We start from the raw sequence: 56,511 nt of genomic DNA on the forward strand, positions 1-56,511 counted from the left end.
TGACAAAAGAAAGTAACCCGCCGCTTTAGTGGCGGAAGCTTTTGGCGTTTGATCTTCTTCTTGATCCGATCTTGCTTTAGCGATGCGCGGCAAGACCATCGCAGCGCGGTCGCGACATACGCCGGCCCTACGGAGGACCTCGGCAGCGACGCGAGATCGAGGCATGGCGGTCGCGGCTCGCGCCGCTCCTACCCTGGGCGCGCTGCAGCCCTGGGCGACACCGCCCCGCAGCCCGACCAAATCGGCAATCCCAAATCCACCCGGCGCCTGATACTATCCCCCAGTATGGTAATCGGCCAGCCGTGGCCGCCGAGGTGCCGCATGCCGCATTCGCCCGCCGAGAAAAAACGCGTCCTGGCCCGGGTGCGCCGCATCAAGGGCCAGACCGAAGCCCTGGAGCGCGCGCTGGAGCAGGGCAGCGAGTGCGCGGCGGTGCTGCAGCAGATCGCGGCCATCCGCGGAGCCATCAACGGGCTGATGTCGGAAGTGCTGGAAAGCCATATCCGCGAAGAACTCGGCCAGGCCGCGTCGTCGCAGAAGAACCGCAGCGCGAGCATCGACGAAGTCGCCGCGTTGGTGCGCTCGTACCTTAAATAGAGACTCGATCGAACACCGCCGCGTCGCCCGCCCGCGACGCCGCACACCGCATCCCTCCCGCCACACGGGACGTCATTGGAGAACGCCATGAAAAGCCGCGCCGCCGTCGCCTTCGCCGCCGGACAACCCCTGCAGATCGTCGAGATCGACGTCGAGCCGCCGCGCGCCGGCGAAGTGCTGGTGCGCATCACCGCCACCGGCGTCTGCCACACCGATGCCTTCACTCTCAGCGGCGACGACCCGGAAGGCCTGTTCCCGGCCGTGCTCGGTCATGAAGGCGGCGGCGTGGTGGTCGAAGTCGGCGAGGGCGTCACTAGCGTCAAGCCGGGCGACCACGTGATCCCGCTGTATACGGCCGAATGCCGCAAGTGCAAGTTCTGCCTGTCGGGCAAGACCAACCTCTGCCAGGCGGTGCGCGCGACCCAGGGCAAGGGTGTGATGCCGGACGGCAGCAGCCGTTTCAGCTACAACGGCCAGCCGATCCATCACTATATGGGCTGCAGCACCTTCAGCGAATATACGGTGGTCGCCGAAGTCTCGCTCGCGGTGGTCAACCCCGAGGCGCCGTTGGAAAAGGTCTGCCTGCTCGGCTGCGGCGTCACCACCGGCATCGGCGCGGTCCATAACACCGCCAAGGTCCAGCCCGGCGACACGGTCGCGGTGTTCGGCCTCGGCGGCATCGGCCTGGCGGTGATCCAGGGCGCGGTGCAGGCCAAGGCCGGGCGCATCATCGGCGTCGACACCAATCCGGGCAAGTTCGAACTGGCGAAGAAGATGGGCGCGACCGACTGCGTCAATCCGAAGGACTATGAGCGGCCGATCCAGGACGTGTTGGTCGAGATGACCGACGGCGGCGTCGATTTCAGCTTCGAGTGCATCGGCAACGTCAACGTCATGCGTTCGGCGCTGGAGTGCTGCCACAAGGGGTGGGGCGAATCGGTCATCATCGGCGTCGCCGGCGCCGGCCAGGAGATCAGCACGCGTCCGTTCCAACTGGTCACCGGGCGGGTTTGGCGCGGCTCGGCCTTCGGTGGGGTCAAGGGCCGCACCCAGTTGCCGGGCATGGTCGAGCAGGCGATGAAGGGCGAGATCGACCTCGACCCCTTCATCACCCACACCCTGCCGCTGGAACGCATCAACGAAGCCTTCGACCTGATGCACGAGGGCAAGTCGATCCGGACCGTGATTCACTACTGAGCGCGGCGATGAAGCACGTCCAGGTCGTCGACGGCGCCGATAACTGCGTCTACGACGTGTATGCGATCGACGACGAAGGTTTCCGGTGCTTGTTTCCCGACGGGCAGGACGTCGCTTTCATCGATGAAGTGCTGGCCAGAGGCGATCCGGACAGGCTGGATGCCGTATTCGAACGGCTCTGGAAACAGCGAGTGGCCAAGCACGAGATCATCGGCCTGCACGGCTTGCTGCTTTATGGGTTGGAGCACAAGAAGGCTTACTATCCCGACCGCACCGATGCCGGCGCGATCAATCCGAACGGATCGAGCTTGCGTTGAGGTTGGGATGCGGCGATGAGGCAGCGGCCCTGACCCAACCCTCTCAGCTTTGCACTTCTTGCGGTCGCAGCAAGCGGGAGAGGGAGCTGGAAGCGAATCAGTGCGGACGCTTCCTGCTCCAGCATGCGGCGCAAGCGTAAGGCTGAGAAGGCGCCCCGCAGGGGCCAATGAAGGCCAACAAGACCACCGAGGACGCCATGGAAAAAATCGAATCGCACGCTTGTTTCGGCGGACGCCAGGAAGTCTGGAGCCACACCGCGACCACGCTGGGCTGCCCGATGCGCTTCGGCGTATACCTGCCGCCGCAGGCCGAGCACGAAGACTGCCCGGTGCTGTACTGGCTGTCGGGCCTGACCTGCACCGAGCAGAACTTCATCACCAAGGCCGGCGCGCAGCAGTACGCGGCCGAGCACGGGTTGATCCTGGTCGCGGCCGATACCAGCCCGCGCGGCGAGGGCGTGCCCGATGCCGAAGGCTACGACCTGGGCCAGGGCGCGGGGTTCTATCTCAATGCGACGCGGCCGAAGTGGGCGGCGAATTTCCGCATGTACGACTACGTCGTCGACGAGTTGCCGGCGCTGGTCGACGCGCATTTCCCGACCACCAGCGCTCGGGCGATCAGCGGCCACTCGATGGGCGGCCACGGCGCCTTGATGATCGCGCTGAAGAACCCCGGTCGCTATCGCAGTGTGTCGGCGTTCTCGCCGATCGCCGCGCCGTCGCATTCGCTCTGGGGCGAGAAGGCGTTCACCGCCTATCTCGGCGAGGACCGCGAAGCGTGGAAGGCTTGGGATGCGACGGCCTTGGTCGGCGGCGCGCGCGAGAAACTGCCGCTGCTGATCGATCAGGGCGGCGAAGACGAATTTCTGGTGCCGCAACTCAAGCCCGAGCTGCTGCGCGTGGCCTGCGAAGTGGCCAAGCACCCGCTCGAGCTGCGCATCCGGCCCGGTTACGACCATAGTTATTACTTCATCGCCAGCTACATCGGCGAGCATATCGCGCATCACGCGCGCGCCTTGCACGGCTGAGCCGGTCTCGCCGTTGCGGCGCCGTTGCGAACCGCGACGGCGCCGGGAATACCGGTACCGCCGCGCTCAGGCGGCGGTGACGTCGCGCAATTCCCAGCCGCTGCCGGCGAGCAGGCGCAGGCGATGCTTGATGATCGCGCCGGACAACCCCGTGGTGATGATCAACTCCACGTGCAGATCGCGCTGAGCGCCGCGCGCCGAGGCATTCGGATCGGTCGCGCCCAGCGTGGGGTCGACCTCGTCGGGCTCGGGCTGCTTCGCGCGCCAGCGCTCGAACAAGCCGTCGCTGCGCAGCGCGGTCTGCAATTGCTCGGCGAAGCCTTCCGCGCTGACCGCGGTGAACGACAGCGAGGCGTCGCTGCCGCGTGCGCGTTGCGCATCGGGAAGGCTGATGTAGTAACGGGTGGCCATCATGGCGTCTCGTGCGGAGGTTGCCGCTAGCCTAGGCCGGCAAACATTGTTGGTTTGTGAACGCGCGAATTCGGCAACGAGGCGCCGGTCGCTCAGCGGGCCGCGACGCGCGACCGCCGTCCGCCCCGGCCGGGTAAGGGCGCATCGCGTTCGTCGCCGTATTCGCTGCGCAGTGTCTCGATCAGCGAATAGACCCAGGGCCGCGTGGCTAGCAACAGGCCGACGCTGCGCCGCTTTGACGGCGGCAGGCTGAGGTCGAGCTCTGCGGCTTCCTTGAACTCCGCCTGCAGGCGTTCCAGCTTGCGCCGCAGCACCGCCAGCGAGGCCGCGCCCAGTTCGCGGATGTCCAAGGCCAGCAGAGCATCCGACGACTGGAATCCGTCCAGCAGAAACTCGCGGCTGGCCGCGCCCAGGTAGCGTGCGCGCACGGGACCGTCGTCGCGCCAGGAGAAGTCGCGCGGCACGCGCAGGCGCACCTTGTCGCCGGGCAGCAGTTCCGCCAGCGCCAATCGGTCCAGGCGCGCCAGCAGGCGGGTGAGTTCCGGCGCGCTCAGGTCGAAGCCGGCGCGGATCGCATCGGTGCGCCAGCCCTGACAGAGCAGGTGGAACACGGTCATCAGTCGCGGCGACCGCGCCAGTTCCGCTTCCTGTTTCGGGCTCAGATGGCGGGTCTCGTCGCGCGCACCGCGCGCACGGCGTGCGAGCTCGAAGAAGTCCAGGTCGAGCACGGCGCAGATGCGCTCCAGCCGCTCCAGGTCGATGCGTCCGTTCGACAACAGGCGTTTGACGGTGGGCTCCGACAGGCCCAGCGCGCGGGCCAGGTCGGCGTAGCGCCAGCCGCGTTCCTTGAGCACGGTCTTGAGCGCAGCGAGCAGACGTTCGCGTTCGGCCATGGCGGGAAGGTGCGGGCAGTCGGGATGCCGGGGATCATAATCCGATACCTGATCCAGCGGGGTTGCGATTTTCGATACCGGCCGGCCAAGGTGGACTGGCCTCCTCAACGGTATCCGTCATGTCCGCCGCTATCGCACCGCTCTCCGCGCCGACCCTGCACCTCAACGACGTCCACTCCGGCCTCAACCGCACCGCCGTCGCCGGCCTGCTGCAGCCGCGCAGCCTGGAACAAGCCTGCGTGGCGGTGCGCGACTGCGCGCGCCTGGGCCGTTCGACCATCGCCGTGGGTGCGCGACATGCCATGGGCGGCCAGCAGTTCCTGTCCGGCGGCTGGCTGCTGGACACTTCGGGACTGGACCGCATCGTCGATTTCGACGACGAGCGCGGTCTGCTCACGGTCGAAGCCGGCGTGCAGTGGCCGGCGCTGCTGGAATGGCTGGCGCGGCATCCGGGCAACAGCCGCGGCTGGACCATCCGCCAGAAGCAGACCGGCGCCGACGGCTTCAGCCTGGGCGGCGCGTTCGCATCGAATATTCACGGCCGCGGCCTGGCCTACGCTCCGTTCGTCGAAGACGTCGAGTCGATCGTGCTGATCGACCATCGCGGCGATGCGCGCATCGCCGACCGCGAGCGCAACGCCGAATGGTTCGCGCTCGCCGCCGGCGGCTATGGCCTGTTCGGTCTGGTTGCGCGGCTGACCCTGCGGCTGGTGCCGCGTACGGTGCTGCGGCGCGAGGTCGCGCTGCTGCGGGTCGGCGAGTTGATGCCGCATCTGCAGGCGGCGATCGCCGAGGGTTGCAGCTACGGCGATTTCCAATTCGCTATCGACCCGAACAGCGACGACTTCCTCGATCTGGGAATCGCGTCCTGTTATCGGCCGCTCGCCGACGCCGCACCCGACGCCGCACCGCGCCATCTCGGCGGCGAAGATTTCGCCCGCTTGCTGTGCCTGGCGCATACCGAGCCGAGCCGTGCCTTCGCCGAATACGCGGGTTTCTACCTGGCCACCGACGGTCAGCGCTATGCCTCCGACAGTCAGCAGGCCGGCGTCTACCTGGACGGCTACCACGCGAGCGTCGACGCGGCACTGGGGCATTGCGGCTCGGAGATGATCACCGAGCTGTACGTGCCACGCGCGCGTCTGGCCGAATTCATGGCCGCGGCCGCCGATTGCCTGCGACGCCACCGCGCGCAGCCGATCTACGGCACCGTGCGGCTGGTGTGCGCGGAACGCAGCAGCATGCTGGCCTGGGCGCGCGAGGACTGGGCCTGCATCGTGTTCAATCTGCACGTGCGCCATGATCCGGCCGGACGCATCGCCGCTGCGGTCGCGTTCCGCGCCCTGATCGACGAAGCCCTGGTCTGCGGCGGCAGCTACTACCTGACCTACCATCGCCATGCCACGCGCGATCAGGTCGAGGCGGCCTATCCGCAGTTTCGCGAGTTCCTGCGGCGTAAGCGCGAGCTCGACCCGGACCGGCGTTGGGACAGCGACTGGTTCCGCCATCACGAAGCGCTGTTCGCGCGAGCCGGCGCATGAGCGGCGCGCCCATGAGCAACGTGTCCACCGCGATGCTGGTCGCCGCCGCCAGCGTGCAGCACGGTTACGGACGCGTCGAATCGACGCCGCAGGCGCAACTTGCCCGGGCCTGCCTGGAGCGCTGCGGTACCAGCGGCCGCGGCCTGTTGCGGCTCGTCGATGGCGCGCTGGGGCGCGCCTGCCTGAGCGCGCTGGAAACGCTGGCCCTGCCGGGCTTGCGCGGGCACTACGCCTGGCGCAAGCGGCGCATCGCGCAATGGGCCGACCGCGCTTGCGCGGACGGTGCGGCGCAGGCAGTGCTGATCGGCAGCGGCTACGACGGCCTTGGATGGAGCCTGGCGCAACGGCACCCGATGCTGCGAGTGTTCGAACTCGACCGCACCGATAGCGTAGCGATCAAACGCGAGGCGTTGCGGCAGTTGCAAGCGGACATGTCGCGTTTGCGGCTGCTGGGGACCGATCTGGAGCGCGACGATGCGCTGGGCACGCTCCTCGCCGATCCCGCTTTCGATCCCGATCGGCCGACCCTGTGCGTGGCCGAAGGCGTGCTGATGTATCTGTCGTCGGCGCGCGCGCAGCACCTGCTGCGCGGATTGGCGCAGGGGCTGCCGCATCCGATCCTGATCGCCACGGCGATGGAACCGTGGTGTGGCCGGCCGCGCTTCCGGCGCGAACGGCCGTGGGTGCGCGGTTGGTTGCAGCGGCGCGGCGAGCCGTTCCGCTGGGGCTGCGAGCGCGGCGCGATCGGCGCATGGCTCGGCGAGTGCGGCTGGATGCTGCGTACGTTGGTCGAACCGGGCGACCCGGAGGATCCCGATCCGAGTCCCGGCGAATGGCTGTTCCTGGCCCATTGCGCGGCGGCTTTGCCGCCGCGCTAATTCCGACGAAGAGTACGCGGCAGTGGCGCCGCGCTAATCCGACTAAGTGCGCGGCGGCTCCGCCGCCGCGCTGGTCGCGCCTCAGTCTTCGTGTGCTGCGTGAGCCTCGTGCGGGCCATGCCCCTTCGGGCAATGGCAGACCGAGGTCGGGCCGAATTCGATGCCGAAGGTCTGGCCGTCGCGATGGCGCTGCCAGTAGAAGTTCGGCGCCTTCTCGCCCAGATTGCCGAGTTCGGCCATGTCGGCATCGACGTCGAACAAACGCCCGTCGACCATCACGTAGCGGGTGTCGATGGTCGCGCGGATGTTCTCCAGTGGATTGCTGTTGAGCACCACCAGGTCGGCCTTCTTGCCGGCTTCGAGCGAACCGAGCTGCTTGGACAGGCCGAGATAATCGGCGCCGTCGATGGTGGCCGCGCGCAAAGCCTCGAAGTTGCTGAAACCGCCCTGCGGCAGCATCCAGATTTCCCAGTTCGCCGACAGGCCCTGCAATTGGCCGTGGCCGCCGACCTGGATCTTGACGCCGGCGTCGCGCAGCTTCTTCACCGACTTGGCGACCTGCACATGCCAGTAATCCCAATCCGGCGCGGTCTCGCGACGGATCGAACGCGCGTCGAGGGTTTCGCGCGGGAAGAAGCGGTTGAGCTTCTTGTCTTCCCAGACGTTGTCGCGGGCATACCACCAGTACTCGCCGGACAGGCCGCCGTAGCTGACCACCAGGGTCGGGGTGTTGCGCACGTCGGTCTGCCGCCACAATTCGACCACGTCCTTGTACAGCGGCGCGACCGGGATGTTGTGCTCGATGCCGGTGACGCCGTCGAGGATCATCGGCATATTGTGGTTGAAGGTCGAACCGCCTTCCTCGACCACCAGCATGCCCAGCTCGCGCGCGGCCTGGTTGATCTGCTGGTGCTGTTCGCGGCGCGGCTGGTTGTAGCTCTTCACCGAAAACGCACCGTTGGCCTTCATCCGACGCAGGTGGCTGCGGGCGTCGTCGATCGAGTTGATCACCGCCTTGAAGTCGCCGTCGGCGCCGTACAGGATCGTGCCGGTCGAGAACACGCGCGGGCCGACCATCTTGCCGGCCTTGAGCAGCTCGGCTTCGGAGAACACGAACTCGGTGGTCGCCGAGGGGTCGTGCATGGTGGTGATGCCGAAGGCGAGGTTGGTGTAGTAGGCCCAGTTCTGCTGCGGGACTACACCTTGGCCGAAATGCGCGGCGTGCGCGTGCACGTCGACATAGCCCGGCAGGATGGTCTTGCCGGTGGCGTCGATGACGCGCGCGCCGGCCGGCACCGCGACCGCGCCGCTGGCGCCGACCGCTTCGATCCTGTCGCCGCGCACCACCACGGTGGCGTCCTCGATCACTTCCTGCGCGGTCTCGGCGTTGCGCATCGTCACCACGCGTGCGTGGGTGAAGGCGACGGTGTCGCGCGCTGCGTACACCGGCAGGTCGAGGCCGACGCGCACGCCGGGTTCGTCGGCCGACGGTTTGGCCGGCGTCGCCGGCGCGCCCGGCAGGAAGGCGAAGGCCTGGTTGAGCGGGCGCGAGTAATAACGATCGCCGACCATCCAATGCAGCGACTTCGAATCGGCGGCCCAGTGCAGATAACTGCCGACGTCGGCGCTGACCGGCGTCACCGGCATCGCCTTGCTGTCCTTGCTCAGTTCGACCGAGCTGCCGGTGGTCATCAGCGGCGCGACATAGGCGTTGAACAACTCGGTGAACGCCACCCACTTGCCGTCCGGGCTGATGCTGACCGAGTCGACGTACTTGAGGTTGTAGACCTCGCGGGGCTCTTCGCCGTGCAGGCCGACCGACATCAGCTTCTTCTTCAGGCCGCCGCCGGTGAGGTAATACACGCGGCTGCCGTCGGCGCTGAACTGCGGCGCTTCGCCGTTGTCGGCGACGCGGATCGGCTTGCCGCCGTCGGCCGACATCACGTAGATGCCGCGATCGGCCGACCACAGGCTGCCGGTGAGACCGCCGCCGCCGGCCTTGGCGTAGACGATGCGCTTGCCGTCGGGCGAGAAGCGCGGGCCGTAGTAGAAGCCCTTGTCCTGGGTCAGGCGCTTGCCGCCGCCACCGCCGGCGCTGGCGACGTAGATCGCGCTGAGCGCTTCGTCGGACCAGGTCGTGTACAGCAGTTTGCCGCCGTCGGCGCTGAAGCTGGGCTGGTACTCGTAAAGGTTGTCGTTGCCGGTCAGGCGTTCGGGCTTGCCGTCGGGCAGGCGCTTGCGCCACAGATGGCCGACGGCGTGGAAGATCAGGGTCTTGCCGTCGGCACTGGTGGCGACGTCGCGGATCATTTTCGGCGCGAAGCGGCCTTCGTCGAGTTTCTGTTCGAAACGCAACGGCTCGGCCACGGTCTGTTCGATCGACGCCTGGAACGGAATCGCCTCGGGCTTGCCGCTGGCGATGCCGACGCGCCACAGCTTGCCCTGCGCCCAGATCACCACCGACTTGGAGTCGGGAGTCCAGGAGAAATTCGCGTACGGCCCGAAGATCGCCCAGGCTTCCTGCATGTCGTGCGACAGCCCGTCCCAGACCGGGCGGGTTTCGCCGCTGGCCAGGTCGAGCACGTGCAGCACCGACTTGTCGCGGATGCGTTTGACGAAGGCCAGCGACTTGCCGTCCGGCGAGGGCTGCGGCCGCACCGCGCCGCCGGGCGTGCCGATCACGGTTTCGCTCTTGCCGGTTTCGCGGTCGAAGCGCTTGATCGCGTAGACGGTGTCGTGGACGTTCTTGTTGTACTGGAAGGCCGGGCCGGCGCTGACGTCCTCGGAGTAGTAGACGTAGCGGCCATCCGGCGACAGCGCCGGTTCGCCGAGGTCCTGCTGGTCGTTCTTCTGCTTGGTCAGTTGCAGGCCGCCACCGCCGCCGGCGGCATGGTAGATCCACAACTCGCCCGCGCCGAGCGAACGCTCGCCGGTGAAATGTTTGCGCCCGACCAGGAACTGGCCGTCCGGCGTCCACGCCGGGTTGTTGAGCAGGCGGAAGTCTTCCTTGGTCACCGCGACGGCGTTGCTGCCGTCGGCCTTGATCCGCCACAGGTTGTTGCCGCCGCCGCGGTCGGAGGTGAAAGCGAGTTCGCGGCCGTCGGGCGACCAACGCGGCTGCACGTCCCAGGCCGGGCCGCTGGTGATGCGCTTGGCCTGACCGCCGCCGATCGGCAGCCGGTACAGATCGCCGAGCAGCGAGAACACGATTTCGCGACCGTCGGGCGACACGTCCAGGTCCATCCAGGTGCCTTCGTCGGTGTCGAAGCGCACGGTCTTGGTCTGGCCGTGCGGCGCCGAGACGTCCCACTTCTTCTCGTCCTTGTCGCCGGGCTTGCTGACGCCCTTGGCGGTCTGCGCCGAAGCGCGCGCCGGATCGGTGCCGGCGGGTTTCAGCGCGTCCTGTTCCAACTGGGCGGCGGGCGCTTCGCCTTGTTTCTCGCCCTGTTTCTTGTCCTGCGGTGCGGGTTGCGGCGGGGTCTGGGCATAGGCCGGGACGGCGAGCGCGCTGGCGAGCGCAAGGGCGAGCAGGCGGTGATTGGGCATCGAAGCGGTTACCTGGGGCTGACGATGGTTCGAGCCTAACCCGCACGCATGCCTCGACACCTGGGCTAAAAGTCGTGCTTGGTGGGGTATGGCGAGATGTCGCTGTCGCCACGCCGTGCGAGCAAAGCAAATCTCCCCCAACCCCTCTTTGCCAAAGAGGGGAGTGCTGGCGTCGGGTCGGGGAGGATGAACTTCTTTCGAGCTGCATCGCTGCGCAAGCAAGGGATGCTGGCGGCTAGCGGGGCCGAACTGCCGGCTCTCGAATGGAAGCCGTGGACCTCATGTAACGGATGCTGCCTTCGAAGCAAGAGCGACGGTGGCCAGTTCTAATGCGTCGACGAGGTGTCGTTGCTCCCGGCAAAGCTAATCCGCTCCCCTCTTTGGAAAAGAGGGGTTGGGGGAGATTTGCTCTTGGCGCCGCCGCATCCGCATCGGCGCTCCAGCCGCTTCGTGCCCGCTCAGCCCTTGAAGTCGGCCTGCTCGGCGGCGAAGCCGACCACCACCGCGCCCTTGCCGACGTTGACCATGCCGGTCAGGCTCATGACGCTTTCGAACAGCTCGACGTTGCTGTTGCGGCAGGCTTCGCGCAGGCGCTCGTAGCCGGGCAGGGCGTGCAGTTCGGCGAGTTCGCCGCCGTAGCTGACGCACACCGTCGGCGTCAGCAGCCCGGTCTGGGCCTTGTGCGCGGTGAACTCGAACAGCTTCTGCGCGGCGTTCTCGTAGCCCTTGATCTTGGCCACCGGGCCGGTCTCGCCGCGGTTGCAGTGCAGCACCGGCTTGATGTCGAGCGCGGTGCCGAGGGTGGCGCTGAGGAAGCTGACGCTGCGGTCGCCGCGCACGCGGGTGCGCGCGCGCAGGTAATTGAGGTCGCGCGGGATCAGATAGCCGTGGGTGTGCAGGGCCAGGTGCTCCAGGCGTGCGCGGATCTTCGGCGCGCCTTCGCCGGCGGCGCGCAGGCGCACCGCTTCGACCGCGGTGATGCCCTGGGCGGCGAACAGGTTGAGAGTGTCGATCACCCGCAACGCGAACGGCGTGTTGATGCCGGCCGCCGAACGCACCGGCTTGTAGTCGTTGAGGATCGCGAAGCTGGCCTGGTTGGCGTTCTCGTAGACCGGGCTGCGGGTCTTGGTGATCGTCATGCAGAACACGTAGTCGTAATCGATCACGAGCTGGCTGACGAACAGGTCGCGCACCTGCTGCACGGTGTAGGGCGTGGTCTCGGCCTCGAAACCGCGCTCGGCCAGGTGCGTGTGCAGGAATTGCAGGGTGGCCTGTTCGTTGCGATGGTCGGCCAGTACCGCCTGGCCGATGCGCACGGTGATCGGCAACAGATGGATGTCGTGCCGTTCCAGATATTCCAACGGCAGATCGCAAGCGGAGTCGACGACGATTCCAATGCGCATGTTCCCCCCCGGGTAGGGCGCGTGGTGATCGGATAGGACCGCAGCATACCTTTTTGAGACATGAGTCACGCGTGAGCGCGCTCCGGGGCTTGCGTCGTTCAGGCGCGGCGACGTATCCCCACCGGCAGTTGCTTCAAACGCTGCATCTCCGGGTCGTCGAGCAATTCGGGATGTTGCAGTGCGTCAAGAGCGAAGTCGTGGGCATCGTTGCCCCAGAACAACTCATCTCCAATGCTCAACGTAGGGACACCGAAGACACCGGCCACCAACGCGGCCTCGGTGTTGTCGCGCAGCGCCGCCTTGATCGCGTCGGCGCCGAGCGCTTCGGCCTCGACCCCGAGCGCATCGATCACCGGCGCCAGGGCCTCGACGCTGTCGCCGGCCTCGCCGCGCCGCCAGATCCAGTCGAAGATCGCATCGACCGCCTCGGGGGTGGAGCCGGCGACCAGGCACAACCGCAGTGCGGCGAGCGGGTTGAACGGATGCGCCGGCGGGAAGCGCAGGGCGACGCCTTCGCGCCGCGCCTGCCACAGCACGTGCCGATAGGTGAACTCGCGTTTGCCGACGATTTCGGCCGGGCCCTTCTGGCCGCGCGCCTCGAGCACGGCGCCGAATGCGACCGGCACCAGCTCGATCGCGCGCTCGCGCACCATCGGCCTGAGCTTCTGCCACTGCAGGTAGGAGAACGGCGAGATGAAGTCGAAGTACCAGCGCAGCGTGGTCATGGTCGTCGGGTCTCTTATGGCCGGCTCTGTTACTTCCAGGCGCCGAGGATCAGGCCGTACAGGGCGAACTGGAGGATGTGGTAACCGGCGTCGATCATCCACAGCATCAGGCTGCGTTGGGCGAAGGCGTAGTTGATGCCGAAGCTCATCGAGACGAAGAACAGCCCGACCACGAAGCCGACCCCGAAACCGTCGGCGGCGTTGGCGCCGGGCGGCAGGAACACGGCGAACATCAGCGCGGCGAGGAAGCTGCAGGCGATGGCGGTGGCGAACACCCGGCCGGGGTGACCGGGCTTGGCATCGGGATCGACGCCGGCCTCACGGCACCAGCGCTTCTTGAACAAGGGCCCGTACCAGAGCCCGCCGAGCAGGAAGGACGAGGCGGTCGCCGCGAGGATCGCCAGCCAGTTGAGTTGCAAGAGGGATGCGGTCATCGCGGTGTTCTCCGGGTGTTGGGGTGAATCGGCACCGACCGATTCCCGATGCGCGATGTCGCGCGGCAGCTCGCCGCAGCGGGCTCGGGGAAGGGGCGGGACGGGCGGCGATCCTTCGTTGGCCGACGACAGGATACGCCTGGGTCATCGGAGGCGGTGGCATGGGCCATGCCCGCGGACCGCCCCCTTGTAGGAGTGGCGTAAGCCGCGACCGCGTTGTTACCGCTTCGTCGTCGCCGTGGCTTCGCGGTCGCGGCTTACGCCCATCCTACAAAGGCCCGGCGGATTCATTGGCCGCTTCGTCGAAGCGGCCGGGCCGCTGCCTCAGCGCGCCGGCGCCGGATACGCGCGCGGCAGGCCAGTGTCGCCGTGCAGGTAACGGTCGCGCAGCTCGGTCTGGCGGCTGCGCATCTCGATCGCGCGGCCGTCCATCCACACTTGCAGGGCGACCTGGGCGACATCGAGCGGATCGCCGCTCCACAGCACCAGGTCGGCGCGCTGGCCCGGGGCGATGGCACCGACCTGGCCGGCCACGCCGAAGGCTTCGGCCGGCACCCGGGTCAGGCCGGCCAGGCCATCGGCCCAGGGCAGGCCCGCGGCGACGGCGTTGCCGGCGAGCTGGCGCACCTTGCGCGCGTTGTGCGAGGCGCCGCCTTCGCTGAAACCCACCGCCACGCCGGCCGCGCGCAGGCGCGCGGCGTTCTCCATGCTGGCGCCGACCTGGTCGAAATCGCTCGGCAGGTTGGACAGCGGATTGACGAACACCGGCACCTTGGCCGCGGCGAGCTGCGGCGCGAGCCGCCAGGCCTCGCCGCCGCCGGCGATGGCGATGCGCAACCGGTGCCGCGCCGACCAGCGCAGCAACTGGCGGATGTCGGCGGCACGGTCGACGCCGAACACGATGCGGCCGCCGCCGTCGAGGTATTTGAGCAGGGTCGAACGCCCGGCCGGGGTCAGCAGCGCGGCGTGGTGGCCGGGTGCGATGCGGCCGCGCGCCTCGTCGATGAGTTGATCGAGGATCATCCACTGCGCTGCGCGCGAGCTGCCGCTGAGGCCCAGGCCGTCCTTGCCCAGGCGCACGAACAACACGCGCGGGCCGATCGGGTCGGGGCCGCCGTCGAGCCGTTCGACCCCGCCCTGACCGGCGACGATCGACCCGCCGGTGGCGGTGCCGACGCCGAGCAGGGTCCAGCCGATGCCTTCGATGCGCGCGACCGGGATCAACACCGAGTCGGGGTTGTAGGCCAGGGTCACGTCGAACTCCGGCCGCACCGTCATTTCCTTGGTGTCGGCGCCCAGCGCGACGGTCTGGTCGACCGTGGATTTTTCGCCGGAGACCTCTTCCAGGCCGATCTCGGTGATGCCGCCGAACAGGGTCGGGGTCAGCGGCCGGCCTTCGGCTTCGACGACCTGGGCGCCGGCCGGCGCCGACAAGCCCTTGCCGACCGCGCGCACCACGCCGTTGCCGACCAGCACGTCGGCGTGTTCGAGCGAGCCTTGCGCGGTCGCGGTGTGCACGGTGGCGTTGCGGATCAGGACGTTCTGCGCCGCGGCGCCGAAACTCGCGCAAGCGCCGAGCAGGGCGAGCAGCAGCGCGCTGTGACGCAGCCCGCGGGTTGCAAGCTTCGCTGCAACGGCGCAGGACAAGGGTTCGATCCCGCGACGGTTCATCGCAAGCCTCCGGTCTGCGTCGCCGGTTGCCCCAGCAGGAAGTCCGACTTCGGTTGCCGCGACGGGTCGGCGCGGTCGTAGACGCGCGCGCCGTCGACATAGACCTGTTCGGCCTTGGCGTAGACGCTGAAGGGGTTGCCGTTCCACACCACCACGTCGCCCATCTTGCCCGGCTCGAGGGTGCCGGTGCGTTCGAGGATGCCGAGCGCCTTGGCCGGGTTCTGGGTCAGCCAGCGGATCGCCCGTTCCGGCGCGATGTCGATGCCGGCCAGGCGCGCATGCGCGATCACCTTGGCCGCTTCCTGGTTGAGGCGCTGGATGCCTTCCTCGGAGTCCGAATGCACGATCGCGCAGCTGTTGGCGGGGCGGTCGACGATGGCGATGTTTTCCTGGATGCCGTCGAAGGCTTCCATCTTGAAGCCCCACCAGTCGGCCCACAGCGCGCCGCACACGCCTTCGGCGGCGAGGCGGTCGGCGATCTTGTAGGCCTCCACGCCGTGGTGGAAGGCGCTGACCTTGAAGCCGAACTCCTTGGCCAGGTCGAGCATGGTGGTCATCTCGTCGGCGCGGTAGCAATGGATGTGGACGAGGATGTCGCCCTTGATCGCGCCGGCCAGGGTGTCGAGCTTGAGGTCGCGCTTGCCGCCGGTGTCCTTCTCGCTGTCGGCGCCGTTGCCGTTGCCGTTGCCGGGCTTGGCGCTGCTCTGCCACCAGCGCTTCTTCTGCGGCGCGGCGGCCTTCGGCGCGCTCTTGCGCAGGTATTCGCTGGCGTCGATGAAGGCGGCGCGGTAACCGGCGACATTGCCCATGCGCGTGCCCGGCGGCGTGTTGCGGCTGCCGTAGACGCGCTTGGGGTTTTCGCCGCAGGCCATCTTCAGGCCCCACGGCGCGGCCGGGAACTTCATCGCCTGGTAGCTGGTGGCCGGGACGTTCTTCAGCGTCACCCCGCGTCCGCCGATCAGGTTGGCCGAGCCGGGCAGGATCTGCAGCGAGGTGATGCCGCCGGCGAGCGCCGCGGCGAAGCCGGGGTCCTGCGGCCACACCGAATGTTCGGCCCAGACGTTCGGGGTGACCGGGCCGGTCATTTCATTGCCGTCGGCGTGCGCGCCGACGCCGGGGCTCGGGTAGACGCCGAGGTGCGAGTGCACGTCGATGATGCCCGGGGTGATCCACTTGCCGCTCGCGTCGACGCGGGTGGCGTCGCTGGGTGCCTCGAGGGCGCGGCCGACCGCGACCACCTTGCCATCGCGCAGCAGCACGTCGGCGTCGTCGAGGCGCTGGCCGGCGCCGGTCAGCACGGTCGCATGCTGCAGCAGCACCGGGCCGGCGGCGATCGCCTTGTAGGTGCTCGGATACGGGTCCTGGGTGAAACGCGAGGCAGACGCGGGCGTGGCGGCCTGCACGGCGCCGGCGAGCAGCGCCAGGCCACAGCCGGCCAGTAGCGGTCGAAACATGGATTCCCCCAAGACAGAGCGAGCGACGGACAACCTTGGAACCGTAACGGCCGCCCGAGCCCCTGCCAACCCTGACTATCGTCATGGGCGGTGCGACAATGGCCGGACAACAACAAGAACAGGCACAGACCATGAAAGAGAAAGAACAGATCGTCGAAAACTGGCTGCCGCGCTACACCGGCGTGCCCCTGGACCAGTTCGGCGAGCACGTCCTGCTGACCAATTTCAGCGGCTACCTGCATACCTTCGCGCGTCTCACCGGCGCCGAAGTGGTCGGCCTGGACCGGCCGATGCCGAGCGCGACCTTCGACGGCATCACCATGATCAACTTCGGCATGGGCAGTCCCAACGCCGCGACCATGATGGACCTGCTGTCGGCGATCATGCCCAAGGCGGTGTTGTTCCTCGGCAAGTGCGGCGGCCTCAAGCGCAAGAACCAGCTCGGCGACCTGGTGCTGCCGATCGCCGCGATCCGCGGCGAAGGCACCTCCAACGATTACCTGCTGCCGGAAGTGCCGGCGCTGCCGGCCTTCGCCCTGCAGCGCGCGGTTTCGACCACCATCCGCGACCTCGGCCACGACTACTGGACCGGCTCGGTGTACACCACCAACCGCCGCGTCTGGGAACACGACGAAGCCTTCAAGGAACGCCTGCGCCAGATGCGCTGCATGGCCATCGACATGGAAACCGCGACCGTGTTCGCCGCCGGCTTCGCCAACCGCATCCCCTGCGGCGCGCTGCTGCTGGTGTCGGACCAGCCGATGATCCCCGAAGGCGTCAAGACCGAAGCCTCCGACGCCAAGGTCAGCGCGAACTTCGTCGACACCCACATCAGCGTCGGCATCGAAGCGCTGAAGCTGATCCGCCGCCACGGCAAGTCGGTGCGGCATTTGCGCTTCGACGAGTGATCGCTACGGCACGCCGGCCTTTCAGTCTTTGAGCGCTTCGCGGTGTCGTGACAGTAATCATTCATCTGCAAGCGCCAGCGTACGAAGTCCCTCTCCCGCTTGCGGGAGAGGGGTTGGGGTGAGGGCCGCGACAGCTCTGCGCGCGCCGTGCCCGCCATCGCAGATCCGTCGTGCGGCCCTGAACCGTTTATCGATGAGCGAGCGGATAACCCTGTTTTTATAGGGGTTCTGCGACGCCAAGCACACGACATCGCACGGCCTGAGACCTCGCGCGCCGACACTGTATTCCACGGCCGGAGGACAGGTCATGGAACAGCTCATCTTCACCGTCATCGGCGCCTTGCTTACCTGGGCGTTCTACTTCATCCAACGTTTCGCCGAACGTCGCGGCACGGTCGACGCGATCGAGCGCGGCAAGCAACTGCTGGCGCTCAAGCAAGAGCTCGACGGCGCTCACACCAGCGTCGAGGAACTGCGCCGTTTCGAAAGCCGGTTGGTCGGCAAGGCCGAAACCGCCGCGCGCATCGCCGACAGCTATTTCAGCAAGGCCGCCGCGGTCGCGCGCGACAACGAGGACGCGCGGGTCAGCGAGGCCGACATGAGCCAGCAGGCGATCGCCGAGCTCAGCCGCGAAGAAGTGCGGTTGCAGGGCTTGGTCGCGCACCTGCGCAAGCAGCTCGACGGCGACGGCCTGGCGGCGTTCGAGCGGGCGCACGAGGCCTGGCTGACTTTTCGCGAATGCCATGCGCGTTTCGTCTCGCAGTCGTACTCGGCCGGGCCGATCCGTCCGCTGATCCACGCGGTGACGATGGAAAGCATTACGGTCGCATGGATCAACGAGCTGGAAACGCAGTTGGGCGAGGATCAGGCCGCTTGATGCGGCCGGCGATGTTCGGCGATTCATGTCGATGCCGCCTGATCGCCGTCGCAGGGTCAGCGCGACAGCTTCGCATCTGGTTTGCTAGGGTTCGCCACCTGATCCTCAGCGAGAACCCGCATGCCCGTGACCGCGAAAGACGTCGTCGACTTCTGGCGAAACGCTGGCCCCAGCCGCTGGTTCGACCGTAACGAGAGCTTCGACCACCAGTGCCGCAGCGGCTTCCTCGATGCGCACCACGCCGCTGCGCGGCGCGAGCACGACGATTGGGTCGAGCGCGACGCCGAATCCGCGCTGGCCCTCTTGATCCTGCTCGACCAGATTCCGCGCAACGTCTTCCGCGGCAGCGCGCATTCCTATGCGACCGACCCGCTCGCGCGGCACTACGCCCGGCGCGCGCTCGAACTCGGCCACGACCGCAGCATCGAGCCGGCGCTGCGCGCGTTCTTCTATTTGCCGTTCGAGCATTCCGAGCAACTCGACGATCAACGCCGCTCGGTCGAATTGCACCGCGGCCTGCCGCCGAACCAGGACGGCAGCGACGCCGCGCAGTGGGCCGTGGCCCATCTCGAAATCATCGAACGCTTCGGCCGCTTCCCGCACCGCAATGCCGCGCTCGGCCGCGGGAGCACGGTCGAGGAACAGGCCTATCTCGATGGCGGTGGGTTCAGGGGCTGAGCCGGGGGCGTGCACCCCGCGACCGCGATGAATCAATGTAGGAGCGACGTGAGTCGCGACCACGCCATCACCCCATGCTGCGCCGCGATCCGCGAGCCCGCGGTCGCGGCTCACGCCGCTCCTACAGGGGCAGCGACAGCGACGCCGCGCTTTGGGGTAGGAGCGACGTGAGTCGCGACCGCGCACCCCCCCGAGCCTGCGCGGCGATCCGTCAGCCCGCGGTCGCGGCTTGCGCCGCTCCTACAGGGGCGGCGACGCGGCAGCCCGCCCCACAAAACAGAACGGCCGCGACGCAGGGCGCCGCGGCCGTTCGATTCGGGCTTGCCGATCGATCAGAACTGTCGCTCGATCAATACTTCGGAATCGAAGCGTCCAGGTCGGCCCAGGCGTCGATGCCGCCTTCGATGTTGTAGACCTCGCGGAAACCGAGCTGGCGGAAGTGCTCGGCGGCCTGGGCGCTGCGGCCGCCGTGGTGGCACAGGAACGCCAGCGGGGTGTCCTTGGGCAGGCCTTCGAGGGCATCGGTGCCGCCGTCGAAGGTGTCGAAGGCGATGCCGATGCGGGCGATCGCGCGTTCGTCGGCGGGGCGCACGTCGACCACGCGCAGCGAGCCTTCGCCGGCGCGCGCGAGCGCCTGCTCGGGCGCGATCGGCTTCACCGCCGGCGGCGCGTTGGGGTTGGTGATGACCAGGCCGCGGCCGCGTTCGTCGTCGGCCCAGTCGATGCTCACGCCGTCGGCGCGGCGGGCGTTGATCCAGTCGGTCTGCACGCGCACGCCTTCGGCTTCGACCGCAATGGCGTTGGCATCGACCGGCGCCAACTGCAAACGCACGTTATGGCGCGCGTCGACTTCGAGCTGCACCGCGTAGTTGTCGCCGGCATTGGCCACCGCGTCGCGCAGCATCTGCGCCGCGGCCGGGGTGATCGTGAGCTTCGGCGGGCTGCGGTCCGGTGTGGGCAGGCCGAGCAGCCCGTGCAGTTCGCCGCTGCCGGCCATCTGCTCGATGATGTCGCTGCCGCCGACCAGTTGCGCGTCGACATACAGCTGCGGGATCGTCGGCCACTCGCCGTATTGCTTGATGCCCTCGCGGATCTCCGGGTCGGCCAGCACGTCGACATGGGCATAACCCTGCGGCAGCAGCGCGTTGAGCGCGCCGGAGGCCTTGGCCGAGAAGCCGCACTGCGGCGCGGTGGGGCCGCCCTTCATGAACAGAACGACGCGGTTGGACTGGAGCAGGGTTTCGATGCGCGAACGCAGGGCAGGGTCGAGGGACATGGAGGTCAGCCGGGCGGGAATAGGGGCAAGGTGGGGGCGGGCAGTCTACGTCGCAAGGTAGGATGCGGCATCCGCCGGCGTCTCGGGCTGCCGCGGAGCCCCTCCCGACCGTCGGAACCGCCCGCTGCGTATGAACGGCATCCTCGTCACCCACCGTCCTCCGCGCCGCCCGGGCGTCTGGTTGTGGCTGTTCCTCGGCTCGCAGCTGCTGATGGTCGCTTTGTGGGCGCGCTACGGATGGACCGTCGGCCTGCCGGCCCTGCTGCTGAGCCACGGGGCGATGGTCTGGGGCACCCTGTGGCCGCGCTCGCGTCTGTTCAGCCCGGTGCTGTCGCGGCTGCCGACCCGCGAACGCGTGGTCTGGCTGACCATCGACGACGGCCCCTCCGACGACACCCTGGCCCTGCTCGACCTGCTCGATGAGCACCAGGCCAAGGCCACCTTCTTCGTGGTCGCGCAGCGCGCCGAACGACGCGCCGACTTGCTGCGCGAGATCGTCCGCCGCGGCCACGACCTGGGCAACCACAGCGCCAGCCATCCTTCGGCGCGGTTCTGGATGTTGGGGCCGGCGGCGATGGCCGCCGAGATCGGCGGCGCCCAGGCGCGCTTGCAGGCCTTGATCCCCGGCCTGCGCCTGCGCTGGTTTCGGGCCGTGGTGGGCATGGCCAATCCGTTCACCGCGCAACCGTTGAGCGCGCACGGTTTGATCCGGGTGGCGTGGAGCGCGCGCGGTTTCGACGCGGTCGCGGCCGACCCGGCCACGGTGGTGGCGCGGATCGAAAAAGACTTGGCGCCGGGCGCGATCGTGTTGATGCACGAAGGCGCGGGTCACCGGCGCAATGTCGAGACCATGGCGGTGTTGTTGCGGCGTTTGCGCGAGCTGGATTACCGCTGCGTGGTGCCGTCGGTCGAATGAGGCGCGGCGTGGGCCGATCGGCCCGCGCTCAGATCGGCTGGTTCGCGGTCGCGACTCGCGTCGCTCCTACTCCAAAGCCGCGTTCCAAGGGTAGGAGCGGCGCAAGCCGCGACCGCGATCTATCGCACTACCGCGCAAGCCTCACTCTGCACGCGCCGCCACGATCCGCCAGTTGTTGAATGGCGTGCGTCCGAACAGCGGCGTGAACTCGACTTCGAGCCCGGCCTCGCGCAAACGTGCGCGCAAGGCTTCGCCGTTGGGGTAATAACGCGGCATGGCATTCATCCAGCCCAGTGCGCGCGAGAACAGGTCGACCGCGAGGGTGATGCGCGCCCGGTGGGTGCCGTCGTCGAGGCCGGTGCGGATCACCAGGCGAGCGCCCGGGGTCAGCATCGCGATCATGGCGTCGATCGCCCGTGCCTGCGCCGGGTAGGGAATGAACTGCAACACGTCGAGCATCACCACGCTGCCGCGATGCTCGGGCACTTCGTGAGCGAGGTCGACGGTTTCGAACACGGCCTGATCCAGGCCGACCCGCGCCGCGGCGCGGGTGGCACGGCGGATCTTGGCCGCATCGCTGTCGACGCCGCGGTAGGGTAGGCGGATGCCGTCGGCGAGCAAGGTGTGGGCGAGCAGACCGAGGCCGCAGCCCAAGTCCAGCAGCGGCGCGCGGGTGCCGCGCAAGGCCGCGCTGACGCCCGGATAGAGCGGATCGCTGCCGAGCTTGGCGCGGCTGTAGTAATAGTCCCAGCGATTGCCGAGCGGATGCTCGGGTAGATAGGCGCGCGCGATGCGGTCCGCCTGTCCGTGGGCCATGGCTTGTACCGCTTCGTTCATTGCTGGTCCGGACTCCGTGCGCGGCCGTGCCGCCGCCGGCAGTTTGGCATTCCAGGGGCGCCGGTGCTCGGCGGTCGCCGCGCGGCGTCGCAAAGCACATCGTGGGCGGCGAGGCGATGCGCGCCGCCGCCGCTGTGCCGGGTTCAGTCCGCGCGCGAGGCCAGCAGCCGCTGCGCCACCGGCACGGCCAGCTCAGCCCACTGCGTATACATCGCCGCCGACGGATGCAGGCCGTCCTCGGCGACCATCGCCGCTTCGCTGCCGCGTGCGCGCGAGACCGGGGTGATGTCGACGAAGGCGACGCCGTGCCGCGTGCAGATCTCGCGCGCGGCCTGGTTGAAGACATCGAGTTCGGCACCGATCGTCGCCGGGCCGCGCTGGTCGCTGGCGCCGAACGGGGTCGCGCCCCAGTCGGGGATCGACAACACCAGCACGCGGTCGGCGCGGCCGTGGGCGTAGCGGATCGCGCGTTCGAGCAATTCGCGGAACTCGCCGGCGTACTGCGGCGCGCTGCGGCCGCGGTATTGGTTGTTGACGCCGATCAACAGACTGACGAAATCCCACTGCCCCAACGGTTCGGCCAGGTCCAGCGCGAGCGCGAGCTCGTCGGTGGTCCAGCCGGTGGTCGCGATGATGCGCGGGTCGGCCAGGCCGATGCCGCGCTCGCGCAGGGCGTTCGCCATCTGCAGCGGCCAGCGCCCGGCCTCGGGCACGGCTTCGCCGATGGTGTAGCTGTCGCCGAGCGCGAGATAGGACAGCGTCATGCTTGCTTCATGCCACCGCGGCGCGTTGGGCCTCGACCTGGACGCCGCGTTCGGCGTAACGGTCGAGCACGCGTTCGATGCGCTGGAACACCTCGCGCACCTCGGCCGGCTGCGGCAGCAGGGTGACGCGGAAGTGGTTGCGATAGGGCACGTTGAAGCTCGAGCCCGGCACCACCAGCACGTCTTCGGTTTCGAGCAGTTCCAGCGCGAACCTGTGGTCGTCGAAGCCCTGCGCGGCGGCGCCGACCACGGCCGGGAACGCGTACAGGGCGCCGGCCGGGGCGACCAGTTCCAGATGCTGGCTGGCTTCGACCGACTCGATCACCGCGCGGCGCGCTTCGTACAGGCGTCCGCCCGGCTCGCACAGCGGGGTGATGGTGTCTTCGCCGTTGAGCGCGGCTTCGATGGCGAACTGGCCCGGCACGTTGGCGCACAGGCGCAGCGCGCCGAGCAGGTCCATGGCGTGGTGGAAGTCGCCGCTGGCGACCGGGTCGCCCGACAGCACCGCCCAACCCACGCGCCAGCCGCAGGCGCGGTGCACCTTGGACAGGCCGCCGAAGCTCAGGCAGGGCAGGTCGCCGGCGATCGGCGCGACCGGGGTGAACTGGGCGCCGTCGTAGAGGATCGAGTCGTAGATCTCGTCGCACATCAGCAGCAGCTTGTGGCGCGCGGCGATCGCGACGATACGTTCGATCAGCTCGCGCGGATAGGCCGCGCCGGTCGGGTTGTTCGGGTTGATCAGCACGATCGCGCGGGTGCGGCTGGAGATGAGTTGTTCGATCTCGTCCGGGTCGGGCAGGAAGCCGTTCTCGGGCTGGCAGCGGTAATACACCGGGCGGCCGTCGTTGAGGATGGTCGCGGCCGACCACAGCGGGTAATCGGGCGAGGGCAGCAGCACTTCGTCGCCGGGATTGAGCAGGGCGCGCAGCGACAGGTCGATCAGCTCGCTGACGCCGTTGCCGACGAACACCCGCTCGGGCGAGGCGTTGGGCGTGCCGCGGCGCTTGTGGAACGCGGCGATGGCTTCGCGCGCGGCCGGCAAGCCCTGCTGATGGGTATAGGGGTCGGTGTTGGCGATGTGGTCGGCGATCGCGCGCTGCAGGTGTTCGGGCGCGCGGAAGCCGAAGGCGCCGGGGTTGCCGATGTTGAGCTTGATCTGCTTGCGCCCCTGGGCCTCCAACTCACGGGCTCGCCGGGCCAGTTCACCGCGGATTTCGTAACGGACTTCGGACAGGCGTTCGCGGGTTTTCAGGGGCGGCAATGACATCGGGGCAGGGCTGGGTAGAAGGAGAGACCCCCAGACTAGCTGAATCGGTCCGGCGAATCAGCCGGGGGCGGCGATTCCAGGCGCCCGCGATCTGCGCCGGCGCGCACGGAATGGCCGGGCCGGCGGCCCCGATCCCGGCCGCCGCCGCGTTCGCCGCCGGTCCGGAGGCCTGCGCCGAGGCCGAAACCCGCGTCCGGCCTATGTAGAATCGCGCCATGACCCTCGTTGCCCGCGCCTTTGACTCCTGAACTCGCTGCCTTGCAGGCGATCGGCTGGCCGATCACGGCCGACGAGCCGTTGCCCGCCGACCCCGTCTGGCGCCAGGCGCTGCTCGACCACCCCCAGGCCCGCCCGGCGCGGGTGACCGAGCAGCACCGCAGCGGCTACGTCGTGTCCGAAGGGCCCGACAGCGGCTATCGGGTCGAGTCCCTGCCCGAATGGCAACGCCCGGCCAATTACAAGAAAGGCTCGGTCGCGCCCGAACAGCGTCCCGGGGTCGGCGATTGGCTGCTGATCGACGGCGACGGCAGCGGCGGCAAGGTCGTCGCGCTGCTGCCGCGGTATAGCGCGATCAAGCGCGGCGCCGCCGGCGAGCATTACAAGCAGCAGCTGATCGCGGCGAACATCGACACGGTATTCATCGTGTGCGGTCTGGACGGGGACTTCAATCCGCGCCGGATCGAGCGCTATCTGCTGCTGGTGCGCGGCGGCGCCGAGCCGGTCGTGGTGCTGACCAAGGCCGACGAAGCCATCGCCGCCGACGAGAACGCGGTCGCCGACGCGATCGGCGCCTTGGCCGAACTGGCCGAGGGCGTGGCGATCCGCGCGGTCAACGCGCGCGACCGCGACGGCAGCGTCGCGGCGATGGCGCCGTGGCTGCAGCCGGGCCGCACCGTGGTGCTGGTGGGCTCCTCCGGCGCCGGCAAGTCGACCCTGACCAACAGCCTGCTCGGCATCGAGCGCATGAAGACCGGCGCGGTGCGCGAAAGCGATGCGCGCGGCCGCCACACCACCACCCATCGCGCCCTGATCCCGTTGCCGTCGGGCGCCTGCCTGATCGACACCCCGGGCATGCGCGAACTCAAGCCGACCGGCGAGGAAGACGTCGCCGAAAACTTCAGCGATGTCGAAGCCCTGGCCGAGCAGTGCAAGTTCCGCGATTGCACGCACGACCGCGAGCCCGGCTGCGCGGTGCGCGCAGCGATCGAGGGCGGCCGGCTCGCTCCGCAGCGTTTCGCCAGCTACCTGAAACTGCGCGACGAAGTCGCCGGTGCGGCCAATAAGCTGGCTAACCGGCGCGCGCAGAAAGCCGATGTGAAAGCGGTCGGCAAGGCGCCCAACAAGCGGCCGGACGTCAAGCATGGGCGCCGCTGAGCGCTCGGGTTCAGTCGCAGGGCCGAGCGCAGACGGGATGTTTGCGCAGGCCGAACAGCAAATCCCCCCTGCCCCCCTTTTGCAAAGGGGGGAGGTGTCTGGTGGGGTCAGTAGTTTGCCGAGGACTTTCGTGGCTGGCGATCGCGACGCCATCATCCACAAGCCCCTGCCGTTCCCCCCTTTGCAAAAGGGGGGCAGGGGGGATTTGCTCCTGCTCTCGCCTCTGCTCTCCACCGCGGAACACCCCCAAGGCCTCGCCGCATGAGTCTGCTCAGCCCCAGCCTGCACAGCGAAATCCAGCACCACGCCGCGCTCGATGCGCGCATGGTGCGGGTCGCGCGCGGGATCAAGCTGCTGACCATGGCGAGTTGGCCGTCCGGCCTGGAAGTGCAGTTCCTCGACGACTATGCGCGCGGCGTCGCGCTGCTGCCGGTCATCGAGTACCCGAAGTACGACTTCAGCGAAGCGCGCCGCGAACTCGAAGCCGTCGCCGCCGAAGCCGACCCGGATCATCCGCTCGGCGAATACCTGATCGAATCGGCGCATTCCTGGGGCATCGCCGCGCAGTTGCTGGAATCGCTGGGCTCGACCGCGGTCACTGCCTACTCGGTGCAGTTGTTCGGCAAGCCCGATGCGGCGCTGCCCGGGCAGGGGCCGAGCACACGCGAGGCCGCCAACCATTTCATCTCGATCGCCAACGAGCTCGACCGCGAGCTGATGTCGCCGGCCGAAACGGTCGAGATCTCCGCGACCGCCCTGAGCCTGCAACTGCAGCGCGACCTCGACGACTACTTCGACGCCCGCGTGATCGAAGTCGTGCTCGACCCGGACCTGATCGCCAAGGCCGCGGCCGGCGCGACCCGCATCCGCCTGCGCAGCGGCGCGGCCTTCAGCGACTACGACCGCCATCAGCTGCTGCAGCACGAAGCCTTCGTGCACTCGCTGACCGCGCTCAACGGCCGCGAACAACCGGTGCTGCCGAGCCTGGCACTATCGTCGCCGCGCACCACCGCAACGCAAGAGGGCTTGGCGACCTTCGCCGAACAGATCACCGGCAGCATCGACATCGGCCGCATGAAGCGCCTGAGCCTGCGCATCGACGCGGTGGCGATGGCGCTCGATGGCGCCGACTTCATCCAGGTGTTCCGTTACTTCATCGACGCCGGCCAATCGCCGGCCGACAGCTTTGCCTCGGCTCAGCGCGTGTTCCGCGGCGTGCCGACGAACGGCGGCTCCGCCTTCACCAAGGATGCGGTCTATCTGCGCGGCCTGGTTGGCGTGCACACCTTCTTCCGCTGGGCCTTGCGCCAACAGAAGCTGCACCTGTGCCGCTGGTTGTTCGCCGGCAAGATGACCCTCGGCGACGTGCAGCGCTTCGAGCCCTTGTTCGACAGCGGCGTGCTGGCGCCGCCGCGCTGGATGCCGCCGTGGATCACCCGCGCGAACGGCTTGGCCGGGATGCTGGCGTTCTCGCTGTTCGCCAACCGCATCCGCCTGGACCAGATGGCCGAAGGCGATTTCAGCGAAATCGGTTGAAGACGAGGAGTGAGTGGAGAGGAGTGAGGAGTGAGTAAGGGCAGAAACCTTAGTCTCACTCCACTCTCCCCGTCACCCGGCCAAGCGGCTATCGGTACGGCAAAGGGCAAGGCTCTGCTTTCGTTCACTCCTCACTCCTCCCCACTCACTCCTGGCTTCAAGCCATGTGCAGCCCGCCGTTGACCGCGTAATCCGCACCCGTCACGAAGGCCGCATCGTCGGAGGCCAACCACGCGCACAGGCTGGCGACTTCGTCCGGCTTGCCCAGGCGCCGCACCGGCACCGATGCGGCGAGCCGGTCGAGCACGTCCGGCGGAAACGCACTGATCGCGGCGCTGGCCACATAGCCCGGCGACACCGTGTTGACGGTGACGCCGCGCGCGGCGAACTCTTGGGCCAGGGCGCGGGTGAAACCGTGCATCGCCGATTTGGCGGTGGCGTAGTTGACCTGGCCGATCTGGCCCTTCTGCGCGCTGACCGAGGCGATGTTGATGATCCGGCCCCAACCGCGCGCCGACATGCCGTCGATGACCTGCTTGGTGATGTTGAACAGGCTATGCAGATTGCCGGCCATCACCGCGTTCCAGTCCTCGCGCGTCATCTGCCGGAACAGCACGTCGCGGGTGCCGCCGGCGTTGTTGACCAACACGTCGATCTCGCCGACCTCGGCCTTGACCTTGGCGAACGCGGCCAGGGTCGAGTCCCAGTCGGCGGCATTGCCTTCCGAGGCGATGAAGTCGAAACCCAGTTCGCGTTGTTCGCGCAGCCAGGCGGCCTTGCGCGGCGAATTGGGGCCGCAGCCGGCGACCACGGTGTGGCCGCCGAGGGCGAGCTTCTGGCAGATCGCGGTGCCGAGGCTGCCCATGCCGCTGGTGACGTAGGCGATGCGGAGTGTCATGGCGCGGTTCCTAGTGATGGACGAACGACGAAATGGGGCTATGACTTTCTGTAGGAGCGGCGCAAGCCGCGAGCAACCGAAGTGGTGGTCGAAAGCGTTCTGTTCGAAGCCAGGACAAACGGCGCAACCGATCAAACAGATGCTTGCTCCAGGCTTCGGCCGCTCCGCTCGCATACGTGACTGCGGTGGTCGCGGCTCACGCCACTCCTATAAAAGCCAGATCAAGACGCCAGCGGATACAAGGCCAGTGCCAGCGATGCGAACATCAGCACCAGCGAAATCAGCACCGCCCATTTCAGGGTGAAGCGTTGGTGGTCGGCGAAATCGACGTTGGCCATGCCGACCAGCAGATAGGTCGACGGCACCAGCGGGCTCAGCAGATGCACCGGTTGGCCGGCGAGCGAGGCGCGGGCCATCTCGACCGGCGTGATGCCGTAATGGCCGGCGGCTTCCGACAGGATCGGCAGCACGCCGAAGTAGAAGGCGTCGTTGGACATGAAGAAGGTGAACGGCATGCTTGCGATCGCCGTGATCACTGCCAAATACGGGCCCCAGGCGTCGGGAATCACCGCCAGGAAGCTGCGCGACATCGCCTCGACCATGCCGGTGTTGGACAGGATGCCGGTGAAGATGCCGGCGGCGAAGATCAGCGACACTACCGCGAGTACGTTGCCGGCATGGTTGCCGATGCGGCGGCGTTGTTCGGCGAGGTCGGGGTAGTTGATCACCAGCGCCAGGGCGAAGCCGATCATGAACAACACCGGCAACGGCAGCACGCCGAGCACCAACGCGGTCATCAGCGCGAGCGTCAGCGCGGCGTTGATCCACAGCAGCTTCGGGCGCTTGGTGTCTTCGCTGTCGGCCAGGGTCGGCAGGTTGTCGCTGGCGGTGTCGAGGTCGGGGTTCCAGTCGGCGGCATGGCCGTCCAAGGTGACGATGCCGAGGCGCTTGCGCTCGCGCAGGCCGAGGTACCAGGCCAGCAGCAGGATACCGACCAGGGCCACCGCCATCGCCGGCACCAGCGGCACGAACACGTCGCTCGGGTCGACGTGCAAGGCGGTCGCCGCACGTGCGGTCGGGCCGCCCCACGGGGTCAGGTTCATCACCCCGCCGGCGAGGATGGTCACGCAGGTCAGGTTGAGCGCGTTCATGCGCAGGCGCTGGAACAACGGCAGCATCGCCGACACGGTGATCATGTAGGTGGTCGAGCCGTCGCCGTCGAGCGAGATCAGCATCGCCAGCACCGCGGTGCCGACCACGATCTTGACCGGGTCGCCCTTGACCAGCTTGAGGATGCGCTTGACCACCGGGTCGAACAGGCCGGCGTCGATCATCACCCCGAAGTAGAGGATCGCGAACATCAGCATCACGCCGGTCGGCGCGATCTTCTTGATGCCCTCGATCATCATCTCGCCGATGTCGTTCCTGAAGCCGCCGACGAGGGCGAACAGGATCGGGATCACGATCAGAGCCACCAGCGGCGACATCCGCTTGCTCATGATCAGGTACATGAAAGTCAGGACCATGCCGAAGCCGAGTGCGGTCAACATGAGGGACTCCGTTGGGGCGAGCAGTGAGATGGGAGAAGTGAGGAGTGAGAGAGGGCGAAAGCGGAGTGTTTTTACTCACTCCTCGCTTCTCACTCCTGCTTTAGAAGTCGTACTGAAACCGCCCGGTCAACGCGCGGGTGCGGTCGAGCGTGCGATCGGCCAGACGGTCGCGGTTGCGGCTTTCGATCCAGTCGAGCATGAAGCGCAGGTTCGAGCGCAGGTGCCAGTTGACCCCGACGCTCGCCTGTTCCATCGACACGTCGCTGAAGTTGCCGCGGCCGGCGAGGTGCTGCTTGCCGCGGATCGTGTCGTAGCGCAGCGCGACCTGCCACGCGCCGCTGCTGCGCGCCGGCTTGACCCGGGCGAAGCGGCCGGTCTTGCTGTCGTAGGGCATCGATTCGCCGGTCAGGAACCAGCCGACCAGGCCATAGGCCGAACGGATTTGGCCGCGCTGGCTGCCGTCGTCGAAGTTGGCGCCGCCGAGTTCGGACTGCAGATATAACGGCCCGTGGGCGAGGCCGAACTCGAGCGAGTACTTGTCGACATCGGTGTCGAGCCCGCGATTGAAGTTGATCAAGGTCGCGCGGCTGTTGTCGGACAGATGCCCGGCCGGGCGCGGGGCGATGCGCAGTGCATTGGCGCCGTCGCGGCCGGGATGGTCGTAGGCCTCGCGCGCCAGCGACAGGCCCAGGTGCAGGGTGCGTTCGTCGGCGTGCAGCGGCGTCCAGGTGCCGCGCGCGCCGACCGCTTGGCCCTTGACCTGCCACACGTCGATGTTTTCCAGGCTGTAGACGCTGCCGGCAACGGTGTAGTCCTCGCGCGCGGTGATCCATGCGGCGCCGAGCCGGTACAGCGGCGCGACCGAGCTGGCGAACATGCTGCGCTCCATGAACACGCCGTAGTTCGAGCTGATGCGGTCGTCGAGGGTGAAGTGCTGCTTGAACTGGCCCAGGGTCAGCTTGCCGGCCTTGAAGTCGCGGGTGACGTAGACGTCCTTGGCTTCGATGCTGTCCTTGGAAAAGTCGTCCTGCAGGCCGGCGAAGTCGCCTTCGATCTTGTAGCCCCAGCCGTAGAACTTGCCGGACACGTCGAGCCAGAGCCGACGCACCTCGGTGTCGTCGCGGTTGCGCAGGCCGCGCGCATCGTTGTCGAAATCGGCGAAGTCCCAATGCAGGCGGCCGCCGAGTTCGGCGGTGACCGGGCCGTCTTCGGCCAGGCATGGGGCGGCGAACAGGCACAGCGCGGCGCACGCGGCGGCGTGACGGAAAAGCACCATCGTAGGCATCTCGTTTCCCTATTTTTCTGCCGTTTTTCGACGACAGGCGCGTATTCGTGCGCTTATAGTTGCTTCGGCCAGGACGGCCAGCCGCAACCCCTCGAGCGCAGGCTAGGCGGGCGAAGCTGTCATTGACCTGTCACTGGACCTGCCATTGGAGCTGTCCCGCCGAGATCGGCCCGGCGGGACCCGACTTCGGCAACTGCAAGGGCCCCCGTTCGATGCGCATTCTGTTAGTCGAGGACAACGCGGACCTGGCCGACGCCATCGTCAGGCGGATGCGTCGCGACGGCCACGCGGTGGACTGGCAGTCCGACGGCATCGCCGCGGCCAGTGTGCTTCGCTACCAGGCCTTCGACCTGATCGTGCTCGACATCGGCCTGCCGCGGCTCAACGGCCTCAGCCTGCTGGCCGGCTTGCGCGAACGCGGCGACACCACGCCGGTGTTGATGCTGACTGCGCGCGACGGTATCGAGGACCGGGTCAAGGCACTCGACGTCGGCGCCGACGACTACCTCGGCAAGCCCTTCGATTTCCGCGAATTCGAAGCCCGCTGCCGGGTGCTGCTGCGGCGCAATCAAGGCCGCGCCGCCGGTGTGATCCAGGTCGGCAGCTTGGCCTTCGACAGCGCCGCGCATCGGGTCACCCTCGACGGCGAGCCGATCGAAGTGCCGAACCGCGAGTTCCGCCTGCTCGAAATCCTGATCGGCAAGCTCGGCCAGGTGGTCAGCAAGGACGAGATCGGCAACGGCCTGTTCGGTTTCGACGACGAGGCCGGGCCGAACGCGATCGAGCTGTACGTCGGCCGCCTGCGCAAACGTCTCGCCGCCGCGCCCTTGCGCATCCTCACCGTGCGCGGTGTCGGCTACATGCTCGAAGCGGCCGCGCCGGCCGCCGGGCAGGCCGGCGCGGAGCCGCTCGATGCTTGAGCCCGCGCGCACTTCGCCGGCGCGGCACGGTTCGATCCGCCGCACCTTGTTGGTTTATCTCGGCGTCTTGTCGTTGATCGGCGCGGTGCTGCTGTTCGTCGCCGCGCGCAGCTACGGCCGCGCCGCCGCCGACCGTTCCTACGATCACCTGCTGATTGCGTCGGCCTTGTCGATCGCCGACAGCGTGGCCCTGGTCGACGGCCAGTGGCAGGTCGATCTGCCGTACGCCGCGCTCGACCTGTTGGCGATGGCGCCCGAAGACCGGGTGTTCTACCGCGTCGCCAGCCGCGAAGGCGCGACCATCACCGGCTACGACGACCTGCCGGTGCCGCCGTCGCCGCCGCGCGACGGTCAGCCGCGTTTGTTCGATGCGCTGTATCGCGGCGAACCCACCCGCTTCGTCGCGGTCTCGCGCTGGGTCGCCGGACCGGCCACGCAAGGGCAGGCGATCGTCCAGGTCGGCCAGACCCGCATCGCCCGCGAGGCGCTGGCCGACGATGTGGTGCTGCGCGCCCTGGTCGCCATCGTGGTGCTGTCGTTCGCGGCCCTGGCCCTGGTGGGGATCGGCGTGCATCGCGCGCTGCGGCCTTTGCAGAAGCTCGAACGCGATCTGTCGCTGCGCGAACCCTCCGACCTCAAGCCGGTCGCCGGCGAGGTGCCGCTGGAACTCGACCAACTGGTCGGCGCCTTGAACCGCTTCATGGCGCGGCTGTCGGCGAGCAACGAGACCCTGCGCGCGTTCATGGCCGACGCCGCGCACCAGATGCGCACGCCGCTGGCGGCCTTGCGCGCCCAGGCCCAGCTCGCCCTCGACGAGGACGACCCGGCCGAGCAGCGCCGCAGCCTGGTCACCATCGAACGCAACGCCAGCCACATGAGCCGGTTGCTCAACCAGTTGCTCAGCGACGCCAGCGCAATCCACCGCTCGCACCTGCAGCAGTTCGAGACCGTCGATCTGGCCGAGTTGCTGCATCAAGCGCTGTACGAATCGATCCCGCAATCGGGCCCGCGCCCCGACGTGCGCCTGGCCGCGACCCAGGGCCCGGTGCTGGTGCGCGGCGATGCCTTGCTGCTGCGCGAAGCGATCAAGAACCTGATCGACAACGCGCTCAAGCACGGCCAGCCGCGGCCCGGCAGCGAAGGCGGGCCGCTGCAGATCGCCCTGACCGTGGCCGAAGGCGAGGGCGCCTCGACCGCAGTGTTGACCGTGGCCGACCACGGCCCCGGCATCGCCCCGGCCGACGCGCAGACCGTGTTCGAGCGCTTCGCCCGCGGCCACAATGCCGCCGCCGGCGGCGCCGGGCTGGGCCTGGCGATCGTCAAGCGCATCGTCGACAGCCACGGCGGCCGCATCGATCTGTCCAACCGCGTCGGCGGCGGGTTAGTGGTGACGTTGCGACTGCCGAGGAGCATGGTTTGAAAAACGTGTACGGAAAAGTGAGGAGTGAGTGCAGAAAAGTGAGAAACGAGAAGAAGCGTTTCGGCGCTGTGCGCTGCTTTTGCCTTTACTCATTTCTCACTCTTCTCTACTCGTTCTTCGCTCCTGCCGAGGAGCATGGTTTGAAAAACGAGTTCGGAAAAGTGAGAAACGAGAAGGTGCGCCCAGATTCGCGCTATGGCGCGGCGTTTTGCCTTTGCCTTTACTCGTTCCTCACTCTTCTCAACTCGTTCCTCGCTCCTGCCGAGGAGCGCGGTTTGAAAAACGAGTACGGGCAGATGAGAAATGAGTTCAGAAAAGTGAGAAATGAGAAGAAGCGCCATGCCTCGCGCTATAGCGCCGCGCTTTGCTTTTGCCTTTACTCATTCCTCACTCTTCTCAACTCGTTCCTCGCTCCAGCCCACGCCGCGCCCGGTGACGTGCGCCTGTTCAAGGCGCCGCAGACGCGCAACGCGCAACTGCGCATCCACGGCTCGACCGACATCGAGAACTTCGCCGCGGTCATCGCCGACTACCAACGCCTGCATCCGGGCACCGAGGTCGAGTATTCCGACCTCGTCGCCCAGGACATCTACACCCGCCACCTCGCCGCCGGCCGCGGCCGTGTCGCTGACCTGCTGATCAGCAGCGGCATGGACCTGCAGACCAAGCTGGCCAACGACGGCCACGCGCTCGCCCACCGTTCGCCGGCCACGGTCGGCCTGCCGGCGTGGTCGCACTGGCGTCACGAAGCCTTCGGCATCAGCTACGAACCCATCGTCATCGTCTACAACAAGCGCCTGCTGCCGGCGGCGCGCGTGCCGCATACGCGCCGGCAACTGCTCGCGCTGCTGCGCGACCCGGCCGCGCCGCTGGCCGGCCGGGTCGGCACCTACGACGTCGCCCGCAGCAGCGTCGGCTATCTGCTCGCGACCCAGGATCACCAGCTCGGCAGCATGGCCGGCGCCTTGCAGGCCGCGCTCGGCGACAACCGCGTGCGCCTGGAAGAACGCACCGGCGCCTTGCTCGACCGCGTGACCCGCGGCGAACTCGCCCTGGCCTACAACGTGCTCGGCTCCTACGCCCAGGCCCGCATCGACGCCGGCGCGCCGCTCGGCATCGTCCTGCCCGAGGACTACACCCTGGTCCTGCTGCGCACCGCGCTGATTCCGCGCACCGCGCCGAACGCGGCCGAGGCCGGGCGCTTCCTCGATTACCTGTTGTCGCCGCGCGGCCAGGCCATGCTGGCCCAGCAGGTCGGCCTGCAGCCGATCCGCGCCGCCAACGGTGCGCCGCTCTCGCCGCATGCGCGCGACGGCGCACGGGTGCGTGCCCTGCGCCCGATCCCGCTGGGGCCGGGCCTGCTGGTGTACCTGGACGCGCTGAAGCGCCGCCAGTTCCTCGAGGCCTGGCGCAGCACGGTCCAGCCCGAGCGCAAGGCGGCCGCCGATGCGCCGTGATCGGGTTCGCCTTAAGCCGGCCGTTCTCAAGCCGGCCCATCCCGCACCGGCCCGCCCATACGCCGGCGTCGGTTCGGTGTCGCGGCCGATCGCCGCGGCCGGCCCGCGCCGGGTTCGGCAAAGCGCCCGCGCGGCGCTGCGGGTACAACTCCAAAGTACTAAGGCTTTCGCCACCGCGGTCGCGCGAATCCGCGTCGGCGATCCTTTAGACTGCAAGTCCACCTTTCCTCGCGCCCTTGCCACGGCAGCCATTCCCTGATGTCCGACAACGATCTGAAAACCGCTGCGCTCGACTACCACCGCCTCAGCCCGCCGGGCAAGATCAAGGTCACCGCGACCAAGCCGATGGTGACCCAGCGCGACCTCGCCCTGGCCTATTCGCCGGGCGTGGCCTACGCCTGCGAGGCCATCGTCGAAGACCCCAACGCCGCCAGCGAGCTCACCGCCCGCGGCAACCTGGTCGCGGTCATCAGCAACGGCACCGCCGTGCTCGGCCTGGGCGACATCGGTCCGCTGGCCGGCAAGCCGGTCATGGAAGGCAAGGGCGTGTTGTTCCAGAAGTTCGCCGGCATCGACGTGTTCGACATCGAAATCGACGAGCGCGACCCCGACAAGCTGGTCGACATCATCGCCTCGCTGGAACCGACCTTCGGCGGCATCAACCTCGAAGACATCAAGGCCCCGGAGTGCTTCATCGTCGAGCGCAAGCTGCGCGAGCGCATGAAGATCCCGGTGTTCCACGACGACCAGCACGGCACCGCGATCATCGTCGGCGCCGCGGTGTTCAACGCGCTGGAAGTGGTCGGCAAGAAGATCGAAGACGTCAAGCTTGCCACCAGCGGCGCCGGCGCGGCCGGCATCGCCTGCCTCGACATGCTGGTCGCCCTGGGCATGAAGCCGGAGAACATCCTCGCAGTCGACCGCGACGGCGTGCTCTACACCGGCCGTCCCAATCTCGACCCGGACAAGGCCCGCTACGCCCGCGACACCGACAAGCGCACCCTGGCCGACATCGTCGCCGGCGCCGACGTGTTCCTCGGCCTGTCGGCCGGCGGCGTGCTCAAGGCCGAGATGGTCGCGACCATGGCCGCCAAGCCGATCATCCTGGCGCTGGCCAATCCGTATCCGGAAATCCTGCCCGAAGACGCCAAGGCCGTGCGTCCGGACTGCATCATCGCGACCGGCCGTTCGGATTACCCGAACCAGGTCAACAACGCGCTGTGCTTCCCGTACATCTTCCGCGGCGCGCTCGACGTCGGCGCGACCGTCATCAACGAAGAAATGAAGCTGGCCTGCGTGCGCGCGATCGCCCAATTGGCGCGCATGGAATCGTCCGACCTCGGCAGCGCCTACGGCGGCGACGTGCCGACCTTCGGCGCCGAATACCTGATCCCGCGCCCGTTCGACCCGCGCCTGCTGGTCATGCTGGCCCCGGCCGTGGCCAAGGCGGCGATGGACTCCGGCGTCGCCGCGCGTCCGATCGCCGATATGGACGAGTACGAGGAACGGCTCAGCCAATACATCTACCGCACCGGCCTGCTGATGAAGCCGGTCTACGACCGCGCCCGCGCCGACCGCAAGCGCGTGGTCTACGCCGAAGGCGAGGAAGAGACCGTGCTGCGCGCGGTGCAGACGGTGATCGACGAAGAGCTGGCCCATCCGATCCTGATCGGCCGCCCCGACGTCATCGAGACCCGCATCCAGCGCCTCGGCCTGCGCATGCGCGAAGGCGTGGACTTCGAGTTGACCAACATCAACGACGACCCGCGCTTCAACGACTACTGGCAGCAGTACCACGCCCTGACCGAACGCCGCGGCGTCAGCCCGGCGGCGGCGAAGAACCTGCTGCGTTCGCGCCCCACCTTGATCGCTGCCCTCATGGTCGAGCGTGGAGAGGCTGACGCAATGATCTCTGGGTTGGTCGGCCGCTTCCACAAGAAGCTCGGCTACATGCGCAGCATCTTCGACTTCGACCCGGGCGTGTCGGGCACCTCGGCGATGACCGGCGTGATCAACGACCAGGGCGCCTGGTTCTTCCTCGACACCCACGTCCAGGTCGACCCGACCGCCGAGCAGATCGCCGAAGCGACCCTGCAGGCGACCTACCGCCTCAAATTGTTCGGCATCGAACCGAAGGTCGCGTTGCTGTCGCACTCCAACTACGGCAGCCACGACAACCCGTCGGCGGCGAAGATGCGCAAGGTCCGCCAGATCATCAAACAGCGTCAGCCCAAGCTCGAGATGGACGGCGAAATGCAGGCCGACACCGCCTGGGACGACGCACTGCGCAAGCGCATTTTCCCGAACGCGACCCTGCACGGCCGCGCCAACCTGTTCGTGCTGCCGAACCTGGACGCCGCCAACATCACCTACAACATGGTGCGGGTGATGACCGACGGCGTGGCCATCGGCCCGATCCTGATGGGCCTGGACAAGCCGGCGCACATCCTGACCCCGGCCTCGACCCCGCGCCGCGTCGTCAACATGACCGCGATCGCCGCCGTCGACGCCCAGATCCGCGCCTCGCTCGAATCCGAGCGCAAGGGCCTCGGCGAAGTCGGCGGCACCTGAGCCGCGTTTCGCGGTAACCGTCGGCTGCATCGATGATGCAGCCGGCGTCGCGGCATCGCGGTTTGCGTTGTCGTTGCGAGGTCGCGGTCGCGACTCACGTCGCTCCTACAGGGGGCGCAACGCCGCGCCTGCCGCGCAACAAATTCCCCACGCATCCTCATGCCGCTCCCCCCTTTGGAAAAGGGGGCAGGGGGGATTTGCTTCAGCGCTCCGTTTGCATCGGCAATTGATTTACGCGGTCGCGGCTTGCGCCGTTCCTACCCCAAAGCCGCGCCAGCAAAGGGTAGGAGCGGCGCAAGCCGCGACCGCGAACCCGAACGCCAGCGGCGCAACATTCAATGCCCGCGTAGCCCCACGACAACACCTGCGCCCGCACCCACCCCCGATCACGACGCAGCAAAGCCCCTCTCCCGTTGACGGGAGAGGGGTGAGGGCCGAGCGCCGATCAACCGCCTCAGCCCAACTCAACCTCGCCCGGCAACCACTTCAACGCAAACTCCCGCAACAACTTCACCTTCGCCGAGCGCCGCAAATCCGGATGCGTCGCGAACCACAAATCCGCCCGCACCTGCGGCAACGGCGCCGAAATCCGCCGCACCGCCGGCGACGCATCGGCCAGATAACACGGCAACAGCGCCCGCCCCAACCCGGCCTCGCAGGCCGCCAACGCCGCCGGCAAGGTATTGACCCGCATCGCGATGCGCTCGGCCGGCACCCGGTCGCTCAACCACTGCGCCGACGACAGATGCGCCAGGCTCTCATCGAGCGCGACCCAATGGCCCTGCGTCAACGCCGCTTCGTCGAGCGTCGTCTTGCCACGCCCGCCGCCGCGCCCGGCCGCCGCATAGGCCGCGATCGAAATCGCCGCGACCTTGCGCGAGGACAAACCTTCCGGCGGCAACACGCTCGCCCGCAGCGCCACATCGGCATCCTGCTGCTGCAGGGTCAAGAACGCATTGGCCACGACCAGGTCGCAACGCAGCCCCGGCTGCTCGGCCCGAAACGCCGCGCACATGCGCGCCGCCACCGGTGCCAGGGTGTCCGGCAGAGTGATACGTATGCGCCCCTCGGTGCGTGCATCGCGCCCGGCGAGTTCGCGCTGCAAGCGCTCGGTTTCGGCGAGCACGCGTTGCGCGCTGGCGATGGTCAACTCGCCGGCATCGGTCGGCGTATAGCCGCGGCGGCTGCGCCGGAACAGCGCCGCGCCGACCCGCGCCTCGACTGCGGCCAGGCGCCGGAACGCACTCGAATGGTCCAGCGCCAAGGCCTTGGCCGCGCCGGTCAGGCTGCCGTGCGCGCCGATCGCGCGCACCAGTTCCAGGTCGTCCAGGCTCAATCGTTCGTGTCGCATGTGCAAGCAATCCTTGTCGGTTCGCCGTGTTGGCGCGGCGTCGGGGTGCGCGGAAAGTATCGGCTTCCCGACTGGAGTACGCCATGAAGCTCTACTACACCCCCAGCACCTGCTCGTTCGCCCCGCACATCGTCATCCGCGAACTCGGCCTCGACGCCGAACTGCGCCGCGTGCGCCTCGGCGCCGAACCCCTGGTCGTCGCCGAAGGCCGCGACTTCCGCGAACTCAACCCGCTCGGCTACGTGCCGCTGCTCGAACTCGACGACGGCCGTGTGCTGACCGAAGGCGTGGCGATGCTGCTGCACCTGGCCGATCTGAAACCCGAAGCCGGCCTCGCCCCCGCGGCGGGCACGCCCGAGCGCGACGAACTGCACCGCTGGTTGAACTTCATCAGCTCGGAACTGCACAAGACCTTCAGCCCCTGGCTGTTCCACCCCGAATACGGCGAACAAGCCGCCAACGTCGCACGCGAACGCCTGGCCAAGCGCCTGGCCGTGGTCGAGCGCCACCTCGCCGACCGCGACTACCTGCTCGGCGAACGTTTCAGCGTCGCCGATGCCTACTTGTTCACCATCGCCGACTGGACCCGCCCGCTGAAGATCGCGCTCGACCCGTACCCCGCCTTGGCCGCCTACCTCGAGCGCGTGCGCGCCCGCGACAGCGTCGCCGAAGCCCTGCGTCGCGAGAAAGCGCCATGATCGCAGAAGCCATCAAACCCTCCATGGCCTGGACCATGCTGATCGCCGCCGGCCTGATCGACGTGGCCTGGGCGCTGACGATGAAGCTGTCGCAGGGCTACACCAAGCCCGGCTGGACCGCAGTCTCGATCGTGGCCCTGATCGCCTTCGTCTGGCTGCTCGGCCGCGCCCTGACCGCCTTGCCCGTCGGCAGCGCTTATGCCGTATGGACCGGCATCGGCGCCGCCGGCACCGTGCTGATCGGCTCCATCCTGTTCGGCGAATCCATCACCCCGTTGCGCCTGGGCGGCGTCGCCCTGATCGTCGCTGGCATCGTGGTGTTGCGTAGTGCGCCGGGGTAAGGCGCCTGGATGATCTGTCGATGCTGAAGTTTGCGCAGCAGGCGAAGCATGGCGGTCGCGGCTCGCGCCGCTCCTACCCAAAAGCGACGTAAGCAAAGGGTAGGAGCGGCGCAAGCCGCGACCGCGAACCCATAACCGCCGCGACCCGATCAGAAAACCCGCGTCCGCGCCCCAGCCACCGCAACCAGGCTCCGGTAAATCAAACGAACCTCAGAGGCCGCCTTCCAGCCAGAGATCCCGAGATTCGGCGCCTGCACCGGCACCGTCCACCGATCCTCCGGCCCAAACTGCGCCCCAATGCGGGTACTCCCGCACATCACGCACCAACCCGGCCCGCACCGGATTCATCACTACATACCGCGCCGCGTCGATCAACGACTCCTCCCGCCGTAGTGCATGGTCGTGATACGCCTGCGCCCACACCGCATCCAACACCGGCAACCCATGCATCGCCGCCCGCACCCGGCGCGACGCACAGCACTTCAGTTGTCGGACCAAGGCTGGCAACGAATCCCGCGGCCCCAGCTCGACCAGCCCATGCCAATGGTCCGGCATCAACACCCAGGCCAACAGCTCCGACCGCTCCCACGAACGCCGATCCAATAACGCTGCGATCGCGCACCGCGCCAGCTCGGCGTCGGCGAACAAAGCACGCCGCTGCGCCGTCGTGAACGTCACCAGATACACGTGATGCGCTTCCGACACCCGGCCCCGCCGCAGCGCGGCGTGACCGGGGGCTTTCGCGAGAGATTGATCGAGCATGCAGACAGGTTCGCCGCGTGCCGCAAGCGGGCCCATCGGGAAACGAACACGCCGCGTGTCGGGTTTCGTCCCGCCCCCGTATCACCGACCGCGTAGCAAAAGGGGTAGGAGCGGCGCGAGCCGCGACCGCGCCACCGTATAGGCCGGCGCAACCCGCCAATAGCCGACACACCGGCCGGCCGATATAGAACGGACGCCACCCAAACCTTCGCCGCTACCGGCAACCCTGCGGTCGCGGCTTGCGCCGCTCCTACCCAGAAGCGGCGCAGCAAAGGGTAGGAGCGGCGCGAGCCGCGACCGCGCCGCCGCATAAACCGGCGAAACCCGCCAATTGCCGGCAGACCGGCCGGGCCCGCCAATGAAGAACCGTCGCCATCCAAGCCCTCGCCGCCACGGGCAACCCCGCGGTCGCGGCTTGTGACCAAAGGAAATCCCTGTGGGACGCCGCTCCTACCCTAAGAGCGGCACAGCAACGGGCCCCATCCCGCAAACCACACGCCCGCGTATCCCCGCCAACCCGCCCAACCCCACCCGCCACCCCCAGCACACCCCTAGCCAAAACGGACTATTCCACCCTTTACAGCCGCCACCGCAAGCCGTAACCCCGTCACCGTTTGTTAGACTCGGTGCTCTAATCCGTCCCCCACCTTTGAGGCGCGGCCACGGGGCCGCGAGATCGATGAATCAGCCGCTTGCCAGCTCTTTGCACGACCTGCTCCAGAACGACCCCGATCCGACCGAAACCCAGGAGTGGGTCGAGTCCGTACAGGCCGTCATCGCCCGCGACGGTGCCGAGCGCGCGCATCAGCTGCTCGAAGGCATGGTCGAAGTCACGCGCCGCGCCGGCGCGCACCTGCCGTTCCAGCCCACCACCGAATACATCAACACCATCCCGCCGCACCTGGAGGCCAAGAGCCCCGGCGACGCCGCGATGGAATGGCGGATCCGCTCGCTGATCCGCTGGAACGCCATGGCCATGGTGGTGCGCGCCAACCGCAAGCCCGGCGACCTCGGCGGCCACATCGCCAGCTTCGCCTCGGCGGCCACCCTGTACGACGTCGGCTTCAACCACTTCTGGCGCGGCCCCGAAGGCGACCACCCCGGCGACCTCATCGGCATCCAGGGCCACAGCTCGCCCGGCATCTACGCGCGCTCCTTCCTCGAAGGCCGCCTGAGCGAATCGCACCTCGACAACTTCCGCATGGAAGTCGACGGCCGCGGCGTCAGCTCCTACCCGCATCCCTGGTTGATGCCGGACTACTGGCAGGTGCCGACGGTGTCGATGGGCCTGGGCCCGATCAGCGCCATCTACCAGGCGCGCAACTGGAAATACCTGGAAGGCCGCGGCCTGATGCCGAAGTCCGACCGCAAGGTCTGGGCCTTCCTCGGCGACGGCGAGACGGACGAACCCGAATCGCTCGGCGCCATCTCGGTGGCCGGCCGCGAAGGCCTCGACAACCTGGTCTTCGTCATCAACTGCAACCTGCAGCGCCTCGATGGCCCGGTGCGCGGCAACGGCAAGATCATCCAGGAGCTGGAAGGCCAGTTCCGCGGCGCAGGCTGGAACGTCATCAAGACCGTCTGGGGCAGCTATTGGGACCCGCTGCTCGCGCGCGACACCACCGGCAAGCTGCGCCAGCTGATGATGGAAACCGTCGACGGCGAATACCAGAACTGCAAGGCCTTCGGCGGCAAGTACACCCGCGACAACTTCTTCGGCAAATACCCGGAAACCGCCGCGCTGGTCGCCAACCTGTCCGACGACGACATCTGGCGCCTCAACCGCGGCGGCCACGACCCGCACAAGGTCTACGCCGCCTACCACGAGGCCGTGAACACCAAGGGCATGCCCACCGTGATCCTGGCCAAGACGGTCAAGGGCTACGGCATGGGCGCGTCGGGCGAATCGCTCAACCCGACCCACGGCACCAAGAAGATGGACGACGAAGCCGTCCGCCTGTTCCGCGACCGCTTCAATATCCCGGTCAGCGACGAGCAGCTCAAAGACGGCGCCGTGCCGTTCTTCCACCCCGGCGAGAAGTCGCCGGAAGTCGAATACATGCTCGAGCGCCGCAAGGCCCTCGGCGGCTTCCTGCCGCAGCGCCGCCGCAAGGCCAGCACCTCGCTCGCCGTGCCGCCGCTCGAAACCTATGACCGCCTGCTCAAGAGCACCGGCGAGCGCGAAATCAGCACCACCATGTCGTTCGTGCAGGCGCTCAACATCGCCCTGCGCGACAAGCAGGTCGGCCCGCGCATCGTGCCCATCGTGGCCGACGAAGCCCGCACCTTCGGCATGGAAGGCCTGTTCCGCCAGCTCGGCATCTACGCCCCGCACGGCCAGAAGTACAAGCCGGTCGACCGCGACCAGCTGATGTACTACCGCGAAGACACCACCGGCCAGGTGCTGGAAGAAGGCATCACCGAAGCCGGCGCGTTCTCCTCGTGGCTGGCGGCAGCCACCAGCTACAGCACCAACGACCTGCAGATGCTGCCGTTCTACATCTATTACTCGATGTTCGGCTTCCAGCGCATCGGCGACAGCGCCTGGCAGGCGGCGGACATGCGCGCGCGCGGCTTCCTGCTCGGCGCCACCGCCGGCCGCACCACGCTTAACGGCGAAGGCCTGCAGCACGAAGACGGCCACAGCATGGTCCAGGCCGGGTTGATCCCGAACTGCCGCAGCTACGACCCGACCTTCAGCTACGAAGTGGTGACCCTGCTCCAGCACGGCATGCAGCGCATGCTGACCGAGCAGCGCGACGAGTACTGGTACCTCACCCTGATGAACGAGAACTACACCCACCCGGATATGCCCGAGGGCAGCGCCGAGGGGATCATCAAGGGCATGTACCTGCTGAAGGACGCCGGCAAGCCGAAGAAGGGCGAACTGCGCGTGCAGCTGCTCGGCAGCGGCACCATCCTGCGCGAAGCCATCGCCGCGGCCGAGTTGCTCGACAAGGACTTCGGCGTCACCGCCGACATCTGGTCCTGCCCGAGCTTTAACGAACTCGCCCGCGACGCCACCGACGCCGAGCGCTACAACCGCCTCAACCCGGAAGCCAAGGCCCCGCGCAAGCCCTACATCACCGAGCTGCTGGAAGGCCGCCAAGGCCCGGCGATCGCCGCGACCGACTACATCCGCATGTACCCGGAACAAGTCCGCGCCTTCGTGCCGATGCGCTACACCGTGCTGGGCACCGACGGCTTCGGCCGCAGCGACACCCGCGCCAACCTGCGCCGCCACTTCGAAGTCGACCGCTACTACATCGCCCACGCCGCCATCGCGGCCCTGGCGGCGGAAGGCAAGATGACCGGCAAGGACGTGGCTCGGGCTATCAAGCAGTACAAGATTGATGTGGAGAAGCCGAATCCGTTGGGGGTTTGAGCTAAACGTAAAAAATGAAAAAGAGCGGCCATTGGTCGCTCTTTTTCATTCTGGCGTGGACAATAGTCTGTCCTTGCGCTATAGAGTTCTCATGTTTTTATAGCTCTTCTGGATTCTTTAGACGCGTAGCACGCTGGGGGCGTGACGAATGGACGCATTATCTACGTATATCTCCGAGATTGTCTCGTTTGTTGTTGGCGCTGTTTCAGGCTCGCTTCTGACCTTGCATTTCAAGAATCAGCGGGCCAGCGGCCAAGCAACTGTCGTGGATCAAAGTAAGACCCACGCTGGTGGCGATATAGTCGGACGCGACAAAATTAATAAGTGACACGGGCGCATCGGTAGGTGTCGCTAATGAATGTAAACCAAAAAGGAGCCTCCGCAGGAGGCGATGTCGTGGGTCGCGACAAGATGGAGGTACATCATCATCCCGTCCCGCCGAAACTATCCAAGTTAGAGAAGCTCAAAGAGCGGCTATTGCAGGAAGTCGCCGATGGGCGTTGCTCGTCAGAAATTATTGAGCAGCTTCGATATTTTCAGAAGAAGGTTCCTGAGGATGGTATCGCTGGCCTAGAGGCGAAGCTAGAAGCTTCTGGGCGCACTGCGCAGCTCATGATTGCTCTAGAAATGAAAGAGCAGTTCGCTAAGCTGTTAGAAAAGTGGTCCCTCTATGCATCCGCGCAAGAGATATTTGCGCATCTTCTTGCGATGGCTGAATACAAGTATTCACACCAGATATTTCCTCTGGTGTCAGAGGTAGGGCCAGTTGAGTTTGACGAGCTAATTGACCAAAAAATAATAGTCCCTGCGATAGACGAACTAGGTATAGATGTATTTGCTCTAGATCATCGCACAGCAATGGGCATGATTTACTGGTTGGCTGAGCAGTGCAGATTGAGGTGGCATGTATGAACTACCTCACTTTTCAACCTGCGTTCGATGTATTTCATACAGAGTTCCGCTTTCTGAGACTGCGAAGGTTGATGGAGTCAGGCATTGCTTGGCACTACGACCAACTCCGCATCGCCGATTTCTATATGTTGTTCTTCTTCCGTCTCCAAGATGTTCGTCTTGCGCGGCAGCACACCTCGATAAAGAAATTTGCTCACAAGGTCGGCGAGGGGCGCTATGAAAGGCAGCCCGATAATGCGTTGATCTTCGGCCGTATGGAGCGAATACAGAGAGCTGCCATTGGCACTTTGATTGCGAAAGAATTCTTTGACGCTGAGTCTTTCAAGAATGAACTAGTTGTCGAGACGGATCTTGTCGAGCCGGAGGCCGTGTCGCAGAGAATTGATGCGATAAATCGACAGGAGACCGAAATAATGCAGTTTATTCAGGTGCTAATAGCAGACTATGCCTTATTGGGGCCTAATGGACTAAAGGATAGGACTGGGCTACTGGAGTATCGTTATGACGCGATTTGATCCGAGTCTAATGATTCGCCGGATGGTTATTGAGCGGGCCAATAATAAAGTATACGATGAGAGGTTTCACGCGGGAGTTAACATAATTCGTGGAGAAAACTCGTCCGGAAAATCAACAATACTAAATTTTATTCATTATGGTCTGGGCGGTGACGTAAATGAATGGAGTGAAACGGCTCTCTTGTGCGAGCGGGTAACGATAGAAGTCCAACTGAGTGGAAAAGTGGCTACGCTCTCGCGCTTGATTTCCGCAAGTCCGCGACAGGCGATGGAGGTGTTCTTCGGCAATTATGATGATGCTGTGAACGCCGGCCGATCGCAATGGGAGCGTTACCCATATATCCGATCGCAATCAAAAGAGAGTTTTTCACAGGTATTATTTAGATTGCTTGATATACCCGAGGCCGCAAGTGAGGATAGTGGCAACATCACTATGCATCAGGTAATGAGGTTGCTCTATGGTGATCAGCTAAGCCCAGTTGACGAATTATTCGCTCATGAGGGGTTTGATAATTCAAAGATTCGAGAGGCCGTCGGGAGGTTGCTTTGTGGGGCCTTCGACAACGAATTGTACGGGAATGAACTCGAAATTCGAGATGTTGGAAAACGATATGATTCAGTTGCGGCGGAGCTTAATAGCCTCTACAAAGCTCTTGGTCAGGCTGGTCATGATCTAACACTTGATTGGGTGGCAGAGCAACGCGTTAGAAATGAAGCAGAACGGCAAAGCGTTGAGAATGAGTTGACAAGGATTCAAAAAGAGGCCGCGGGGCAAAGCTCCAGCCCAACGTTGAAAGCCCAAGAGGAAACTTATTTACAGTTAGTAGATAAACAGAAGAAAGTCGCGGCGCTAAGGGAAGAAAAGGATTCCATCGAGTTGGCCATGGCAGATTCCGACGCTTTTATTCGGAGTTTGGAAGAAAAGCTAACTGCCCTGAAGGACTCCGCTCTAATTGCGCAGGAGATAGGGACGGCTCAGTTTACAGCGTGTCCAGCTTGCTATGCCGCAATAATCGCAGGTGAGCACGGGGTTTGCGCGCTATGTAAGGCGCCGTATGACGACGACATTGCATCAGAGCGAATCGGGGGGTTGATAAATGAAACAGCTCTTCAGTTACGTCAGTCAAAACTCTTGCAAGAAGACAGGGTGACCCGTTTTGCTGAGGCGGAATCTTCATTCCTAGTTGCTGCGTCTGAATGGCAAGCAGCTGCGAACAGATACACGGCAGTTCAAAAACGCCCTACTAACGAAAACGAACATCGGCTCAATGAGCTTTATAAGCGGCTCGGTTACTTAGATAGGCGGGATGAAGATATAACAGAAAAGGCGAAAATGATTGAGGTTGTAAACGCCTTGTCTACTCAGAAAAGAGAGCTAAATGATCGACTGTCTTGGCTGAAGGGCCAGAATGAGAAGCTGGTTTATACTCAAAGGGCGCGTCTAGCTGATGCTTATATGTCGATATCTGATAATGTCAGGATATTGCTCTCTAAAGATCTTAAGCGCCAAGATTCGTTTGAGAATCCACAAAAAGTGGATTTCAGCTTTGCGGACAATAAAATTAGTGTGGACGGGCATACCTATTTTTCGGCAAGTTCTCGAGCCTTCCTGAAAAGCGCTTTTCTCTTTGGATTCCACTCCGCCGCCACTCAGAAAAGTTATTTTAGGCACCCTCGTTTTGTCATGTTAGACACCATTGAGGATAAGGGTATGGAAGCCCCTCGGAGCCAAAATTTTCAACGTCTGGTAGTGGAGTTTTCTGAGGCGGCGCCGTCACAGAGTCAAGTGATATTAGGCACGGCAATGATCGCCGAGGAGCTCAATAACGACGCTTATGTCGTGGGCAGATTCTACACCCGAGACAATCGCTCACTGGATTTCGGCTAGTAATGTAAAAGAATTTCTGGGTTATTTGATCTTTCTTTTGGGCAGTGCAGGGTGCTTTATGAAGTCGAGAGATCTTTTAACGACGCCGGTTCTGATCGTTACAAATTACGTAATAGAGCCTTATTCTGGCGGAGGGTTTCTACATCGATTTACGCCCGAAACAACAAGCACGGTTTATAAATTTATCGCGAATCAAGAGCCGGAGCTTGTGGTAGGGGAGAGGTACAATATCGGCTATAGGGTCGAGGATGGGGAAAATGTAGTCGATATGTCGGCTACAGCCAAGGCAAATGACGTAAATAAGGACGTTAGCTTTTATGTAGCGAGTTTGATTGGAGCTCAACTGCGAGAAACAGAGCTGAACAAGTCTCTACAAAGAGTGAGCTATAGAGCTTCTGATGGCATTTATTTGGGTAAAAAGTATGCGTGGCGCATATACGGCATGATGATCGCTCGGGATACTTTTGACGAATATTTGACTTGCATCGGACATCCATCCGTTCCGTGTATTACGGATGAAAGCCCATCGGTGGCCTATAGGGAGGACGGTCTTAAGGAAGCCATGGAGAAGTTGATAATATCTTCGGTGTTAGTTGGAGGAAATCGTTTTAAATCTAATCTGCTTCCATCAAAAAAGTGGTTTCAGATAAAAGGAATTACGGCAATTACTGATAAGAAGTAGTTTTCTGGTCTTGAGCTTGGCCCTGCAGTTTTTCCGCCTTCGTTTATAGTAGTATTGCTAAGTGGTGCTGGTGTATTACGTTTATCGTAATTACGAATATCGTAATTGACGAGTCTCGTCTGCCGGGTGATTCTTTTTGCTATCGCTTAAGTTAAAGCGAACGACTGTTCTTTAAGTCTGGGCAAAAGGAGCTGGGCATGACCATAGGTCTACCGCAAGAAACCGCTGCCGTGCGGATCAACCGCTACGAGAAGGCGGTCCATGACGCCGATCTGGCGACCGCGCGCCGCATCGCCGAAGCCTTGGGCGTCCCGCTCGCCTTCCTCTATGCCGAAACCGACACCATGGCCGAGGCTATCCTGACCTTGGGCCCTGTTGTTCAAGCCCGAGCAGCGCAAGGCCGTGGCCGACCTCAAGGCTCGCCTAACGGAGTCGGTCGCCACCGGCAGCAAGGCTTGACCGGGGGCGGTCCAGTGGGCAGGGCAGGCGAGGGCGGCGACTGAGCCGCCTCGCCTCAAGTTACTGAGCCGACTAGTTCACCCATAAGATCGTCGATGGGATCAAGACTCTTCTGGTAGCGCCGCTCAAATACTTGCGAGCGGTGGTAGTCCAAGTAAGACGCCTGCTTCTCGCTAAACAAGCCGCAGTTCCGCCCTTGGCGCAGGTTCAGACCCAAGCGCTTTATCACGTCGGCCGGCAGGTCACTGGTGACGATGAGGCTGCCTTTGCCTTCGAAGGTGATCCAGCCGCGATCAAACAGCAGGTCCGCTTGTGGTGTCAGCAGCATTCCGTTGTGGGCGTCGGTGCGTTCGTCGCCACTCGTGCAGGCTGCCCAGGGCTTGATATGGCTGGCGCGAAGAAAGCGCAGATCTTGAATGCCGGTCAGCCGGCACTGCTTCTCGAGGCCGAGCAGGCGCCGACGGAACAAGGACTGCTTGTTGCGAACTTCGATTAGTCGCGAAGAGACGGTGCTGTCGAGCGTCTTATACGGGGTCTGGGGCTCTGCGACCTTGTTGCCGGCAAAGAAGGCGCCGTCTTCTACTGGGACTAGGCGAAAGACGATCGCGGTCCGCAAAGCGCCGCTAGTGTCCGGCGTATTGGGCCTCAGGTAGGACGACTGTTTGACGAACTCGCCGAGGTAACGATATGGCTTGCCGCGTCCCATCATCTGAAACAGCAGCAGCCTCTTGCCGTCGGCTACATGGTTCTCTATGGCCCGGTTGCCGCCTGTGTACTGCATGTCCCCGCTTTGGCCTTCACCAAAGTAGTGAAAGACACGTTCGTCATCCCAGAAGTCCTCGTAGCCGTGCGACTTACCTGCCTCGCCGGTGAAGGCGATGATGAAGGGCTGGTCTTTTGGCGTAGAGATCCCGCCTTGCCGTTGGCCACCCAGCAAGCCATGAATTTCGTTGCCGCGGTGATAAAGCGCGCCAACTTCAAAAGGAAGGTCGATCACTGGGGCTTCGCCATGGCTGCGTCCGATGCGGGCGTAGAGGTACTTAGTCTTCCAACAGGCCTAGCAACATCTTTTGTTTCTTGGCGGGCAGTCGACGGTAGCGGGCCAGCAATGCCTGCTCGTCCTGACTGTCTGCCGCCCGAGGGGACGGCTCACTGGCTTTGCGGACCTTATCGGTCTTTGTGGACCCGGACTTCTTCCCCGTGATCAGCCAATCCAGCGTCACGTTGTCCTGGGCGAACACCTGCAAGAACAACTCAAGGTGCCCCAGATTGGGCTCGGCCCGCCCGGTCTCCCACTTGGAGACAGTCGCCCCTGTGACCTCGAGTTCGAAGCCCAGCTTCTCCTGGGACCAGCCGCGAGCTTCGCGCAGGCCACGCAACCTAGAACCGAAAGTATCCATGGCCGGAGTCTGACCAAATCGGCAAGGACTTTCCTTTCCAAAATGGTTGACTTTTGTGTTTCCATATTGGAAAGTTAGGGTGTGTCTGATCTGGACATGTCAGCTGGTTCTACTTGCCGCCTGCTTAAGGAGTAGATGCATGGATGCAGTCCTAAGTGCTCGTCTCGAAAATTCCCGATTCTTTCGTTACTTGAAGCCAGGTGAAGAGCCCGAACTGGCCCTTCTGCAAAGCATCGCAGACGAGTTGGGGGTGCCGGTCGCCTACCTACTCACGGATTCGGATCTGCTTGCCCAGATGGTGCTGGCCTTTGGATTGCTGTCGGAAGGGCAGCAGCGCAGGGTTCTGAATCAGATCAAGCGGCAGATATTTCCGCCGCCTAAGTCTCGCTGCTGATTCTGTTGCGATGCAGGTGCTGTGCGTGAGTAAGTGCCGCACTAGATGAAAGATCGTAACGAGTGATTTGTCGATTCGCTACCGTGATCTTTAGCGCGTAGTGCTGTCACTTATTAGGAATGCGCAACTCTTAGTAGCCGTTGATTCGAACGTCGAAGGTGCATACGCTTCTATCGGATGGCAATGAGCCGCCGGTGTGCTGACTCGATGCATCTGATCGATGCATACGAAGTTCCCAATGAAATGAAGGGCGATATGGAAGTCGCGCGTGTTCTGTCTAATTTCCGAGGTTTCGCCATCAGTATTCGGGCAGCTGTCTTTTCGTTCAGCGCCGGCTGTGTCTCTGCATCTAGGTGGATCGTGAAAGAGCGATGCACACCGCTCAAGCCGCGACCCCATCTCATCTAATTGTTCCCCGCAACGCGCAGGCTCGCTCGCCTGTGCCGTAGTTTCGTCAACAAGGAGTTGCACCATGAACGACCAGTTACAGATTGCTGCAGTTGGATGTGCAGAGCTGGGTAACCGCTCGGAGTCCTCACGGCCGAAGTGCACAGCTAAACAGAACGCCAGGAAATGGATCGCTGTCGCTGGAGGCATGCTTCTAATGGCCTCAATGCAAGCACAAGCCATAGGAAAGTACTGCTTCGGATGCTCGGCCGCAGAGATGAACCAGCTTGCGTGGGAGAGTGTTACCGAAATGGCCAGCCAAGGTCCGCTGTATGCGTTAGACCTCCGAAACGGCGTAGTCCGAAAGTACGAGTATCGAAATAATGTGACGGGAAGCTGGAACCCGGAGTTCGACCCGTTCGAGCAGTGGGCGGAGGAAGTGCCCGTCGAATCCAACGTTGCTGCAGGCGTAGCGGACGTCGGAAATTACATGCGCGCAGCGTCGCATGAATCCATAATTCTTCCGCCTAATACCCCGGGTATGCCCAGTGATGTGTACGAGGCAATAACGACATCGTCGTACGATGACGACATCGCATACTGGATCAACCTCAATTCTACCGGTGACTTCTATAACCGCGCGGCTGACGCCCTTCAGCTGATTAGCACGTGGTTCGGATCAGAGGGGCTGCGTGTCTATGTGAAGTTTCAGTGGCAAGATGGCTCGTCTGCTATGTACGGATGGGACTCAGTGCAAAAGACTTGGGTGCGCATACCGAACACGGCGCGTGATGGGCGCAAAAATTTGATTCCAGAGTCGAAAGAACAGCTCAGCTCAAAGACATATCTATTCCCGAACGCTACCGTCGGCGGGAGCGATGCTGCTGATGATTTCTACGATATGTGGAACTATATTAAAGGCATGGAGGTGCCCGTCATTGATGGTACGGGTGGTCTTGGCGGTTACGGCTACAAGATGGTTTGCACCCCTGACAGATGCGACATCTACATCCAGCCGCGCTAAATGAAACCAGGTGGCGTGGATGTCTCCGCGCCACCCTCAGGGAATCGACTATGCATCGAGCTACTTGTTTGGGATGGATTCTTCTGCTGGCCGCATGCTCGGACCCGGGGCAGGTGCCCGATAAGGATCCCCCGCGAACGCCGGCCGATACGCCTTTACAGAACGAAGCAGCAACGCCTGAAGGCGTGCAACCGCTTAAAGCTGATTTGCCCAAGCGTGGCGCCACCCTCATGCAAGCGATACCCGCGTTGCGGGAGAAGATCGCTAAGGGGGACCCGGTGGCTTCGTGCCAGCTGGCGCGTGAATTCGACTTCTGCGTCGGCGCAGAGGACAACGCCGCGTATCTCAGTCGGATGGAGGCATTTCGCAGGGCGCCGAAGTCTGCTGCGGAAGCCAGAACCGATACGGTTTCGACCATGACCGACTTGGCGAGAATCCGCGGAGAATATTGCACCGGGGTCTCTTCGATCTCGCCCGCGGAGCGAATTTCGCTCTGGCGTCAGGCCGCGCTGAAGGGTCATGTGTCATCGATGCTTCAGTACGGCTCTGGCTTGGCGTTCGGGAACAATCAGGCCCTTGCGACATTGGACGAGCTTCGGGTCTATAAGGGCGAAGGGCCCGGCCTCGTGCAACGGGTAGCCAAGAACGGTAGCTTTCAAGCCAACCTGATGCTTGCCCGTGCTTATGCGCCGCAGTTGACCGCGCCCAACATGACGCCCTTGCTGCGCCAGGCTGTAACGCGGAGTTCCGCGACATCGCTGGCGTATTACCGGCTCGCAAAGGAACTTCGGTCAGCCACGACAGAATCTGCGCCTTCGGAACTTGCGCTCGACACCGAGATGAAAACGCTTCAGTGGTCGATGTCGCCGCAGGAGGTCGCAGCGTCGGAACAGGAGTATCGAAAGCTTCGCGGCGAGCTCAACAGCGGTAACAAGGCGGTCGTGGACATCGAGGCTCTCAACAACGCCGACGTGAATCAGCCCGTTCCCGGAATGGAGCTGTGCACGGACGGCGGTGTTCTGCGCTGATCGAAGCGGCGCCCGGCCCGGGCGGCCACTGTCCGTCATCCCCAAAAAAACCGGGCCGCTTTCGCGGCCCGATTCGCATCTATCGCGGGTCTGTCGCTTAGTCACTCAACAAACCGCGCCGTCCCCACGTCGTACCACGGGGTGCACAGCAGTTGGCGGCCGGCGCTGGTGTCGCCGGTGGCGGTCCAGATGGGGCCGTGGTTGGTCTTGACCGGATTGCGGAACTGCTTTTCGTCGAACGGCGCCACCGCGACGCACCAGCGCACGCGCTTGGGGGCGCCGGTGCCGGTGAAGCGGTGGACGAACTGGTCGGCCAGTTCGCCGCCGGGCTTCAGTTCGACGGCGAGCGGGGCGGAACCCAGCGGGTCGGCCGCGGCGGTGGCTGCGGGGGCGCCGGGGGCGTGCAGCAGCACGGTGCCGCCGTCTTGCTGTTCGACGCGCGGTGCGCCGACCGGGCCGGGGTTGAAGGTGGCGCCGGCGCGGTCGCCGTACACGCCGCGGTCGAACACGGCCAGGGCGCGGTCGGCGCTGCCGTTGCGCAGGCGGTAGCGCACCAGCAGGGTGTTGGCGTCGGCGCTGTAGTGGAACTCGGCGTGCAGGCTCGCTTCCTGGCCGTCCTGCACGCGCAGGCGGGTGTCGGCGGTGGCGGTGGTGGTGTCGGGCTGAGCGTTCATTCGGGTGTCTTCTGCAGGATGCGGTAGGCCATGCGCGCAGGCGGCGGCCAGCGAGGCGGCGAACACGGCGGAGGCCTTGAGCGCGTATCGCGGGCGGGCGGCGGTCGTGTGCTTCGCTGTCATCGGGCGGGTCTCGGCATGGGTCGTTGATTCACAGGTGGGTGTGGGCGCGCCGCGCAGGCCCGGGGGCTGCGCGCGGCGGTCGCTCATCGGCGCATGCCGCCGGCGCTTTGCGCCGGTTCGGCCTGGGTTTGCTGCTGCGCCTGGGCCTGCGTTTCCGCCTGGGCTTGTTGTTCCTGGCGGTCGACGGCGTGGATGGCTTCGTGGCGCATGGCCTGGCCGGGCGGTTGTTCGGCCAAGGCGCGGGTGGCTTCGCGAGTTGCGGTGCGGTCGCCGGATTCCATCGCCTGCAACAGCGCGTCCAGGTGGGCGTGGCTGTGGTTGTGCCCGCCGTTGGGGCTGGCGCCGGTCGCGCTGGGGTTGCCCGGGGCCGAGAACGCGCTCTTGGCGTCGACGCTGTAGTCCGGCCGGCGCGCCAGGCCCATCTCGTCGCGCATGCCGTTTTCGGTCAGGTTGCGGGGGTTGGTCTTGGTGTCCGGCGTGGCTGCGTTGTGGTCGAAGTCGAAGGCGACGCCGCTGTTGTCCAGGCCGACGGCCTGGCGCTCGAAGTTGCGCACGCTGCCCGAGTCCGGGCCGGTGCCGCTGTACACGCCCTGCTGCAGGGTGCCGCCGGTGATGTTGTAGGCGTGCGACATCTCATGGTGCAGCACCACGGTCGGCGTTTCGAAGAAGTCGCTGTGGAACGAGGGGTTGTAGCTGATCACCGAGTCCATGCCGGCGCCGCGCGTGGTCACGCCGGTGGCCGGGTCGGTCTGCAGGAAGGCGTCGTTGGTCAGCGAGGGGCCGGCGTAGCCGTTCATCTCGTTGCTCAGCTCGGTGATGCTGACGCTGTGGCCGGTGCCGATGGCGGGGTTGGCGTTGCGGTCCAGCTCGCTGAGCATTTCGCGGCCGTTGTTGGACGAGCGCAGCATGTCCAGGTCGGCTTCGACGCGCTGGCGGAAGGCGTCCGACGAGCCGGCGGCGACGGTGACCGTGGCGCCGACGTTGGTGGTCATGTCGACCTGGATCTGGTCGTTGCGCGCGCCGCGGGCCGCGGTGACGGTGTCTTCGCCGCTCTGGCTGTAGACGGTGTCGCGGCCGGAACGGTTGTCGACCGTGTCGGCGCCGGCGCCGGTGTAGACGCGGTCGTTGCCCTGGCCGCCGCGCAGGATGTCGTTGTCCTGGCCGCCGGACAGGATGTCGTTGCCCTGGCCGCCTTCGAGGGTGTCGTTGCCGCGCCCGCCTTCGAGGTAGTCGCGGCCTTGGCCGCCGCGCAGGATGTCGTTGCCGTCGCCGCCGTAGACCACGTCGTTGCCGGCGCCGGCGTCGATGGTGTCGTTGCCGGTGTTGCCGAACACGTCGTCGCGGCCGCGGCCGGTGCTGATGGTGTCGTCGCCGGCGCCGCCGTCGACGCGGTCGCGCCCGCGGCCGGTGGTGATGGTGTCGTTGCCGTTGCCGCCCTGCACGTCCATGTTGACGCGCACGTTGGGGCCGGCGTGGATGATGTCGTTGCCGTCGCCACCGCGCACGCCGAGCTGCTGCTGGGCGGCGAGGGTGATCTCGTACGGCTGGCCGTTGATCTGCACGTCGAGCACGCCGTTGGCGCGCTGGCTGACCTGCACGTTGTCGTCGCCGGCGCCGCCGTTGATGACGAGCAAATCGCTGAACTGGTCGCCGCCGGTCACTTGCTCGCGGCTGATGACGATGTCGCCCTGGCGGAACAGTTCCTGCGAGACGATGCCCTTGCCGTCGGGGGTGCTGCGCGACAGATCGGGCGGCGGACTGCCGGGCGGGACGGTACCGCCGTTGATGACGGTGGGAGTGGGGCCTGCCATAGAGATTCTCCTTGGCGTTGAAAGGCTGACGAATGGGTAAGGCGCTCGGCGCAGCCGTGTTCCTGCCGAGCGGGTTGGATTCGCCGACTATAGGCGGACTGTGGGAGCGAAGGAAATCGGGGTCTCCGACCGACGCGACCAACGGTCCGGCCCGGGTGGGCGAGGCGCTGCCCCAGTCAGGCATAGGGGCCTGAAGTGGGAGCGCAGTCACAAGAAACGCGGTGGGTTCGGCGATCCGGCCAAGCCGGCCGCATCGATGGCCCGGCAACGCGCCTGTTCAGGGATATCAATGCCTGGCGCCTGCGACTGCCGGCGCGCTGCCCGTGGGGCTTCAATGCGCGGAGCCTTGCGGCTCGTGCGCGGCTGAACAGGCCGCCGGCCTTGCCGTATCCTGCCGCCCCATGCCCACCTATATCGCCTTGCTGCGCGCCGTGAATGTCGGCGGCACCGGAAAGCTGCCGATGGCCGAGTTGCGCGCGATGTGCGAGGCCGCCGGCTTCGAGGACGTGCGCACCTACATCGCCAGCGGCAACGTGCTGTTCCGCACCGCCATGACCGCGAAGCGTGCGCAGGCGGCCTTGGAGCAGCGCTTGGCCGTGTATGCCGGCAAGCCGGTCGGAGTGATCGTGCGCACCCCGGCGGAACTGGCGCGCGCATTGGCCGCGCAACCCTTCGTGGGCGCCGCGCCGAACCGCGCGGTACTGATCTTTCTCGACGCGCCGCCGCCGGCCGATGCGCTGGCGGCGGTCAAGCATCGCAACGGCGAAGAAATCGCCCTGGGCGAGCGCGAGATCTACGTGCACTACGGCGACGGCATGGCCGATTCCAAGCTCGTCATCCCCGCAGCCAAGGCCGGCACCGCGCGCAACTTGAATACGGTGGCGAAGTTGATCGAGATGGCGGGCGGTTGAGGGGCGCTGTCTTCACTGTCGTTTGCAACCGGCCTGGCATCGGCAGCCACTTCTGAAAGGACTCGGATGAAACACCGCATTGCGCTTTGCATCGGCGTGGCCGCCTATCGGCCCGCGAAGGCTGCCCTGCCCAATCCGGTCAACGATGCCAAGCGCATCCATGCCGCGCTGCGGTCGCGCGGGTTCGACTCGACCTTGCTGACTGATCCGACGGCTGCGGAGCTGAGGGCGGCGTTGGATGCTTTGCGCGCCAGAGTCGACGGCTACGCCGGCGACCGCGTCTTCAGCGTGGTGCACTACGCCGGGCATGCGGTCGAGATCGGCGGCTACGGCGTGTTGATGCCGGTCGATTCGGTGTTCCCTGCGACCCCGCTGAGCCTGGATTGCGGCGGGGTTTCGGTGCTGGAGGTCGTCGACGCGCTGAAGGCAGGGCGCGGCCCGAAGGTAGTGACGATCGACGCCTGCCGCGACGCGGCCCTTCGGTGGAGCCCGCAGCAGATGCTCGATTTCACCCGTATCAGCGCGCGGGAAACGCAGCGGCTCAAGCAGGCCGCGCAGGCCGACGACGTCGTCATCGCCTACTCGACCAGTGCCGGGCAGCCGGCCTACGACGGGAAGGGCGGCAACAGCACCTATTGCAAGAAGCTCGAAGCGGCGTTGTTGCGGCACGACGCGACCATCGTCGAAAGCCTGGGCCAGTGCGGGCAGGAGGTGATTACCGAGAGCCACGCGCAGCAACGGCCGTGGATCTATACCAGTGTCAGTGGCCGACCGGGTTTCAGCGACCTGCCGGTGTATGCGCTGGCGTGGTCGGCGGCGCTCCACCATCCGATGCTGCCCAGCACGCGTCTGCAGGAGCGCGAGATGGATGCCGCGGTCGTGGTGAACGGCGAGGGCCGCCTGCAGTTGGTCAGGGACGGGGTCGTCCGCAATTTCGTCAAGCATCCGAAGAAGTACACCGTGGCTACCGCCCGGGAGGACGAAGTGCTGCTTGCCGGGGCGAATGTCTTCGTGTCGCTGCAGGTGTCCGAGCCCGAGCGGGACTCGCCGTTGACCCCCGATGCGAAGCTGAAAATCAGGTGCGCCGATCCCTTCGGTATCAGCCAATCGCCCGACGGCATGCATGCCGTCGTTTAC

Annotated in this window: 50 protein-coding genes (1 of these 50 only partly in view); 29 read left to right on the forward strand and 21 right to left on the reverse strand. The window is 65.7% G+C overall.

What is annotated here, in order from left to right:
- Positions 1-321 precede the first annotated feature (321 nt).
- The 4 genes from frmR to fghA all read left to right on the forward strand — a co-directional run bounded on the left by frmR (position 322) and on the right by fghA (position 3,139).
- Positions 322-597, forward strand: a complete 276-nt coding sequence (gene frmR, locus EX88_RS0105395) for a formaldehyde-responsive transcriptional repressor FrmR (RefSeq protein ID WP_031370984.1) — start codon at positions 322-324, stop codon at positions 595-597.
- An 87-nt stretch (positions 598-684) separates the two neighbouring features.
- Positions 685-1,794, forward strand: coding sequence for an S-(hydroxymethyl)glutathione dehydrogenase/class III alcohol dehydrogenase (locus EX88_RS0105400; RefSeq protein WP_031370985.1), 1,110 nt, complete (start codon positions 685-687; stop codon positions 1,792-1,794).
- Between the two features lie 8 nt (positions 1,795-1,802).
- The gene (locus EX88_RS0105405) at positions 1,803-2,111 is read left to right on the forward strand and encodes a hypothetical protein (RefSeq protein WP_031370986.1); all 309 of its coding nucleotides are present in this window, start codon (positions 1,803-1,805) and stop codon (positions 2,109-2,111) included.
- Positions 2,112-2,308: 197 nt separating this feature from the next.
- Positions 2,309-3,139, forward strand: coding sequence for an S-formylglutathione hydrolase (fghA, locus tag EX88_RS0105410; RefSeq protein ID WP_031370987.1), 831 nt, complete (start codon positions 2,309-2,311; stop codon positions 3,137-3,139).
- Between the two features lie 66 nt (positions 3,140-3,205).
- On the opposite strand, the gene EX88_RS0105415 is transcribed toward fghA, so the two are convergent.
- On the reverse strand, positions 3,206-3,550 hold the full coding sequence (locus EX88_RS0105415) for a hypothetical protein (protein ID WP_031370988.1): 345 nt from the start codon (positions 3,548-3,550) through the stop codon (positions 3,206-3,208).
- Between the two features lie 92 nt (positions 3,551-3,642).
- Complete coding sequence (locus tag EX88_RS0105420; RefSeq protein ID WP_051884556.1) at positions 3,643-4,443, reverse strand: helix-turn-helix domain-containing protein; 801 nt, start codon at positions 4,441-4,443, stop codon at positions 3,643-3,645.
- A 119-nt stretch (positions 4,444-4,562) separates the two neighbouring features.
- On the opposite strand from EX88_RS0105420, the gene EX88_RS0105425 reads away from it, so the two are divergent.
- Entirely contained in the window at positions 4,563-5,984 is a 1,422-nt protein-coding gene (locus EX88_RS0105425) for an FAD-binding oxidoreductase (RefSeq protein WP_031370990.1), read from the forward strand.
- The gene (locus EX88_RS0105430; RefSeq protein WP_031370991.1) at positions 5,981-6,862 is read left to right on the forward strand and encodes a class I SAM-dependent methyltransferase; all 882 of its coding nucleotides are present in this window, start codon (positions 5,981-5,983) and stop codon (positions 6,860-6,862) included. Before EX88_RS0105425 ends, EX88_RS0105430 begins: the two co-directional genes overlap by 4 nt.
- 81 nt (positions 6,863-6,943) lie before the next feature.
- Here the strand turns inward: EX88_RS0105430 and EX88_RS0105435 are convergent, their stop codons facing one another.
- The 6 genes from EX88_RS0105435 to EX88_RS0105460 form a co-directional block, all read right to left on the reverse strand.
- A complete protein-coding gene (locus EX88_RS0105435) occupies positions 6,944-10,408 on the reverse strand; it encodes an amidohydrolase family protein (protein ID WP_081930643.1) in 3,465 nt (1,154 codons plus the stop codon).
- 458 nt (positions 10,409-10,866) lie between these two features.
- Positions 10,867-11,811: a DegV family protein gene (locus EX88_RS0105440; protein WP_031370993.1), complete on the reverse strand. Its 945-nt coding sequence runs from the start codon at positions 11,809-11,811 to the stop codon at positions 10,867-10,869.
- Positions 11,812-11,909: 98 nt separating this feature from the next.
- Positions 11,910-12,536, reverse strand: a complete 627-nt coding sequence (locus tag EX88_RS0105445) for a 2-hydroxychromene-2-carboxylate isomerase (protein ID WP_031370994.1) — start codon at positions 12,534-12,536, stop codon at positions 11,910-11,912.
- Positions 12,537-12,565: 29 nt separating this feature from the next.
- Entirely contained in the window at positions 12,566-12,970 is a 405-nt protein-coding gene (locus tag EX88_RS0105450) for a DUF1761 domain-containing protein (RefSeq protein WP_031370995.1), read from the reverse strand.
- A 324-nt stretch (positions 12,971-13,294) separates the two neighbouring features.
- Complete coding sequence (locus EX88_RS0105455; protein ID WP_152566105.1) at positions 13,295-14,641, reverse strand: amidohydrolase family protein; 1,347 nt, start codon at positions 14,639-14,641, stop codon at positions 13,295-13,297.
- Positions 14,638-16,095, reverse strand: coding sequence for an amidohydrolase (locus EX88_RS0105460; RefSeq protein ID WP_031370997.1), 1,458 nt, complete (start codon positions 16,093-16,095; stop codon positions 14,638-14,640). Before EX88_RS0105460 ends, EX88_RS0105455 begins: the two co-directional genes overlap by 4 nt.
- Positions 16,096-16,226: 131 nt before the next feature.
- Between EX88_RS0105460 and EX88_RS0105465 the strand changes: the two genes are divergently transcribed.
- The 3 genes from EX88_RS0105465 (at position 16,227) to EX88_RS0105475 (ending at position 18,558) form a co-directional block, all read left to right on the forward strand.
- Positions 16,227-17,003, forward strand: coding sequence for an AMP nucleosidase (locus EX88_RS0105465; protein ID WP_031370998.1), 777 nt, complete (start codon positions 16,227-16,229; stop codon positions 17,001-17,003).
- A gap of 307 nt (positions 17,004-17,310) precedes the next feature.
- A complete protein-coding gene (locus EX88_RS0105470; RefSeq protein ID WP_031370999.1) occupies positions 17,311-17,880 on the forward strand; it encodes a lysozyme inhibitor LprI family protein in 570 nt (189 codons plus the stop codon).
- 120 nt (positions 17,881-18,000) lie between these two features.
- Entirely contained in the window at positions 18,001-18,558 is a 558-nt protein-coding gene (locus EX88_RS0105475) for a DUF924 family protein (protein WP_031371000.1), read from the forward strand.
- Between the two features lie 349 nt (positions 18,559-18,907).
- Here EX88_RS0105475 and grxD read toward each other — a convergent pair whose 3' ends face one another.
- On the reverse strand, positions 18,908-19,834 hold the full coding sequence (gene grxD, locus EX88_RS0105480) for a Grx4 family monothiol glutaredoxin (RefSeq protein ID WP_031371001.1): 927 nt from the start codon (positions 19,832-19,834) through the stop codon (positions 18,908-18,910).
- A 130-nt stretch (positions 19,835-19,964) separates the two neighbouring features.
- On the opposite strand from grxD, the gene EX88_RS0105485 reads away from it, so the two are divergent.
- The gene (locus EX88_RS0105485) at positions 19,965-20,750 is read left to right on the forward strand and encodes a polysaccharide deacetylase family protein (RefSeq protein WP_031371002.1); all 786 of its coding nucleotides are present in this window, start codon (positions 19,965-19,967) and stop codon (positions 20,748-20,750) included.
- A 141-nt stretch (positions 20,751-20,891) separates the two neighbouring features.
- Here the strand turns inward: EX88_RS0105485 and EX88_RS0105490 are convergent, their stop codons facing one another.
- From EX88_RS0105490 to EX88_RS0105500, 3 genes are all read right to left on the reverse strand, one after another.
- Positions 20,892-21,566 (reverse strand): methyltransferase domain-containing protein, encoded by a 675-nt coding sequence (locus EX88_RS0105490; protein ID WP_031371003.1) that lies wholly within the window; start codon positions 21,564-21,566, stop codon positions 20,892-20,894.
- 164 nt (positions 21,567-21,730) lie between these two features.
- The gene (locus EX88_RS0105495) at positions 21,731-22,351 is read right to left on the reverse strand and encodes an SGNH/GDSL hydrolase family protein (protein ID WP_031371004.1); all 621 of its coding nucleotides are present in this window, start codon (positions 22,349-22,351) and stop codon (positions 21,731-21,733) included.
- Positions 22,352-22,358: 7 nt separating this feature from the next.
- A complete protein-coding gene (locus EX88_RS0105500) occupies positions 22,359-23,618 on the reverse strand; it encodes a pyridoxal phosphate-dependent aminotransferase (protein ID WP_031371005.1) in 1,260 nt (419 codons plus the stop codon).
- A 225-nt stretch (positions 23,619-23,843) separates the two neighbouring features.
- On the opposite strand from EX88_RS0105500, the gene rsgA reads away from it, so the two are divergent.
- Positions 23,844-24,992 (forward strand): ribosome small subunit-dependent GTPase A, encoded by a 1,149-nt coding sequence (gene rsgA, locus EX88_RS0105510; RefSeq protein WP_081930644.1) that lies wholly within the window; start codon positions 23,844-23,846, stop codon positions 24,990-24,992.
- 261 nt (positions 24,993-25,253) lie between these two features.
- The gene (locus tag EX88_RS0105520; protein ID WP_031371008.1) at positions 25,254-26,528 is read left to right on the forward strand and encodes a flavohemoglobin expression-modulating QEGLA motif protein; all 1,275 of its coding nucleotides are present in this window, start codon (positions 25,254-25,256) and stop codon (positions 26,526-26,528) included.
- Positions 26,529-26,685: 157 nt separating this feature from the next.
- On the opposite strand, the gene phbB is transcribed toward EX88_RS0105520, so the two are convergent.
- The 3 genes from phbB to EX88_RS0105535 all read right to left on the reverse strand — a co-directional run bounded on the left by phbB (position 26,686) and on the right by EX88_RS0105535 (position 30,261).
- Positions 26,686-27,426, reverse strand: coding sequence for an acetoacetyl-CoA reductase (gene phbB / locus EX88_RS0105525; RefSeq protein WP_031371009.1), 741 nt, complete (start codon positions 27,424-27,426; stop codon positions 26,686-26,688).
- 221 nt (positions 27,427-27,647) lie between these two features.
- A complete protein-coding gene (locus EX88_RS0105530) occupies positions 27,648-28,976 on the reverse strand; it encodes a CitMHS family transporter (RefSeq protein ID WP_031371010.1) in 1,329 nt (442 codons plus the stop codon).
- A 100-nt stretch (positions 28,977-29,076) separates the two neighbouring features.
- On the reverse strand, positions 29,077-30,261 hold the full coding sequence (locus EX88_RS0105535) for an OprO/OprP family phosphate-selective porin (protein ID WP_036148140.1): 1,185 nt from the start codon (positions 30,259-30,261) through the stop codon (positions 29,077-29,079).
- 212 nt (positions 30,262-30,473) lie between these two features.
- On the opposite strand from EX88_RS0105535, the gene EX88_RS0105540 reads away from it, so the two are divergent.
- The 4 genes from EX88_RS0105540 to EX88_RS0105555 all read left to right on the forward strand — a co-directional run bounded on the left by EX88_RS0105540 (position 30,474) and on the right by EX88_RS0105555 (position 36,629).
- Positions 30,474-31,181, forward strand: coding sequence for a response regulator transcription factor (locus EX88_RS0105540; RefSeq protein WP_031371012.1), 708 nt, complete (start codon positions 30,474-30,476; stop codon positions 31,179-31,181).
- On the forward strand, positions 31,174-32,601 hold the full coding sequence (locus tag EX88_RS0105545; RefSeq protein ID WP_031371013.1) for a sensor histidine kinase: 1,428 nt from the start codon (positions 31,174-31,176) through the stop codon (positions 32,599-32,601). Before EX88_RS0105540 ends, EX88_RS0105545 begins: the two co-directional genes overlap by 8 nt.
- Positions 32,602-33,038: 437 nt before the next feature.
- Positions 33,039-34,058: an ABC transporter substrate-binding protein gene (locus EX88_RS0105550; RefSeq protein ID WP_235186202.1), complete on the forward strand. Its 1,020-nt coding sequence runs from the start codon at positions 33,039-33,041 to the stop codon at positions 34,056-34,058.
- A 258-nt stretch (positions 34,059-34,316) separates the two neighbouring features.
- Positions 34,317-36,629, forward strand: coding sequence for an NADP-dependent malic enzyme (locus tag EX88_RS0105555; protein ID WP_031371015.1), 2,313 nt, complete (start codon positions 34,317-34,319; stop codon positions 36,627-36,629).
- Positions 36,630-37,083: 454 nt separating this feature from the next.
- Here the strand turns inward: EX88_RS0105555 and EX88_RS0105560 are convergent, their stop codons facing one another.
- Complete coding sequence (locus EX88_RS0105560) at positions 37,084-37,980, reverse strand: LysR family transcriptional regulator (protein ID WP_081930646.1); 897 nt, start codon at positions 37,978-37,980, stop codon at positions 37,084-37,086.
- Positions 37,981-38,063: 83 nt separating this feature from the next.
- Here EX88_RS0105560 and EX88_RS0105565 point away from each other — a divergent pair, with 83 nt between their 5' ends.
- Positions 38,064-38,678: a glutathione binding-like protein gene (locus EX88_RS0105565; protein ID WP_031371017.1), complete on the forward strand. Its 615-nt coding sequence runs from the start codon at positions 38,064-38,066 to the stop codon at positions 38,676-38,678.
- Positions 38,675-39,019 (forward strand): DMT family transporter, encoded by a 345-nt coding sequence (locus tag EX88_RS0105570; RefSeq protein WP_036148141.1) that lies wholly within the window; start codon positions 38,675-38,677, stop codon positions 39,017-39,019. Before EX88_RS0105565 ends, EX88_RS0105570 begins: the two co-directional genes overlap by 4 nt.
- Before the next feature lie 210 nt (positions 39,020-39,229).
- Here the strand turns inward: EX88_RS0105570 and EX88_RS0105575 are convergent, their stop codons facing one another.
- Positions 39,230-39,781: an REP-associated tyrosine transposase gene (locus tag EX88_RS0105575; protein ID WP_235186203.1), complete on the reverse strand. Its 552-nt coding sequence runs from the start codon at positions 39,779-39,781 to the stop codon at positions 39,230-39,232.
- Positions 39,782-40,460: 679 nt separating this feature from the next.
- Between EX88_RS0105575 and aceE the strand changes: the two genes are divergently transcribed.
- From aceE to EX88_RS25755, 6 genes are all read left to right on the forward strand, one after another.
- Positions 40,461-43,166 carry a pyruvate dehydrogenase (acetyl-transferring), homodimeric type gene (gene aceE, locus EX88_RS0105580; protein ID WP_031371020.1) on the forward strand — a complete coding sequence of 902 codons (2,706 nt, stop codon included), beginning with the start codon at positions 40,461-40,463 and terminating at the stop codon, positions 43,164-43,166.
- A 354-nt stretch (positions 43,167-43,520) separates the two neighbouring features.
- On the forward strand, positions 43,521-44,078 hold the full coding sequence (locus tag EX88_RS0105585; protein WP_031371021.1) for an ABC-three component system protein: 558 nt from the start codon (positions 43,521-43,523) through the stop codon (positions 44,076-44,078).
- Complete coding sequence (locus EX88_RS0105590; protein WP_031371022.1) at positions 44,075-44,593, forward strand: ABC-three component system middle component 5; 519 nt, start codon at positions 44,075-44,077, stop codon at positions 44,591-44,593. Before EX88_RS0105585 ends, EX88_RS0105590 begins: the two co-directional genes overlap by 4 nt.
- Positions 44,580-46,481 carry an ATP-binding protein gene (locus EX88_RS25105; protein ID WP_036148142.1) on the forward strand — a complete coding sequence of 634 codons (1,902 nt, stop codon included), beginning with the start codon at positions 44,580-44,582 and terminating at the stop codon, positions 46,479-46,481. Before EX88_RS0105590 ends, EX88_RS25105 begins: the two co-directional genes overlap by 14 nt.
- Positions 46,482-46,539: 58 nt before the next feature.
- The gene (locus EX88_RS25750) at positions 46,540-47,163 is read left to right on the forward strand and encodes a hypothetical protein (protein ID WP_152566107.1); all 624 of its coding nucleotides are present in this window, start codon (positions 46,540-46,542) and stop codon (positions 47,161-47,163) included.
- Positions 47,164-47,360: 197 nt separating this feature from the next.
- A complete protein-coding gene (locus tag EX88_RS25755) occupies positions 47,361-47,666 on the forward strand; it encodes a helix-turn-helix domain-containing protein (RefSeq protein ID WP_152566108.1) in 306 nt (101 codons plus the stop codon).
- Between the two features lie 11 nt (positions 47,667-47,677).
- Here the strand turns inward: EX88_RS25755 and EX88_RS24345 are convergent, their stop codons facing one another.
- Both EX88_RS24345 and EX88_RS0105615 read right to left on the reverse strand, forming a co-directional pair.
- Positions 47,678-48,619, reverse strand: coding sequence for an HNH endonuclease signature motif containing protein (locus EX88_RS24345; protein ID WP_051884564.1), 942 nt, complete (start codon positions 48,617-48,619; stop codon positions 47,678-47,680).
- Between the two features lie 43 nt (positions 48,620-48,662).
- Entirely contained in the window at positions 48,663-49,022 is a 360-nt protein-coding gene (locus tag EX88_RS0105615) for a helix-turn-helix domain-containing protein (RefSeq protein WP_031371025.1), read from the reverse strand.
- A 139-nt stretch (positions 49,023-49,161) separates the two neighbouring features.
- Here EX88_RS0105615 and EX88_RS0105620 point away from each other — a divergent pair, with 139 nt between their 5' ends.
- The 3 genes from EX88_RS0105620 to EX88_RS0105630 all read left to right on the forward strand — a co-directional run bounded on the left by EX88_RS0105620 (position 49,162) and on the right by EX88_RS0105630 (position 51,855).
- Positions 49,162-49,416 (forward strand): hypothetical protein, encoded by a 255-nt coding sequence (locus tag EX88_RS0105620; protein ID WP_152566109.1) that lies wholly within the window; start codon positions 49,162-49,164, stop codon positions 49,414-49,416.
- A 472-nt stretch (positions 49,417-49,888) separates the two neighbouring features.
- On the forward strand, positions 49,889-50,827 hold the full coding sequence (locus EX88_RS0105625; protein WP_152566110.1) for a hypothetical protein: 939 nt from the start codon (positions 49,889-49,891) through the stop codon (positions 50,825-50,827).
- Positions 50,828-50,940: 113 nt separating this feature from the next.
- On the forward strand, positions 50,941-51,855 hold the full coding sequence (locus tag EX88_RS0105630) for a hypothetical protein (protein ID WP_152566111.1): 915 nt from the start codon (positions 50,941-50,943) through the stop codon (positions 51,853-51,855).
- A gap of 101 nt (positions 51,856-51,956) precedes the next feature.
- Here the strand turns inward: EX88_RS0105630 and EX88_RS0105635 are convergent, their stop codons facing one another.
- Both EX88_RS0105635 and EX88_RS0105640 read right to left on the reverse strand, forming a co-directional pair.
- Entirely contained in the window at positions 51,957-52,529 is a 573-nt protein-coding gene (locus tag EX88_RS0105635) for a hypothetical protein (RefSeq protein WP_152566112.1), read from the reverse strand.
- Between the two features lie 206 nt (positions 52,530-52,735).
- Entirely contained in the window at positions 52,736-54,463 is a 1,728-nt protein-coding gene (locus EX88_RS0105640) for a M91 family zinc metallopeptidase (RefSeq protein WP_031371030.1), read from the reverse strand.
- A 401-nt stretch (positions 54,464-54,864) separates the two neighbouring features.
- Between EX88_RS0105640 and EX88_RS0105645 the strand changes: the two genes are divergently transcribed.
- Together EX88_RS0105645 and EX88_RS0105650 are read left to right on the forward strand one after the other, a co-directional pair.
- Positions 54,865-55,374 carry a DUF1697 domain-containing protein gene (locus EX88_RS0105645; RefSeq protein ID WP_031371031.1) on the forward strand — a complete coding sequence of 170 codons (510 nt, stop codon included), beginning with the start codon at positions 54,865-54,867 and terminating at the stop codon, positions 55,372-55,374.
- Between the two features lie 66 nt (positions 55,375-55,440).
- Positions 55,441-56,511 carry the 5' portion of a caspase family protein gene (locus EX88_RS0105650; RefSeq protein ID WP_031371032.1) on the forward strand. 723 nt of this gene lie beyond the right edge of the window, so only the first 1,071 of its 1,794 coding nucleotides appear in the window; the start codon lies at positions 55,441-55,443; its stop codon lies beyond the right edge, outside the window.

The organism is Lysobacter antibioticus (assembly GCF_000731095.1).
Classification (GTDB): domain Bacteria; phylum Pseudomonadota; class Gammaproteobacteria; order Xanthomonadales; family Xanthomonadaceae; genus Lysobacter; species Lysobacter antibioticus_B.

Bases quoted from the DNA above. Each gene is read 5' to 3' on its own strand.
- EX88_RS0105435 (WP_081930643.1), bottom strand. From the start codon at position 10,408: ATGCCCAATCACCGCCTGCTCGCCCTTGCGCTCGCCAGCGCGCTCGCC.
- EX88_RS0105575 (WP_235186203.1), bottom strand. From the start codon at position 39,781: ATGCTCGATCAATCTCTCGCGAAAGCCCCCGGTCACGCCGCGCTGCGG.
- EX88_RS0105400 (WP_031370985.1), top strand. From the start codon at position 685: ATGAAAAGCCGCGCCGCCGTCGCCTTCGCCGCCGGACAACCCCTGCAG.
- EX88_RS0105475 (WP_031371000.1), top strand. From the start codon at position 18,001: ATGCCCGTGACCGCGAAAGACGTCGTCGACTTCTGGCGAAACGCTGGC.
- EX88_RS0105495 (WP_031371004.1), bottom strand. From the start codon at position 22,351: ATGACGCTGTCCTATCTCGCGCTCGGCGACAGCTACACCATCGGCGAA.
- EX88_RS25105 (WP_036148142.1), top strand. From the start codon at position 44,580: ATGACGCGATTTGATCCGAGTCTAATGATTCGCCGGATGGTTATTGAG.
- EX88_RS0105545 (WP_031371013.1), top strand. From the start codon at position 31,174: ATGCTTGAGCCCGCGCGCACTTCGCCGGCGCGGCACGGTTCGATCCGC.
- EX88_RS0105440 (WP_031370993.1), bottom strand. From the start codon at position 11,811: ATGCGCATTGGAATCGTCGTCGACTCCGCTTGCGATCTGCCGTTGGAA.
- EX88_RS0105485 (WP_031371002.1), top strand. From the start codon at position 19,965: ATGAACGGCATCCTCGTCACCCACCGTCCTCCGCGCCGCCCGGGCGTC.
- EX88_RS0105490 (WP_031371003.1), bottom strand. From the start codon at position 21,566: ATGGCCCACGGACAGGCGGACCGCATCGCGCGCGCCTATCTACCCGAG.
- EX88_RS0105640 (WP_031371030.1), bottom strand. From the start codon at position 54,463: ATGGCAGGCCCCACTCCCACCGTCATCAACGGCGGTACCGTCCCGCCC.
- fghA (WP_031370987.1), top strand. From the start codon at position 2,309: ATGGAAAAAATCGAATCGCACGCTTGTTTCGGCGGACGCCAGGAAGTC.
- EX88_RS0105535 (WP_036148140.1), bottom strand. From the start codon at position 30,261: ATGCCTACGATGGTGCTTTTCCGTCACGCCGCCGCGTGCGCCGCGCTG.
- EX88_RS0105450 (WP_031370995.1), bottom strand. From the start codon at position 12,970: ATGACCGCATCCCTCTTGCAACTCAACTGGCTGGCGATCCTCGCGGCG.
- EX88_RS0105500 (WP_031371005.1), bottom strand. From the start codon at position 23,618: ATGTCATTGCCGCCCCTGAAAACCCGCGAACGCCTGTCCGAAGTCCGT.
- frmR (WP_031370984.1), top strand. From the start codon at position 322: ATGCCGCATTCGCCCGCCGAGAAAAAACGCGTCCTGGCCCGGGTGCGC.
- EX88_RS0105420 (WP_051884556.1), bottom strand. From the start codon at position 4,443: ATGGCCGAACGCGAACGTCTGCTCGCTGCGCTCAAGACCGTGCTCAAG.
- EX88_RS0105455 (WP_152566105.1), bottom strand. From the start codon at position 14,641: ATGAACCGTCGCGGGATCGAACCCTTGTCCTGCGCCGTTGCAGCGAAG.
- EX88_RS0105565 (WP_031371017.1), top strand. From the start codon at position 38,064: ATGAAGCTCTACTACACCCCCAGCACCTGCTCGTTCGCCCCGCACATC.
- EX88_RS0105520 (WP_031371008.1), top strand. From the start codon at position 25,254: ATGAGTCTGCTCAGCCCCAGCCTGCACAGCGAAATCCAGCACCACGCC.
- EX88_RS0105645 (WP_031371031.1), top strand. From the start codon at position 54,865: ATGCCCACCTATATCGCCTTGCTGCGCGCCGTGAATGTCGGCGGCACC.
- phbB (WP_031371009.1), bottom strand. From the start codon at position 27,426: ATGACACTCCGCATCGCCTACGTCACCAGCGGCATGGGCAGCCTCGGC.
- EX88_RS0105460 (WP_031370997.1), bottom strand. From the start codon at position 16,095: ATGTTTCGACCGCTACTGGCCGGCTGTGGCCTGGCGCTGCTCGCCGGC.
- grxD (WP_031371001.1), bottom strand. From the start codon at position 19,834: ATGTCCCTCGACCCTGCCCTGCGTTCGCGCATCGAAACCCTGCTCCAG.
- EX88_RS0105540 (WP_031371012.1), top strand. From the start codon at position 30,474: ATGCGCATTCTGTTAGTCGAGGACAACGCGGACCTGGCCGACGCCATC.
- EX88_RS0105465 (WP_031370998.1), top strand. From the start codon at position 16,227: ATGAAAGAGAAAGAACAGATCGTCGAAAACTGGCTGCCGCGCTACACC.
- EX88_RS0105425 (WP_031370990.1), top strand. From the start codon at position 4,563: ATGTCCGCCGCTATCGCACCGCTCTCCGCGCCGACCCTGCACCTCAAC.
- EX88_RS25755 (WP_152566108.1), top strand. From the start codon at position 47,361: ATGACCATAGGTCTACCGCAAGAAACCGCTGCCGTGCGGATCAACCGC.
- aceE (WP_031371020.1), top strand. From the start codon at position 40,461: ATGAATCAGCCGCTTGCCAGCTCTTTGCACGACCTGCTCCAGAACGAC.
- EX88_RS0105635 (WP_152566112.1), bottom strand. From the start codon at position 52,529: ATGAACGCTCAGCCCGACACCACCACCGCCACCGCCGACACCCGCCTG.
- EX88_RS0105415 (WP_031370988.1), bottom strand. From the start codon at position 3,550: ATGGCCACCCGTTACTACATCAGCCTTCCCGATGCGCAACGCGCACGC.
- EX88_RS0105585 (WP_031371021.1), top strand. From the start codon at position 43,521: ATGAATGTAAACCAAAAAGGAGCCTCCGCAGGAGGCGATGTCGTGGGT.
- EX88_RS0105560 (WP_081930646.1), bottom strand. From the start codon at position 37,980: ATGCGACACGAACGATTGAGCCTGGACGACCTGGAACTGGTGCGCGCG.
- EX88_RS0105530 (WP_031371010.1), bottom strand. From the start codon at position 28,976: ATGTTGACCGCACTCGGCTTCGGCATGGTCCTGACTTTCATGTACCTG.
- EX88_RS0105570 (WP_036148141.1), top strand. From the start codon at position 38,675: ATGATCGCAGAAGCCATCAAACCCTCCATGGCCTGGACCATGCTGATC.
- EX88_RS0105405 (WP_031370986.1), top strand. From the start codon at position 1,803: ATGAAGCACGTCCAGGTCGTCGACGGCGCCGATAACTGCGTCTACGAC.
- EX88_RS0105470 (WP_031370999.1), top strand. From the start codon at position 17,311: ATGGAACAGCTCATCTTCACCGTCATCGGCGCCTTGCTTACCTGGGCG.
- EX88_RS0105430 (WP_031370991.1), top strand. From the start codon at position 5,981: ATGAGCGGCGCGCCCATGAGCAACGTGTCCACCGCGATGCTGGTCGCC.
- EX88_RS0105620 (WP_152566109.1), top strand. From the start codon at position 49,162: ATGGATGCAGTCCTAAGTGCTCGTCTCGAAAATTCCCGATTCTTTCGT.
- EX88_RS0105555 (WP_031371015.1), top strand. From the start codon at position 34,317: ATGTCCGACAACGATCTGAAAACCGCTGCGCTCGACTACCACCGCCTC.
- EX88_RS0105445 (WP_031370994.1), bottom strand. From the start codon at position 12,536: ATGACCACGCTGCGCTGGTACTTCGACTTCATCTCGCCGTTCTCCTAC.
- EX88_RS0105625 (WP_152566110.1), top strand. From the start codon at position 49,889: ATGAACGACCAGTTACAGATTGCTGCAGTTGGATGTGCAGAGCTGGGT.
- EX88_RS25750 (WP_152566107.1), top strand. From the start codon at position 46,540: ATGAAGTCGAGAGATCTTTTAACGACGCCGGTTCTGATCGTTACAAAT.
- EX88_RS0105615 (WP_031371025.1), bottom strand. From the start codon at position 49,022: ATGGATACTTTCGGTTCTAGGTTGCGTGGCCTGCGCGAAGCTCGCGGC.
- EX88_RS0105590 (WP_031371022.1), top strand. From the start codon at position 44,075: ATGAACTACCTCACTTTTCAACCTGCGTTCGATGTATTTCATACAGAG.